At 68.9% G+C, this 56,946-nt stretch carries 47 protein-coding genes and 3 tRNA genes (2 of these 50 cut by a window edge); 16 read left to right on the top strand and 34 right to left on the bottom strand.

Going from position 1 to position 56,946, the window contains the following annotated elements; translation table 11 throughout:
* The 3 genes in view from MUU77_RS06530 to MUU77_RS06520 are tightly spaced (each overlapping or abutting the next) and all read left to right on the top strand, a layout consistent with a single transcriptional unit that may run on beyond the window.
* Positions 1–1,803, top strand: the 3' portion of a protein-coding gene (locus tag MUU77_RS06530; protein WP_245092986.1) for an NAD-dependent epimerase/dehydratase family protein. Its footprint begins 258 nt before the window's first position; 1,803 of the gene's 2,061 nt are visible here — the last part of the coding sequence; its start codon lies beyond the left edge, outside the window; it ends in the stop codon at positions 1,801–1,803.
* A complete protein-coding gene (locus MUU77_RS06525) occupies positions 1,787–2,929 on the top strand; it encodes a GNAT family N-acetyltransferase (protein ID WP_245092984.1) in 1,143 nt (380 codons plus the stop codon). Before MUU77_RS06530 ends, MUU77_RS06525 begins: the two co-directional genes overlap by 17 nt.
* Positions 2,926–4,023, top strand: a complete 1,098-nt coding sequence (locus MUU77_RS06520; RefSeq protein ID WP_245092982.1) for a GNAT family N-acetyltransferase — start codon at positions 2,926–2,928, stop codon at positions 4,021–4,023. Before MUU77_RS06525 ends, MUU77_RS06520 begins: the two co-directional genes overlap by 4 nt.
* A 10-nt stretch (positions 4,024–4,033) precedes the next feature.
* Here the strand turns inward: MUU77_RS06520 and MUU77_RS06515 are convergent, their stop codons facing one another.
* The 4 genes from MUU77_RS06515 to MUU77_RS06500 all read right to left on the bottom strand — a co-directional run bounded on the left by MUU77_RS06515 (position 4,034) and on the right by MUU77_RS06500 (position 8,109).
* Positions 4,034–4,663 (bottom strand): hypothetical protein, encoded by a 630-nt coding sequence (locus MUU77_RS06515; RefSeq protein ID WP_245092980.1) that lies wholly within the window; start codon positions 4,661–4,663, stop codon positions 4,034–4,036.
* Positions 4,660–6,165, bottom strand: a complete 1,506-nt coding sequence (locus MUU77_RS06510) for an oligosaccharide flippase family protein (RefSeq protein ID WP_245092978.1) — start codon at positions 6,163–6,165, stop codon at positions 4,660–4,662. Before MUU77_RS06510 ends, MUU77_RS06515 begins: the two co-directional genes overlap by 4 nt.
* The gene (locus MUU77_RS06505; RefSeq protein ID WP_245092976.1) at positions 6,162–6,980 is read right to left on the bottom strand and encodes a class I SAM-dependent methyltransferase; all 819 of its coding nucleotides are present in this window, start codon (positions 6,978–6,980) and stop codon (positions 6,162–6,164) included. The genes MUU77_RS06510 and MUU77_RS06505 overlap by 4 nt, the downstream gene beginning before the upstream one ends.
* A 94-nt stretch (positions 6,981–7,074) precedes the next feature.
* Positions 7,075–8,109 (bottom strand): acyltransferase, encoded by a 1,035-nt coding sequence (locus tag MUU77_RS06500; protein WP_245092974.1) that lies wholly within the window; start codon positions 8,107–8,109, stop codon positions 7,075–7,077.
* Between the two features lie 95 nt (positions 8,110–8,204).
* Between MUU77_RS06500 and MUU77_RS06495 the strand changes: the two genes are divergently transcribed.
* From MUU77_RS06495 to MUU77_RS06485, 3 genes are read left to right on the top strand one after another with little or no spacing between them, the layout of a single operon-like run.
* On the top strand, positions 8,205–9,395 hold the full coding sequence (locus MUU77_RS06495) for a glycosyltransferase (RefSeq protein ID WP_245092972.1): 1,191 nt from the start codon (positions 8,205–8,207) through the stop codon (positions 9,393–9,395).
* A 31-nt stretch (positions 9,396–9,426) separates the two neighbouring features.
* Entirely contained in the window at positions 9,427–11,403 is a 1,977-nt protein-coding gene (asnB, locus tag MUU77_RS06490; RefSeq protein ID WP_245092970.1) for an asparagine synthase (glutamine-hydrolyzing), read from the top strand.
* Between the two features lie 34 nt (positions 11,404–11,437).
* Positions 11,438–12,382: a class I SAM-dependent methyltransferase gene (locus tag MUU77_RS06485; protein ID WP_245092968.1), complete on the top strand. Its 945-nt coding sequence runs from the start codon at positions 11,438–11,440 to the stop codon at positions 12,380–12,382.
* Positions 12,383–12,392: 10 nt separating this feature from the next.
* Here the strand turns inward: MUU77_RS06485 and MUU77_RS06480 are convergent, their stop codons facing one another.
* On the bottom strand, positions 12,393–13,622 hold the full coding sequence (locus MUU77_RS06480; protein WP_245092965.1) for a PQQ-dependent sugar dehydrogenase: 1,230 nt from the start codon (positions 13,620–13,622) through the stop codon (positions 12,393–12,395).
* A 144-nt stretch (positions 13,623–13,766) separates the two neighbouring features.
* On the opposite strand from MUU77_RS06480, the gene MUU77_RS06475 reads away from it, so the two are divergent.
* From MUU77_RS06475 to MUU77_RS06460, 4 genes are read left to right on the top strand one after another with little or no spacing between them, the layout of a single operon-like run.
* The gene (locus tag MUU77_RS06475; RefSeq protein ID WP_162110280.1) at positions 13,767–14,015 is read left to right on the top strand and encodes an acyl carrier protein; all 249 of its coding nucleotides are present in this window, start codon (positions 13,767–13,769) and stop codon (positions 14,013–14,015) included.
* A 21-nt stretch (positions 14,016–14,036) separates the two neighbouring features.
* A complete protein-coding gene (locus tag MUU77_RS06470) occupies positions 14,037–15,548 on the top strand; it encodes a class I adenylate-forming enzyme family protein (RefSeq protein ID WP_245092963.1) in 1,512 nt (503 codons plus the stop codon).
* On the top strand, positions 15,545–16,525 hold the full coding sequence (nadE, locus tag MUU77_RS06465) for an NAD(+) synthase (RefSeq protein ID WP_245092961.1): 981 nt from the start codon (positions 15,545–15,547) through the stop codon (positions 16,523–16,525). Before MUU77_RS06470 ends, nadE begins: the two co-directional genes overlap by 4 nt.
* 3 nt (positions 16,526–16,528) lie before the next feature.
* The gene (locus tag MUU77_RS06460; protein ID WP_245092959.1) at positions 16,529–17,584 is read left to right on the top strand and encodes a hypothetical protein; all 1,056 of its coding nucleotides are present in this window, start codon (positions 16,529–16,531) and stop codon (positions 17,582–17,584) included.
* A gap of 36 nt (positions 17,585–17,620) precedes the next feature.
* Here the strand turns inward: MUU77_RS06460 and MUU77_RS06455 are convergent, their stop codons facing one another.
* Entirely contained in the window at positions 17,621–18,652 is a 1,032-nt protein-coding gene (locus MUU77_RS06455; RefSeq protein WP_245092957.1) for a polysaccharide deacetylase family protein, read from the bottom strand.
* Positions 18,653–18,662: 10 nt separating this feature from the next.
* On the opposite strand from MUU77_RS06455, the gene MUU77_RS06450 reads away from it, so the two are divergent.
* Complete coding sequence (locus MUU77_RS06450) at positions 18,663–19,553, top strand: glycosyltransferase (protein ID WP_280640362.1); 891 nt, start codon at positions 18,663–18,665, stop codon at positions 19,551–19,553.
* A gap of 27 nt (positions 19,554–19,580) precedes the next feature.
* Here MUU77_RS06450 and MUU77_RS06445 read toward each other — a convergent pair whose 3' ends face one another.
* Together MUU77_RS06445 and MUU77_RS06440 are read right to left on the bottom strand one after the other, a co-directional pair.
* The gene (locus MUU77_RS06445; protein ID WP_245092955.1) at positions 19,581–20,978 is read right to left on the bottom strand and encodes a TIGR03013 family XrtA/PEP-CTERM system glycosyltransferase; all 1,398 of its coding nucleotides are present in this window, start codon (positions 20,976–20,978) and stop codon (positions 19,581–19,583) included.
* Positions 20,979–21,205: 227 nt separating this feature from the next.
* Positions 21,206–22,774 carry a right-handed parallel beta-helix repeat-containing protein gene (locus MUU77_RS06440; RefSeq protein ID WP_245092953.1) on the bottom strand — a complete coding sequence of 523 codons (1,569 nt, stop codon included), beginning with the start codon at positions 22,772–22,774 and terminating at the stop codon, positions 21,206–21,208.
* A gap of 259 nt (positions 22,775–23,033) precedes the next feature.
* Here MUU77_RS06440 and MUU77_RS06435 point away from each other — a divergent pair.
* Positions 23,034–23,110 (top strand) — tRNA-Arg (locus tag MUU77_RS06435).
* A 124-nt stretch (positions 23,111–23,234) separates the two neighbouring features.
* Here the strand turns inward: MUU77_RS06435 and MUU77_RS06430 are convergent.
* From MUU77_RS06430 to MUU77_RS06390, 9 genes are all read right to left on the bottom strand, one after another.
* Positions 23,235–23,327, bottom strand: a tRNA-Ser gene (locus tag MUU77_RS06430).
* Positions 23,328–23,402: 75 nt separating this feature from the next.
* The gene (gene csrA, locus MUU77_RS06425) at positions 23,403–23,612 is read right to left on the bottom strand and encodes a carbon storage regulator CsrA (RefSeq protein ID WP_245092951.1); all 210 of its coding nucleotides are present in this window, start codon (positions 23,610–23,612) and stop codon (positions 23,403–23,405) included.
* A 152-nt stretch (positions 23,613–23,764) separates the two neighbouring features.
* The gene (gene alaS / locus MUU77_RS06420) at positions 23,765–26,416 is read right to left on the bottom strand and encodes an alanine--tRNA ligase (RefSeq protein WP_245092943.1); all 2,652 of its coding nucleotides are present in this window, start codon (positions 26,414–26,416) and stop codon (positions 23,765–23,767) included.
* A 92-nt stretch (positions 26,417–26,508) separates the two neighbouring features.
* The gene (recX, locus tag MUU77_RS06415) at positions 26,509–27,021 is read right to left on the bottom strand and encodes a recombination regulator RecX (protein WP_245092941.1); all 513 of its coding nucleotides are present in this window, start codon (positions 27,019–27,021) and stop codon (positions 26,509–26,511) included.
* A gap of 26 nt (positions 27,022–27,047) precedes the next feature.
* Positions 27,048–28,082 carry a recombinase RecA gene (recA, locus tag MUU77_RS06410; RefSeq protein ID WP_245092939.1) on the bottom strand — a complete coding sequence of 345 codons (1,035 nt, stop codon included), beginning with the start codon at positions 28,080–28,082 and terminating at the stop codon, positions 27,048–27,050.
* Between the two features lie 181 nt (positions 28,083–28,263).
* Positions 28,264–28,905 (bottom strand): transcriptional repressor LexA, encoded by a 642-nt coding sequence (lexA, locus tag MUU77_RS06405; protein ID WP_245092937.1) that lies wholly within the window; start codon positions 28,903–28,905, stop codon positions 28,264–28,266.
* Between the two features lie 46 nt (positions 28,906–28,951).
* Positions 28,952–30,637 (bottom strand): AarF/UbiB family protein, encoded by a 1,686-nt coding sequence (locus tag MUU77_RS06400; protein ID WP_245092935.1) that lies wholly within the window; start codon positions 30,635–30,637, stop codon positions 28,952–28,954.
* A gap of 31 nt (positions 30,638–30,668) precedes the next feature.
* Positions 30,669–31,160, bottom strand: coding sequence for a nicotinamide-nucleotide amidohydrolase family protein (locus MUU77_RS06395; RefSeq protein ID WP_245092933.1), 492 nt, complete (start codon positions 31,158–31,160; stop codon positions 30,669–30,671).
* A 126-nt stretch (positions 31,161–31,286) separates the two neighbouring features.
* Positions 31,287–33,857 (bottom strand): TonB-dependent receptor, encoded by a 2,571-nt coding sequence (locus MUU77_RS06390; protein ID WP_245092931.1) that lies wholly within the window; start codon positions 33,855–33,857, stop codon positions 31,287–31,289.
* A 397-nt stretch (positions 33,858–34,254) separates the two neighbouring features.
* On the opposite strand from MUU77_RS06390, the gene mutS reads away from it, so the two are divergent.
* The 3 genes from mutS (at position 34,255) to MUU77_RS06375 (ending at position 40,205) form a co-directional block, all read left to right on the top strand.
* Entirely contained in the window at positions 34,255–36,795 is a 2,541-nt protein-coding gene (gene mutS, locus MUU77_RS06385; protein ID WP_245094277.1) for a DNA mismatch repair protein MutS, read from the top strand.
* A 388-nt stretch (positions 36,796–37,183) separates the two neighbouring features.
* Positions 37,184–39,430 carry a catalase/peroxidase HPI gene (katG, locus tag MUU77_RS06380; protein WP_245092929.1) on the top strand — a complete coding sequence of 749 codons (2,247 nt, stop codon included), beginning with the start codon at positions 37,184–37,186 and terminating at the stop codon, positions 39,428–39,430.
* 160 nt (positions 39,431–39,590) lie between these two features.
* Entirely contained in the window at positions 39,591–40,205 is a 615-nt protein-coding gene (locus tag MUU77_RS06375) for a DUF937 domain-containing protein (RefSeq protein ID WP_245092924.1), read from the top strand.
* Between the two features lie 47 nt (positions 40,206–40,252).
* On the opposite strand, the gene MUU77_RS06370 is transcribed toward MUU77_RS06375, so the two are convergent.
* From MUU77_RS06370 to ffh, 8 genes are all read right to left on the bottom strand, one after another.
* Complete coding sequence (locus tag MUU77_RS06370; protein ID WP_245092922.1) at positions 40,253–40,666, bottom strand: S4 domain-containing protein; 414 nt, start codon at positions 40,664–40,666, stop codon at positions 40,253–40,255.
* A gap of 31 nt (positions 40,667–40,697) precedes the next feature.
* The gene (locus tag MUU77_RS06365) at positions 40,698–41,717 is read right to left on the bottom strand and encodes a PHB depolymerase family esterase (RefSeq protein WP_245092920.1); all 1,020 of its coding nucleotides are present in this window, start codon (positions 41,715–41,717) and stop codon (positions 40,698–40,700) included.
* A 119-nt stretch (positions 41,718–41,836) separates the two neighbouring features.
* Positions 41,837–42,235 carry a 50S ribosomal protein L19 gene (rplS, locus tag MUU77_RS06360; protein ID WP_185896631.1) on the bottom strand — a complete coding sequence of 133 codons (399 nt, stop codon included), beginning with the start codon at positions 42,233–42,235 and terminating at the stop codon, positions 41,837–41,839.
* Between the two features lie 149 nt (positions 42,236–42,384).
* Positions 42,385–43,143, bottom strand: coding sequence for a tRNA (guanosine(37)-N1)-methyltransferase TrmD (gene trmD, locus MUU77_RS06355; protein ID WP_245092918.1), 759 nt, complete (start codon positions 43,141–43,143; stop codon positions 42,385–42,387).
* A gap of 143 nt (positions 43,144–43,286) precedes the next feature.
* Positions 43,287–43,814, bottom strand: coding sequence for a ribosome maturation factor RimM (gene rimM / locus MUU77_RS06350; RefSeq protein ID WP_245092916.1), 528 nt, complete (start codon positions 43,812–43,814; stop codon positions 43,287–43,289).
* Between the two features lie 35 nt (positions 43,815–43,849).
* A complete protein-coding gene (gene rpsP / locus MUU77_RS06345; protein WP_056878379.1) occupies positions 43,850–44,107 on the bottom strand; it encodes a 30S ribosomal protein S16 in 258 nt (85 codons plus the stop codon).
* 105 nt (positions 44,108–44,212) lie between these two features.
* Positions 44,213–45,013, bottom strand: a complete 801-nt coding sequence (locus MUU77_RS06340; RefSeq protein WP_245092914.1) for an aminotransferase class IV family protein — start codon at positions 45,011–45,013, stop codon at positions 44,213–44,215.
* A gap of 43 nt (positions 45,014–45,056) precedes the next feature.
* On the bottom strand, positions 45,057–46,427 hold the full coding sequence (gene ffh / locus MUU77_RS06335) for a signal recognition particle protein (RefSeq protein WP_245092912.1): 1,371 nt from the start codon (positions 46,425–46,427) through the stop codon (positions 45,057–45,059).
* Between the two features lie 125 nt (positions 46,428–46,552).
* Here ffh and ccsA point away from each other — a divergent pair, with 125 nt between their 5' ends.
* On the top strand, positions 46,553–47,344 hold the full coding sequence (ccsA, locus tag MUU77_RS06330) for a cytochrome c biogenesis protein CcsA (protein ID WP_245092905.1): 792 nt from the start codon (positions 46,553–46,555) through the stop codon (positions 47,342–47,344).
* Positions 47,345–47,449: 105 nt separating this feature from the next.
* Here the strand turns inward: ccsA and radA are convergent, their stop codons facing one another.
* The 9 genes from radA to murJ all read right to left on the bottom strand — a co-directional run.
* Positions 47,450–48,838 carry a DNA repair protein RadA gene (gene radA, locus MUU77_RS06325; protein ID WP_245092902.1) on the bottom strand — a complete coding sequence of 463 codons (1,389 nt, stop codon included), beginning with the start codon at positions 48,836–48,838 and terminating at the stop codon, positions 47,450–47,452.
* 103 nt (positions 48,839–48,941) lie between these two features.
* A tRNA-Thr gene (locus MUU77_RS06320) sits at positions 48,942–49,017 on the bottom strand.
* Between the two features lie 234 nt (positions 49,018–49,251).
* Positions 49,252–49,581 carry a hypothetical protein gene (locus MUU77_RS06315; RefSeq protein ID WP_245092900.1) on the bottom strand — a complete coding sequence of 110 codons (330 nt, stop codon included), beginning with the start codon at positions 49,579–49,581 and terminating at the stop codon, positions 49,252–49,254.
* Positions 49,582–50,488: 907 nt separating this feature from the next.
* Positions 50,489–50,803: a hypothetical protein gene (locus MUU77_RS06310; protein ID WP_245092898.1), complete on the bottom strand. Its 315-nt coding sequence runs from the start codon at positions 50,801–50,803 to the stop codon at positions 50,489–50,491.
* 117 nt (positions 50,804–50,920) lie between these two features.
* On the bottom strand, positions 50,921–51,871 hold the full coding sequence (gene ispH, locus MUU77_RS06305) for a 4-hydroxy-3-methylbut-2-enyl diphosphate reductase (RefSeq protein WP_245092896.1): 951 nt from the start codon (positions 51,869–51,871) through the stop codon (positions 50,921–50,923).
* Positions 51,872–52,054: 183 nt separating this feature from the next.
* A complete protein-coding gene (lspA, locus tag MUU77_RS06300) occupies positions 52,055–52,552 on the bottom strand; it encodes a signal peptidase II (protein WP_245092894.1) in 498 nt (165 codons plus the stop codon).
* Complete coding sequence (gene ileS / locus MUU77_RS06295) at positions 52,552–55,383, bottom strand: isoleucine--tRNA ligase (protein ID WP_245092892.1); 2,832 nt, start codon at positions 55,381–55,383, stop codon at positions 52,552–52,554. The genes lspA and ileS overlap by 1 nt, the downstream gene beginning before the upstream one ends.
* A gap of 8 nt (positions 55,384–55,391) precedes the next feature.
* On the bottom strand, positions 55,392–56,372 hold the full coding sequence (locus tag MUU77_RS06290) for a bifunctional riboflavin kinase/FAD synthetase (protein WP_245092890.1): 981 nt from the start codon (positions 56,370–56,372) through the stop codon (positions 55,392–55,394).
* An 84-nt stretch (positions 56,373–56,456) separates the two neighbouring features.
* Positions 56,457–56,946, bottom strand: partial view of a murein biosynthesis integral membrane protein MurJ gene (gene murJ, locus MUU77_RS06285; protein ID WP_245092888.1) — the 3' portion only. Its footprint extends 1,121 nt past the window's final position; only the last 490 of its 1,611 coding nucleotides appear in the window; its start codon lies beyond the right edge, outside the window — the gene reads right to left on this strand; the stop codon is at positions 56,457–56,459.

Raw genomic sequence — 56,946 nt, 5'->3', positions numbered from 1 at the left:
CTGCAGGCCATGGAAATGGGCTGCCACGTGCTGGTGGAAAAGCCCATGGCCGACACCGTGGCCGACTGCGAGGCTATGATCGCCGCCGCGCGCACGCGCCAGCTGCAGCTGGGCGTGAACCATTCCGACCTGTTCGATCCGGTCCTGATGCAGGCAGTGCAGGCCGTGCGCGACGGACGCATCGGCGACGTGGTCTCGGTGGAGATCGTGCGCAACTCGGAATACCCGCCCTACGCGGGCGGCCCGTTGCCGGGTTCGGTCACGCAGGGTTCCTATCCCTTCCGCGACCTGGGCGTGCATGGCCTCTACACCCTGGAGGCCTTCCTCGGCCCGGTGCGGGACCTGCGCGTGGACTACCAAGCGCGCGGCACCGACCCGAACCTGCACTTCGACGAGTGGCAGGCGCATGCGCATGCACGCGACGGCGTGGGCCGCCTGCTGCTGTCGTGGAATGCGCGCCCCATGGAGAACCGCGTGTTCGTGCGCGGCACGCGCGGCACCATCGAAGTGGACCGCTTCCTGCAGACCTGCCGCATCCATCGCGTGCTGCCGGGCCCGAAGTTCATCGGCATCGTCGCCAATGCGTTCTTCAGCGCGGTGAAGGACGTGTTCCGCGTACCGTGGAACGTGGTGCGCTTCGCCACCGGCATGCTCAAGCCTTCGCCCGGCATCCGCCGCGGCGCGGTCGAGTTCGCCAAGGCGGTCCGCGACAACGCATCGCCTCCGTTCACCGGCGAGGATGCGCTGCGCATCGCGCGCCTGCTGGAGCCGGCCTGCGCCGCGCCGGACGCCGAGCGCATCGCGCTGCTGGAATCGCGCTACGTCGACCTGCCGCCGGCCGATGCGCTGGTCACCGGTGCCGCCGGCTTCCTCGGCAGGCGCGTGGTGGCGCGCCTGCGCGGACAGGGCAAGACCGTGCGCGTGCTGGTGCGCCGCCCGGTGGCCGCCTACGCGGGCGATGCGGGCATCCAGACCGTGGTGGGCGACCTGGGCGATCCGCGCATCGTCCGCCATGCGGTGAAGGGCGTGCCGCTGATCTACCACGTGGGCGCCGCGATGCGCGGCGGCCCGCGCGATTTCGAAGCCGGCACCGTCTGGGGCACGCGCAACATGATCGACGCCTGCGTGGCCGAATCGACCGCGCGCCTGGTGTACGTGAGCTCGATGAGCGTGTTCGACCACGCCGGCCGCGATCCGGCCGCGGTGATGACCGAATCCTCGCCGCTGGAGCCGCACCCCGAATGGCGCGGCGCCTACACCCAGACCAAGCTCACGGCCGAGCGCATGGTGCTGGAGGCGGTGGCCACGCACGGCCTGGCCGCCATCATCGTGCGGCCGGGCCAGATCTTCGGCCCGGGCGCGGAAAAGGTCACGCCCAACGGCGTGATCGGGCTGGCCGGCCGCTGGGTCGCGGTGGGCGATGGCGCGCAGGCGCTGCCGCTGGTGTACGTGGACGACGTGGTGGATGCGCTGCTGTGCGCCGCCGAGGCGCCACTGCCCGCGCAGCGCGTGTTCAACGTGGTGGATACCTCGCGCATCACCCAGCAGGACTACCTGGCGCGATGCCGCCGCAAGCTCGGCGACGAGGTCAAGGTGGTGCGCGTGCCGCGCTGGATGTTCATGCTGCTGGGTTTGGGCGTGGAACAGCTGGGCAAGGTCCTGCGCCGCGATGTACCGCTGACGCGCTACCGCGTGCGCTCGCTGCGGCCGCTGGCCAACTTCGACACCACCGCCGCGCGCGCGGAACTGGGCTGGACGCCGCGGACCGGCGTGGAGAAAGGACTGGATGCGACGTTCGGCTGAGAGCGGCGCGCCCGCCACGCGGCATGACGTGCGGGTCGAGCGCCTGCCCGCCATGGACGTGCTGGAAGCCCGCTGGCGCGCGCTGGAAACGCGCAGCCGCGCCAGCTTCTTCCTCAGCTGGTGCTGGATCGGCACCTGGCTGGCCACGTTGTGCCCGCGCGCGCGCGCGCGCCTGCTGACGGTCAGCGAGGATGGCCAGCCGATCGCGCTGGGCATCGTCGTCGAACAGCGCCGCGGCTTCGCGCTGGGCCTCAAGCATGTGCGCCTGCACGAGATGGGCGACCGCACGCTGGACAGCATCACCATCGAATTCAACGGCCTGCTGTCGGTCGCCGGCCGCGAGCACGATGCCCTGGCCGCCTGCATCGCCCATTTCGAAGCGCATGAGCGCCATTGGCTGACGTTCTACCTGCCCGGCATCGACATGGACGACATTCCGCTGGAGCAGATCCGCTCGCCCCGCCTGCGCCTGCAGATGAGCCGCAGGCCGACACCGTACGTGGACCTGGCGGGTCTGCGCCACGATGGCAGCGACTATGTGGTTGCGGTCCCCGGCAGCCGCACGCGTGCGCACCTGCGCCGCACCGCGCGCAGGCTGGTGGATGCGTTCGGACCGCTGGCCTGCGCCGTGGCGATGGGCACCCGCGAGCGCCTGGCCTTCTTCGATGCGCTGGTAAGCCTGCACCAGGCGCACTGGGACGAGGATGCGGGTGAGAAGGGCGCGTTCGGCGACCCGCGCATCGTGGCCTTCCACCGCGCGCTGATCCAGGCCTCATCCCCGGACGCCGGCGTGCACCTGATGCGCCTGGAGGCCGGGGATGCGGTCGTGGGTTACCTCTACCATCTGGTGTGGCGCGGTACCGCGTACTTCTACCAGGCCGGCATCGACTACCGGCGCGTGGGACGCACCGGCAGCCCGGGCCTGCTGCTGGTCGCCACCGCCATCAATGAATTCCTGGGCAATGGCTTCGATCGCTACGAACTGATGGCCGGCCAGGCCGAGTACAAGCGCTCGCTGGCGATGGCCGAAGGCAGCATGGCGTGGCTGAGCATCGACCGGGTGGGCTGGCGCGCGCGCATCGTCGATCTTTACCGGCGCCGGCGGGGCCAGGACGCCCTGCCGTGAACGGGCTGCGGACACGCCTGCGTCCGCTGGATGCACTGGCGCCCGCCGACATGGCTGCATGGGAGTCGCTGGCGCGCGATGCGCCTGCCGGCATTCCCGCGCTGCTGCCCGGCATGGTGCAGGCCGCGGCGCGCTGGCTGACACCCGATGCTCCGCCGGTGGTGCTGACCGTGGAGCGCGGCGGCGAGCTGCTTGCGCTGACCTGCCTGCAACGTCGCGCGCCGGACCTGTTCGTGCCACTGCCCCACTGGTGCGCCTACCGGCACCGGCATGCCTTCCAGTCCGGCCTCCTGCACCGCCGCGGCGAGGCCGGCGTGGTGGCCGAGGCGATCGCCGGGCTGATGCGCCGCGGTAGCTGGCGCGAACGCGCGATCCGCTGGCATTGCGTCGCCGCCGACAGCGACATGTGGAAGGCGCTGCGCAGTGCCGTGGGCCTGCACTGGATGCAGACCGCCGCTTCCCTGCGCCCGGTGCTGCGCCGGCACCCGGACGACGTACCCGCGGCCGCGCGGGTGGGCGCGGGCGTGGCGAAGGACCTGCGACGCCGCCTGCGCCGGCTGCAGGAGCGTGGCGATGTCGGCCTGCGGATCCTGCAGGGGGCGCAGGCCGATGCCGCTGCCGCGGCACGCCATCTGGCGCTGGAACACGCCGGCTGGAAGGGAACCCGGGGCAGTTCGATGCAGGCGTCCGCCGCCGAACGCGGCTTCTTCCTGGAAATGACGGCACGCCTTGCCGGCGGCGGCCATCTGGTCTTCGTGGAAACGCTGTGCGGCGACCGGGTGGTGGCCAGCAGCAGCAACCTGCTGTGCGGGGGCGTGCTGGGGGGGTTCAAGACCGGCTGGGATCCCGCGTTCGCCGCCTGCAGTCCCGGCAAGCTCAACGAATGGCACCTGCTGCAGGCGCTCGACAGCCACTGGCCGGCGCTGCTCGTGTTCGACAGCCAGGCGCAGGCGTCGTCCTACCTGGCGGAACTGCTGCCGGACCGGCAGCCGATGGTGTCGGGCATCCTGCACGCGGGCGCGCTCCATCGTACGGCGATCCTCGCCGCCCGCCCGCTGCGCCCCCTCGCCTACCGGCTGGGCCACGACGACTGACGCCGCACGCTCACGCCATCTGCGCGCGATGCCAGGCCAGTTCCTCCGGCGACAACACCAGCCGCGATGCCTCCACCCTGAGCCCGGTCGGCGTGGGCAACCCCGCCGGCGGCGCGCTCCGCCACCACCAGCGTGCGCCCAGGCGCAGGCATCTGACCGTGGCGAAGCGCTCGAACCCCAGCGAGCGGTGCGCACGCAACGAGGGCAGGTTGGAGACGCTGACATCGGAGAAGTACTCCGCTGGGGTGGCTTCCACGTCGATGCCCGCCCCCATCATGGCGATCAGCAGGCGGCGGCCGCGCCGCCGGGGCACGACGAAGGCATCGCGCAGCCAGACCTGCGTGGTCGACAGGGGAATCTGCCAGGCCAGCTCGTCGAAGTACCGCGGCACGCCGTGCAGCGCCCAGAACCATGCGATCAGTTCGCCGCGCTCGTCGATGCCGAAACAGCGCATGCCATGGTCGAACCGGCGCTGCAGGCGTTCCGGACGGCCCGACATCCCGTTGGCCCGGTACGCCGCCACCAGGCGGTCCAGCTCGCTGCTGCGCAGTTCGATGAACTGCTGGCCCTCGTCCAGCACCCGCGTGCGCTCGGTCGCGGCAGGCCTGCGCAGCAGCGCAATGGCATCGAATCCGATCATCTCGTTCCCCCTTCCCCGATCGCGCTTTCCGGCAGGAAGCGCGACAGCCCCAGGGCGTCGAACGCATCGACGACCAGATCGCGCGCGCCCACCCACAGGACGCCACCATACACAACCGCGCCCACGGCGACCTCCGCGGGCAGTTGCAGCGCCACCGCAAGCCGGTCGCCCATCGCGTGGCGCCACGCCAGCACGGCGAGCACCATCACGGCGCACCCGGACGCCACGCGCAGCAACGGCCGCACCAGCCCCCGCAGGCGCAGGCCGTCCTGGCGACAGGCCCGCACGGTCAAGCCCCATTGCAGCAACGCCGCCACGGCCACCGCCAGCGACGCGACCACCACGCCGGCCCGGGACAGCGCCCACAACATGGCGGCCAGCGAGGCCACCGTCGCCGCTTCGATCCACATCAGCCGGTGGTTGCGCGCATGCGCTGCCAGGAAAGAGGACAGGATGAAACTGCCCGCCGCCGGCAGCGAGGCGATGGCCAGCACGCTCAACAACGGAGCCACCTGATGCCAGGTGGCCGGCAACAGGGTGGCCACCAGGGTGGGCGCGCACGCGGCCAGCCCGGCGGCCATCGGGAACAGGAACAGCGCGGCGAACGCCAGCGCCCGCACCATCAAGGCAGGCCGCTCGCCCGGCAGCGCACGGACCACGGCGGGCATCATCACCGCGCCCACATGCCCCCCCACGTACACCGCGGGCAACTGGGCCAGATTGAAGGCCATGCCGTAGCTGCCCGCATCGTGCGCGCCGAGCAGCTTCAGCACCCAGGGCTTGTCCCAGTAGCGGGCACCCTCGCTCAGCACGATCTCGCCGGTCACCGGCGCGCCGAAACGCAGCAGGTCGCGCAGCCGTGCCGTGGTCACGCGCACCGGCCACAACCAGTCGCGCCAGGGCACCGCCGTGATGGTCGAGGCCGCGATCACGCAGGACTGCGCGACGAAGGCGATGATCATCGCCTGCCCTCCCAGCGGGGTGGTGCTGACCAGCGACACCGCCACCACGGCGTAGACCACATCCCCCAGTGCGCTGCCCAGCGCGATCCGGCCGAAGCGCATGTCGCGGGCGAGCAGCTTGTCGGGGATCGCCCCCAGGCGCCGGATTCCGATGCCGAGCAGGGCGCCGGGCAGGTAGTCGGCCACCCGCGGCGCCTGCATCCACAGCGCGAGCCAGGGACGGGCCCACCACAGCAGCGCGATCATCGCCACGCCCGCAAGCAGATAGACCAGGGTGGCGGCGAAGACCGCGTCCCGCCCTTCCCCGCCGCGGACCACCACGTACTGCCCGCATCCCCATGCCGCGATCCAGTTGCCCGTCAGCGCCACCACCGTGGCCACGGTGACTTCCGCCACGATGTCCGGGGTCAGGTGGCGCGCGATCAGCAGCGTGCCGACCAGCCCCACGGCGCGTCCCAACAATCCACCCACGATCCCGTACGCCGCCGAAGAAGCGACCTTGCCCAGTCCGCCCGCGCCCCCCTGTCCTGTTACCGTCATCCCGTGCCTGCTCCGCGCTCGCTCCCCGGCGCTTCGCGCCTTATCACCAGCCACTGCTGCCAGGGGAACGCCCACTGCAGCAGCCCTGCCAATGGACCCGCGAAACGCAGGGCGCGCCTTCGCCTGACCCGATAGACCGCCAGCGGAACCCGTTCCTGTCCGCGCAGCCAGCGCGCGATCACCCAGGGCGGCGTGGCCCAGGGATGCCCCGGCGTGCGCCGCCAGTCGCCGAACAAGCGATGCGAGTGATAGTCGCGCAGGCGGAACGGGCTGGGCGTCGCCAGGAACAGATAGCCCCCCGGGCGCAGCACGCGCAGCAGTTCGCGGATGAATCGCTCGCGCGCGGCCGGCAAGGTGATGAATTCGAGCACCGAGACGCAGGTGACCAGGTCGAACGACGCGGACGCGAACGGGAGGGGCTCGCCTGCCGGCACATGCTGGAACGAGACCCTCTGCGGCTGCAGGTCGTGCCCCAGCGCGCGCACTTCGGCGGCCTCCAGGGTGGAGGCGTCGGCATCCACCCCGATCACCCGCTTCGGCGCCAGCGCGGACAAGGCCAGTGCCACGGTCGTCCCGCCGGTGCCGCAGCCCACGTCCAGCACCATGGCCGCCGTGGCGATGTGGTCGGCCAGCAGCACGCACAGGCCGGCGGCATGCATCCGCACGCGGTCCACCTCGCGCATGAGGAATGCCGCGGAGGCGCGCGCGCCGTCGCGCCCGGGCGCCGTGGGCGTGTCGCCCGCATCATGGATGTCGCGACTGGCCGAGCCGCTGAGGATCAACTGCTTGAAGCGGGTGAGATAGGGTTCCTTCATGGCCGGATCCTCTCCTGCGCGGGCTCGCCGTCGTGGCATTCCCGGGTGTGCGTCGGCCGGGACGCCGGCCAGCGAGGGCGGTAGGGCGCGGATGTCATCGCGGCGACAGCGCCTGCATCCGCGACGCCCTCCATGCATCCCGGATGCGCTGCATGGCGGGGCGCTCGATCGTGGCGTGGAGCAGCGTGGCCAGCGCCAGCGTCGCCAGCGCTGCGGCCATGCATGCCAGCCAGGCCGGCACGCCGTGCCGCTCCAGATGGTGGATCACCACGAAGCCGATCGCCTGGTGCACCAGGTACAAGGCGTAGGAGATCGACCCCAGGAACACGAACAAGCGCGAGTCCAGGAACCTCAGGTGCCCGCGCACGAACAACGCGAAGATCGCGCAGCACGCCAGCGCCACCGGCAGGAAGATGGGGCGCTCGCCCACGGCGATGGCCAGCAGCGCGCACAGCAGCATCGTCAGGTCGAGCCGCCACTCCGCCGGGTAACGGTGCAGGCGGTAGAACAGGATGCCGATCGCGAAGAACGGGATGAAGCGCAGGATCATCAGCTCCCGCACCCAGTACGAAAAATGCCAGTGGTACTTCTCGCACAGGCCCTCCACCGTCGCCAGCAGCAGCCAGCCGCCGATGATCCAGTGGATGCGCCGCAGCTGTCCCACCACGAACCAGAACAGCATCTGCACGTAGAAGAACAACTCGATCTGCAGGGTCCAGTAGGAACCGTCCAGGTGCTCGGCGCCCAGGATCTCCTGCACCATGGTGAAGTTGAGCAGCGCCTGCCCCGCGGGCAACCGTTGCAGCGGCAGGCCCGCCGTGTACACCACCGCCGCCGTCAGCAGCACGGCCGCCCAGTACGCCGGGAACAGCCGGGAAAACCGCGACACCACGAAGTCCGCCGCCGTGCGCGTGCGTTCCAGCGTCATGAAGATCACGAACCCGCTGATCAGGAAGAACAGATAGACGCCGTACTTGCCTGCCAGCAGGTTCACCGGCATGCCGCCCACATGGCCGATCTGTTCCTGATACCGCGTTGTGAAGTGGTAGCCCAGCACGGCGACGGCGGCGATGCCGCGCAGGGCATCCAGTTCCACCATCCGTGAGGGCGTAGACGTTTCGTGACCCATCCTGTCCCCCTGCCTCGGCATGCTTCGGCTCCTACAACGGCAACCGCGCCACGCGGCGGACAGCCCCGCATCCCGTCCATTTCCCTCCTCCCCGCATGCGCATCCTGATCGTCACCTCCCAGTTCCCGATCGCCGGGGAGCCCCATCGCGGACGCCCGGTCTACCAGACCGTGCGCGAGCTGTCGCGACTGGCGGAAGTGAAGGTGCTCAGCCCCATCGCCACCTATCCGGGCTGGGCACGGCCGCGCAGCTATCTGTACCGCCCCGCGGAACACCAGGCCGTGGCACCGGGTTGCGACGTGGACTACGTCACCTACCCCGCGTTGCCGGCGGTCAGCCGTCCCTTCAACGGCCACCTGTGCGCGCGCGCCCTGTCCAGGCCCGTGCGGGCCTTCGCGCCCGACGTGGTGCTGGCGTACTGGCTGTATCCCGATGGCTATGGCGCGCTACGCGCCGCGCGCGAGGCGGGCGTACCGTTCCTCGCCGGCGCGCGCGGTTCCGACCTGCGCGTGCGCGATGCCGTCAGCCGTCGCCTGACCCGTCCGGTGGTGCGCGCCGCGCGCCGGTTGCTGGTGGTCAGCGAAGACCTGGGGCGCGTGGCCGCCGAGCAGTACGGCGCCGACCCCGAACGCATCCGCGCCATTCCCAACGGCTGCGATGCCGCCCTGTTCCGGCCCGGTGACCGCCAGGCCGCACGCGCGGCGCTGGGCCTGGCGCAGGACGCCGAGGTGGTGCTGTATGTCGGCCGCCTGGTACCCGAGAAGGGCCTGCGCGAGCTGGTGCACGCCACGCGTCGCCTGCTCGCCACCCGGCCGCGGGCGCGCGTGGTGCTGGTCGGCGACGGCCCGCTGTATGCCGAACTCGCCGCGACCCTGGCCGCCGAACCCGCGCTGCCGTTGCAGCTGGCGGGCAGCCAGGCACCGGCCGAGGTCGCGCGCTGGATGGTGGCCTCCGACCTGGTCACGCTGCCCAGCTATTCCGAAGGCCATCCCAACGTCCTGGTCGAAGCACTGGCCTGCGGCCGGCCCGTGGTGGCCACGCCGGTCGGCGGCATCCCCGAGGTGGTCGATGCGGCCAGCGGCCTGCTGGTCCCGGCCCGCGACGCGGACGCACTGGCGGACGCACTGGCGGAAGCCCTGGCGCAGGATTGGGACGAGGCGGCGCTTGCGCGCCGCTTCTCGCGCGACTGGGAACAGGTGGCACGCGACACGCTGCTGGCCTGCGAAGAAGCGCTCGCCGAACGCACGGGCCCGGCGCGCGCCGCGTATGCGGCCGGCTCGGCCTGACGATTCTTACTAGGGACAGGGGAAGCGATACATGTGCGGAATCGCGGGTTTCATGGGTCCGGACGTGGTCTCCACCGAGGCACGGCCCTGGCTGGAACGGATGATCCATCCGCTGGCGCACCGCGGGCCGGACGGCTTCGGCTTCCATGCCGCGCCCAGCATCGGCCTGGCGCACGCGCGACTGTCGATCATCGACCTGTCCACCGGCGACCAGCCCATCCACAACCCGCGCCGCACGGTGTGGACGGTCTTCAACGGCGAGATCTTCAACTTCATCGAACTGCGGCAGATGCTGCAGGCCAAGGGCCACCACTTCTACACCCAGTCCGACACCGAAGTGATCGTGCACCTGTACGACCGCTACGGCGAGGATTTCGTCCAGCACCTCAACGGGCAGTTCGCCATCGCCCTGTGGGACAGCGAGCGCCAGCGCCTGGTGCTGGCGCGCGACCGCGCCGGCATCCGACCGCTGTATTACACGCGCCAGCGCGGCCGCCTGTGGTTCGCCTCGGAGGTGAAGTCGCTGCTGGCCGTGCTGCCCGAGTGCGCCCACCTGGAACCGCAGGCGCTGATGCAGACGCTGACGTACTGGGCCCCGGTGGACCCGGACACGCTGTACCAGGGCGTGCAGAGCCTGCCGCCCGGGCATGTGCTGTCGGTGGAACGCGACGGCCGCCAGCACCTGCGCCGCTACTGGGACTGGACGTTCCCGGATGCGCGCGACACCTCGCCCGCGCGCTACCCGCAGACGCTGGAACAGGCCACGGACACGCTGCGCGAGCTGCTGGTCGATGCCGTGCGCCTGCAACTGCGCGCGGACGTGCCGGTGGGCGCGTACCTCAGCGGCGGGCTGGATTCCTCGGGCATCGTCGCCCTGATCCGCGGCTTCACCGACACGCCGGTGCGCACGTTCTCGGTGGCCTTCGAAGACGGCGAGTTCGACGAGAGCGTGCACCAGCAGGCGATGGTGCGGCACCTCGGTACCGAGCACACCACGCTGACCTGCACCCGCCGCGACATCGGCGAAGCGCTGCCCCGCCTGATCCGCCATACCGAGACGCCGGTCCTGCGCACCGGCCCCATCCCGCTGATGCTGCTGGCCGGCAGCGTGCGCCGGCACGGCTACAAGGTGGTGCTGACCGGCGAAGGCGCCGACGAAGTGTTCGGCGGCTACGACCTGTTCAAGGAAGCGAAGATCCGCCGCTTCTGGGCGCGCCAGCCGGAGTCGCGGATGCGGCCGCGCCTGCTGCAGAAGCTGTACGGCTACCTGCAGAACTCACCGGTGAGCAATCCGGCGTTCGCGCAATCGTTCTTCGGCCAGGGCATGGAACACCTTCACCGGCCGATCTTCGCGCACGTGCCGCGCTGGACCACCTCGCAGCGCGCGCTGGCCTTCCTGTCGCCGGAGCTGCGCGCCGGCGCCATGCGCTGGGATGCGCTGGAGGCCTACGAACAGACGCTGCCGGCGGAGCTGGCGCGCTGGAGCGACCTGGCCCGCGACCAGTACGTGGAGGCGAAGTCGCTGCTGGCCGGATACCTGCTGTCGTCGCAGGGCGACCGGGTGGCGATGGCCAACTCGATCGAGGGTCGCTTCCCGTACCTGGACCACCGCGTCATCGAATTCGCCAACCGCCTGCCGCCCAGCTTCAAGATCCGCGGCATGACCGAGAAGTACCTGCTGCGGCGCGCGCTGGCCGGCCTGCTGCCCACGGACATCGTGCAGCGGACCAAGCAACCCTATCGCGCGCCGGACAGCCAGAGCTTCTTCTTCGACGGCAAGCCGCTGGACTACGTCGCCGAGCTGCTGTCGCCGGAAGCGATCCGCGAGGCCGGCTATTTCGACCCCGCTGCGGTGGCACGCCTGGTGGAAAAATGCCGGCAGGGACGCGCGACCGGCTTCGGCGACAACCAGGCCTTCATGGGCGTGCTGTCGACGATGCTGGTGCACCGGCAGACGGTGGAAGCACGCCTGGCACCGGCGGCGCAACCGGCCGGCGCCGTCGCCTAGCCGCGGCCGCGTCGCACTTCGAGGGGATCAAGGCATGGATTGGCGGGTCAAGGGCATCATCCAGAAGGTTCTCGGCGCGTTGCCCGGCGGGCACACGCTGCATTTCCACCTGCAGCGCCGCTTCGGCGGCCTGCGCGATTTCGACGGCGAACTGGCCAGCAAGGTGGACGACTGGGAGATCATGATCGGCCACCTGCGCGGGGCCGGCGTGACGCTGCCGGGGCTGCGCTGCTTCGAGATCGGCACGGGCTGGTACCCCACCTTTCCCTTCGCCTGCTACCTGGCCGGTGCCGGCCGCGTGACGACCTACGACCTCAACCCCCACCTGCGGATGGATCTGACCCTGCAGTGCGCGGACATCCTGGGCCGTTTCCTGCCGCGCATCGCCACCGCCGCCGGCGTGCCGTTGACGGAGGTCGGACAGCGCCACCGCGCCCTGCTCGAACGCCTGCGCGCCGGCGCCGACCTGGGCATGGCCACCGGCGGCGTGATCGACTACCGCGCCCCGGCCGACGCCACCCGCACGGCACTGGCCGACGGCGAGGTGGACGTGGTGTTCTCCAACAGCGTGCTGGAACACGTGCCGCCGGAGGTCATCGATGCGATGTATGCCGAATCGATGCGCGTGCTGTCGCCGCGCGGGGTGATGTTCCATTCGGTGAACTGCGGCGACCACTACGCGTACGTGGACCGCAACGTCCACCAGCTGAACTACCTGCGCTACTCCGACGAAGAATGGCAGCGCTGGAACAACGCCTTCCTCTACCAGAACCGCCTGCGCGCGCACTGGTTCGTCGATGGCGCGCGACGGCACGGCTTCGACATCGATCTCGACACCCGCACCACCCGGGAAGAGCGGATGAAGCAACTGGCCACCATGCCGGTGCATCCCCAGTTCGCGGACGTACCTGCCGAACAGCTCTGCATCACCAGCGTGGACTTCATCGCGCGCAAGCCGGCCTCGACGACCGCCGGCTGAAGACCGTGCGCTACGGAGCGCCGGCCGCCGGTGCAGTCGGCGCCGGCTCCGCTTCGGGCACCGGTGCGGGCGCGATGCGCAGCAGCTTGCCGTCGGGCGCGGGCGCATCGACCAGCACATAGAGTGCGCCGTCGGGCCCCTGGCGCACATCGCGGATACGCTGGTTGCGGTCCGTCAGCAGGCGCTCTTCATGCACCACGCGGTCGCCGTCCAGTTCCAGCCGTATCAGCGCCTTCGCCGCCAGTGCGCCCAGGAACAGGTTGCCCTTCCAGCCCGGCAGCGCGTCGCCGGTGTAGAAGGCCATGCCGCTGAGTCCCGGCGATTTGGCCCACACGTGGTGCGGCTGCTCCATGCCGGGCGCCGCCGTGCCCTGCGATCCCGGCACCGGTCGCCCGCTGTAGTCGATGCCATGGGTGATGACCGGCCAGCCGTAGTTGAGGCCTGCCTTGGGAATGTTCAGTTCATCGCCGCCCATGGGTCCGTGCTCGCTCGCCCACAGCTGGCGCGTCACCGGATGCAGGGCCGCCCCCTGCACGTTGCGATGGCCGTACGACCAGATTTCGCCGCGCGCGCCCGCCGGGGACACGAACGGATTGTCCGCCGGCACCGTGCCGTCGGCGTGGATGCGCACGATCTTGCCCGACAGCTTGTCCAGCTCCTGTGCCGTGGCCGCGCCCACGCGGTTGTCGCCCTGGGTGACGAACAGATGGCCCTGATCGTCGAACACCAGGCGTGCCCCGACATGGGTGCCGTGCGACAGCTTGGGTTCCTGCGTGTACACCACGCTCGATTCGACCAGCGCATCGCCACGCAACCTGCCGCGCACCACCGCCGTGCCCGCCTTGTTGCCGCGGAAGTTCGGCTCGGCGAACGCCAGGTAGACCCAGCCGTCCTGTGCGTAAGCGGGCGACAGCGCCACGTCCAGCAGGCCGGCCTGCCCGTCCACGAAGATGTCCGGCAGGCCCGTGATGGGCGCTGACACGGCGCCATCGGGCGCGATGCGGCGCAATCGCCCCGCGCGCTCGGTGACCAGCAGGCCGCCATCGGGCAGGAAGGCGACCGACCAGGGATGGTCCAGCCCGACCACCTGCTCGGCCACCACGAACGCCTGCTTTTCCGATGCGTAGGCCACCGGCGCGGGATCCTGCACCGAACGGGGCGGTACGGCGGGTGCGGCAACGGGTGCTGACGGGCGGCACGCGGCCAGTGCGATGACCAGCAGGCACAGCGAATAGCGCATGGCGGACTCCTGTCGGTGTGCGGATAGCCGGCGGCGATGGTAGCACCGGGCAGGTCGTCGTCCGCGGCATGGGAGGTGGCCGGTGAAAGGCCGGACCCGCGTTCATGTAGTCAGCAACACACGGCGAATATCAGGGGACCCACCATGCCGCAGAAGCAACAGATCAAGACGTTCATCCTGCAGAACTTCCTGTTCTCGGACGACCCGGCCGCCGTGGGCGACCAGGACTCGCTGATCCAGGGTGGCATCATCGACTCCACGGGCATCCACGAACTGGTCTTCTTCCTGGAGGATGCGTTCAAGCTGCAGATCGCGGCCGAGGAAATGACGCCCGCCAACTTCGACACCATCGAGACCGTCGACGCCTTCGTCTCGCGCAAGCTGGCCGGCTGAGCCGCCGCATCCGCGCACGCCATGCAGCGCCTGCCCACCCAGCTCGCCCGGATCGCCCGCGATGCGCCCCGCCGCATCGCGATGGTCGATGGCGAGCGCAGCATCGACTACGGCAGCTTCCGGCGGATGGCTTCCGGCTTCGCCCATCACCTGCGCCAGGCCGGCCTGCGTGCCGGCGACCGCGTGGCGCTGATCCTGCCCAACCGCATCGAAGCCGCCGTGGCGGTGTATGGCATCTGGCTGGCGGGCGGCGTGGCGGTGCCCCTGAATGCGCAGGCGCGCGCGCGCGATTTCCTGCCCTGGCTGCGCCACTGCGAGGCGCGCTTCGTGCTGCACGAACACGCGCACCGCGATGTCGAACAGGTGTTCGCGCAGTGGGACGGAGCGGGCATGCCGATGCCCTGCGCCATCGCGTTGGCCGCCGCCGAAGCGCTCCCGGTGGCGGACGGCGAGGACGACTGGCCCGAACCCGACGCCGACGACACCCTGGCGCAACTGCTGTACACCTCCGGCACCACCGGCGACCCCAAAGGCGTGATGCTCAGCCATGCGAACCTGGCCGCCAACACCCGCGCCGTCGTGGCCTACCTGGGCCTGACGCAGGACGACCTGATCGTCAGCGTGCTGCCGTTCTACTACGCATACGGCGCCTCGGTCCTGCACACGCACCTGGCGACCGGCGCCTGTGTCGTGCTCGGCCCGGGCCTGGTGTTTCCGGTCCAGGTGCTGGACACGCTGCAGCGCCACCGCGCCACCGGTTTCTCCGGCGTGCCCTCGACCTACATCCTGCTGCTGGACCTGCTGGAGCGCGGCGGCCACGACCTGTCCTCGCTGCGCTACCTGACCCAGGCCGGCGGCGCCATGCCGCCCGCCGTGGCCGACCGCGTCCGCCAGGCGCTGCCGGCCGCGCGCCTGTTCCTGATGTACGGGCAGACCGAGGCGACCTCGCGCATCAGTTGGCTGCCGCCCGAACGCCTGGACGAAAAGCGCGGTTCGGTCGGCATCCCGGTGCAGGACACGCAATGGCGCATCTTCCGCGACGACGGCCGTGCTGCCGGCCCGGGCGAGAGCGGTGAAGTCTGCGTGCGCGGGCCCGGCATCATGCTGGGCTACTGGCGCAATGCCGAGGCCACGGCCAGGGCGCTGCGCGATGGCTGGCTGCGCACCGGCGACGTGGGCCGGCTCGATGCGGAGGGCTTCCTGTTCCTGCAGGGCCGTCGCAGCGACATGATCAAGACCGGTGCGCACCGCGTGCACCCCACCGATGTCGAGGAAGTCATCGCCGAACTGCCCGGCATCCGCGAAGTCGCGGTGGTCGGCATCGACGACCCCACCCTCGGACAGGTCATCAAGGCGTTCGTGGTGGCCGACCAACCGCTCCCGCGTGCGGAAGACCGCATCAAGGCGCACTGCCGCGCACGCCTGGCCGCCTACAAGATCCCCCGGCACATCACCTTCGTCGACACCCTGCCGCGCACCGCATCCGGCAAGGTCCGACGCATCCAACTGACGGAGCAGACCGCAAGCCCATGAGCCAGCTCGATCACCACGTCCTCGACATCGACTACCAGAGCGAAGCCGACCGCATCTGCGCGCGCCTGCGCGAGATCACCGCGCGCCAGTTGCACCGCCGCGGCCTGGTGGTCGCGATTTCCGGTGGCATCGACAGTTCGGTCAGCTGCGCGCTGGCCGTCCGCGCACTGGGGCCCGATCGCGTCTTCACGCTGATCCTGCCCGAGCGCGACTCCTCCGACGACAGCGCCGCGCGCGCGCGCATCCTGGCCGGGCACCTGGGCGTGCGCACCGAGACCGTGGACATCGCGCCCGCGCTGGCGGCGATCGGCTGCTACCGCGCGCGCGACGAGGCGGTACGCAACACGCTGCCCGAGTACGGCGAAGGCTGGAAGTTCAAGATCGTCATCGATGGCGGCACCGAAGGCCGCATCAACCGGTTCCGCCTGGTGGCGCAGTCGCCCGACGGCACGCTGCACGAGCGCGACCTGGCCCTGGCCGATTACCTGACCATCGTGGCCGCGACCAACTTCAAGCAGCGCATCCGCAAGACGCTGGAGTACTTCCACGCCGACCGCCTGAACTACGGCGTGGTCGGCACGCCCAACCGGGTCGAATACGACCAGGGCTTCTTCGTCAAGAACGGCGACGGTTCGGCCGACGTCAAGCCCATCGCGCACCTCTACAAGTCGCAGGTGTACGGCATGGCACGCCACCTGGGCCTGCCCGAGCGCGTGTGCGCGGCGGTACCGACCACGGACACCTACAGCCTGAGCCAGGGCCAGGACGAGTTCTACTTCGCCCTGCCCTACCAGCAGATGGACCTGGCGCTGTGGGCGCTCAACCATGGCCGCCCGGCCAGCGAACTGGCTATCGCCCTGGGCATCACGCCGGAGCATGCGCAGGCCGTCTACGACGACATCCGCAACAAGCGCAGGACGACGAAGTACCTGCACATGGCGCCGGTGCTGGCCGGCGATGTTCCCGAACTGGACTGAGCGATGAACGCCATGCCCACCGCGCCGCAGTACCTCGTGGAGGCCGGCCTGCCGGCGCGCGACCGCGACACGGTGCTGGCGCTGTGGCGCGGCAACCTGGGCCAGGATGCCCGGATGACCGCCAAGTACGAGTGGTTCTACCTGCGCTGCCCGCACGGAGAACCCCTCATGCAGCTGCTGCTCGAGGTCTCCGGCCAGGCCCATGTCGGCACCGCATCGGCGGGCCGCAGGCGGCTGGTCTGGCGCGGGCGCGAGCTGCGTGCCGGCGTGCTGGTGGACCTGGCCGTGCTTCCGCAGCACCGCTCGCTGGGCCCGGCGCTGATGCTGCAGCAGGGCCTGATAGCGGCAGCGGGGGAAGCGCTGGACGTGCTGTACGGGTTTCCCAATCCGAAGGCGGCGCCGGTGTTCAAGCGCATCGGCTACGCCCAGCCCGCACAGCTGGTGCGCTACGCGCGCGTCCTGCGCCATGCGGCCTATCTGCGCGAGCGCATGCCGCGCTGGCTTGCGCCGCCGGCCGGCTGGCTGGCCGACCGGGTGGTCGCATGTCGCGATGCATGGACGCGCCTGCGCGCTCCCGGCCTGCGTTCGGCCTGGGCCGACCAGGCCGATGCGCGCATCGACGCGGTCTGGTCAGGTTCGCCCAAGGGCGATGACGTGATGGCGATCCGCGACGTCGGCCACCTGCGCTGGCGCTTCGACGAGTCGCCGCTGGCGAGCACCCGCTACCTGCTGGTGAAGCGGGCGCGCGACCGCGCCCTGCAGGCGTGGTTTGCCGTGCAGCGGATCGACGGCACGCTGCACGTGCGCGACTTCTGGTCGCTCGACGGCGCCGACGGCATGGCGGCCATGCACGTAGGCGAACTGCTGCATGCGGCGCGGAAAGCAGGCTGCAGCGCGGTGTCGGTGGAGATGTGCGCTTCGCAGGCGCAGCGGCGCGGATGGCATGCGCTGCACTTCGTCGAGCGCAGCCGCCGCCCGGTGTTCCTGCGCTGGAGTTCGCCGCAGGATGCGGCCGCGTCGGCGCCGCTGTTCCTCACCTCCGCCGACGAAGACGAGTGACGCCGGCAACGCGGCACCGGGCGGGCCCGGCCGCCATCACGCCAGGCGGCGCGACGGCCGGCGGAACAGGTACAGCGCCAGCCAGTCCTCGCGGAAGGTGCCGTTGCCGTCGACGACGGTGTCGGTCTCGAAACCCGTGCGCCCCAGCAGCCAGCCCACGCCGCGCCCGGTGGGGTTGAGCACCGGCACGCTGGTGAACACCAGCTCGTAGCCCGCCTCGCGCGCGCGCTGCGCGATCGCCGCGTCGAACGAGCCATGCGGAAACGACATCGACTCGGCGCGTGCGCGCGGGTGGCCCAGCTGTCTGGCCAGCGCATCGCGGGCGCCCCCCAGTTCGGCGTCCAGGTCCTCGGCCAGCCGCATCGGCGTGTGGGTCTTGCCGTGCAGTCCGAGCGCGACGCCGCCGTCCTGCAGCCGCTGCAGTTCCTCCACGGTGACCATGTGGCGGTGCCCGTCGTCGAGCCGGGCCATGAGCGGCTGCAGCACGCGCGCACGCGTGTCCGCTTCCAGCGCTTCCAGGCGCGCGATCACCGCGCGCAGCGATGCGATCGATTCTTCGCTGCCGGCAGCCGGCGCCTGGCCTTCCGGCAGCACCGCCGCCAGTTCGCCCACGCGCAGCGCCCCACGCCGCCACGCGGCGATGATGCGTTCCTGGAAGAAGGGCTGGCGCGTGCCCACGGCATCGGCCACGACGAACAGCAGCGCGGGCAGGCCGGCACGCCGCAGCGCGGGCAGCGCGTAGTCCGCGTTGTCCGCCCAGCCATCGTCGAAGGTGATCAGCAAAGCGCGCGACGGCAGCGCCGCGCCGGTACGCCTGGAAGCCAGCACCTGATCCAGCGACACCACATTGTAGTGGCGGCGGAAGAAGGCCAGCGACTGTTCCAGCCGGTCGGTGGACAAGGTGTAGTCCGGATCGCAGGACGCCCAGCGCGGATCGTCCGGACTCAGGGTACGATGGAACATCACCACCGTCAGGCTGTCGGCATTGCGCAGCCGATGATAGAGGCCGAGCAATCCGCTCGTGTACAGCAGCTTCCTGGAGACGTCCTTCAACATGGCGTGCGACATCGAAGTTTCAGTGATTATACCGACGTACAACCGCCGGGCCCTGGTGCCGCGCGCCATCGACTCCGTCCTGGCGCAGACGCGTGCCGTGGAGGAGATCATCGTGGTCGACGATGGTTCCACCGACGGCACCGGCGACATGCTGCGCGAACGCTACGGCGACCGCGTGCGTCACGTGTGGCAGTCCAACGCGGGCGTGTCCGCGGCGCGCAACCACGGCATGCGGCTCGCGCGCGGACGTTACCTGGCCCTGCTCGACAGCGACGACGAGTGGATGCCGGAGAAGACCGCGCTGCAGGCCGCCTTCCTGGATGCCCGGCCGGAGTTCGGCATGGTGGTCTGCGACGTCGAGCGCATCGACGGCGACTACCGGCACATCGACGTGTTCCGTCGCCGCGATGTCATCCGCGAGGACGGATGGGCGCTGCGCTGGCTGCTGCACAACCCGGCCCTGATTCCCGCATCGGTGATGCTGCGCCGGCAGGTGGTGGAGCAGCTGGGCGGATTCGACGAGACCCTGCGTACCGCCGAGGACCTCGAGTTCCACCTTCGCGTCGCGCGCCACTGGCCGATCGGCGTGGTCGAACAGGCGCTGGTGCGCGCGATGCGCGGACACGAGGGCCTGTCGGCGGCCAGCAGCACGTACGACGACTATGTCCGGGTGGTCGAACAGGCGGTCGCCGACGCGCGCGGCACGCTGGACGACGATGAGCTGGACGCCGCCCTGGCCGGTACCTACCTGCGCAATGCGCGCGGCATGCTGATACGCCGCCGCTGGGCCGCGGGCACCGCGCTGGCGCGCCGCGCCTGGCGCCTGTCGCGCGACCCCGCCCAGCGCCGCGAGATCGCGGGCCTGCTTCCGTTCGGCATGAAGCGCTTCCTGCGCGGCCTGGTGCCCGGCTAGCCCGGCGATCGTCACGTGCGGCGCCGCTCAGCGCGCGCCGCGGCCGAACAGCACGACTTCGACGGTCTGCAGCAGGATCATCAGATCGAACACCAGGCCGTGGTTCTTCACGTAGAACAGGTCGAACTTGAGCTTCTCCTCCGCATCGCGCACCGACGCCCCGTACGGATAGCGGAGCTGCGCCCAGCCGGTGAGACCCGGCTTCACGCTGTGCCGCACGCCGTAGTAGCGCACCTCGTCGTTGAGCATGTCGACGAACTGCGGGCGCTCCGGGCGCGGACCGACGAAACTCATGTCGCCACGCAGCACCGCGATCAGCTGGGGCAGTTCGTCCAGCCGCGTCTTGCGGATGAAGCGTCCCACCCGCGTGCTGCGGTCGTCGTCCTTGCTGGCCCATACCGCCACGCCGCCTTTCTCCGCATCCACCCGCATGCTGCGGAACTTGGTCAGGGTGAAGTGGCGCCCGCGCTCGCCCACGCGCGTCTGGCTGTAGAAGACCGGGCCACCGGACTCCATCCATACCGCGACCCCCACCACGATCATCAACGGCCAGCTCACCAGCAGGAGCGCGCCGGCGGCGAGCAGGTCGAAGAACCGCTTGCTCAGGCGGCGCGGGGTGGAATAGTCGAAGCCCCCGGAGAACACCAGCCACGACGGATCCACCGCGTTGAGCTGCACCATGCCGGCTTCGCGCTCGAAGAAGCTGGACAGGTCGATCACCGAGATGCCCTGCTGCACGCACTGCAGCATCTGCTCCATCGGCAGGCCGCCCCGGCGCTCGTCGGGCGCGATCACCAGTTCGTCGATCTGCAGGCGCTCGGTGAGTTCATGCAGGCCCTCCTCGCCCACCTGCACCAGCAGGTCCTCGCGCACCTGCACCGGCTGGCCGGATACCGGCACGAACCCCACCACGGTGAACGTGCGGCGGTCGGAACGGCGGCGCATGCATGAATTGATCAGGTCGGCGTTGCGTCCGGCCCCCAGGATCAACACGCGCTGCTTCAGCACATCGGAGTGGAACAGCCGCACCCAGGCCACCCGCACCAGGAGGATGCCCAGTGCGCCGATGGCCAGCGAGATCGCCAGCACGCCACGCCCCAGGTAGGACGGGGGCACCAGGTAGTAGAACACCACCAGGGCGATGCCGCCGAGTGCGAACGACAACACCAGCCGCAGGATGAAATCCGTCCGCGTATGGCGGACATGCGTCTGGTACAGGCCGAAGGCGGTCATCGCACCCGTGATCGCCAGCGCCACGAGCAGGGCGCGCCATGGCGTCTGCTCCATGAACTGGACCTGGTATTCCGGCTCGGTGTGGAAGCGCAACCAGGCGGCGGCCATCACCGCCGCGAACAGGACCACCACTTCCCCCAGCCACAGGAACCGGATGACCCGGTCCTTGCGGCTCTTGCGCGCTGCCTTCATCGAAGTCCCCCCCTGCTGCTGTTGTGGCGATCCGGATTCCGGCCCGGGACTCGCCCCTTCATCGCCGCGCCACGCCCCCCCATACCCGGGGTGGCGATCGCCGCATCCCGGCACGCCTGGCGTATCCGACACATATCTCCCAACGCGACTTGCTACCCGCGCCGGACACCTGGCCGAAAAAAGCCGCCCCGGAGGGCGGCTCGATGCGTCTGCGTGCAAGCCCGGCGTCAGGGCCGGATCACGCCCCGGCGGTAGCGCGCGGCGGGACTGGTACGCCAGCGCGGGCGTTCACGCACGGGCCGCGCCGCGCCAGGCACGGTCAACGCAGGCTGGGAGGCCGTCGTGGGCTGCGCCGCCGCCCCGGCCGGTCTCGGCGGGATCAGGGGCTGCGATCCGTTGACACGGATCGGATCGGACACCTGGTCGATGTCGAACTGCTCGAACGCGCCGATGTCGATGCGGCCTTCCAGCATCAGGCGTGCGTGGGCGTCGCCCACCGCCAGCTTGGTCCGTCGCGGCGGATCGAAGGCCGGCAGCACCTGGGGCGTCGGGAACGGGAACGCCGACGGCGTGGCCGGGGTGTTGTTGCCTGCGTTCAACAGGGGGCTGCCGGCCCGCGGGCGGAAGTTCAGCTGGGCCAGGTCGGCGAACATCGGGTCGCTGCCGCGCAGGGTCCCGGTCCATTCGGCCGGCACCAGCGCGGCACTGCTCTGCACCCAGTTGTTGGAACCGGCCACCTTGCGGCCATCGGACCAGGGCTCGCGGCTCTGCGGCCCGCAATAAGGCGTGTCGACGTTGCTCGCGGGATTCTCCCGGACGATGTTCGGCGCGCTTCCGGACGCCGGCTGGTAGATGACGTTGTTGTGCATCTCCAGGGATCCCTGGCCCAGTTGGACCAGCACCGCGTTCGCCGTACCGGAACGGTCCATGAGGATGGTGTTGTTCACCAGCCGCGTGCGTCCCTGGTTGCGGCCGTTCAGGTCGCCACCGATGCGCAGCGCATTCCCCGAACGGCTGGTCGAACGGTGGATGATGACGTTGCCCACCAGTTCCGCGTCCTCGCGGCGCAGGTCCGCCGTCCAGCCCGCTTTCTGGGTTTCGCAATCGGGTCCGATCAGTTCGACCTCGTGCAGGTCCGAGCCCTCGATCCAGTTGTAGTGGATCTCGGCGCGCTGGTGGCGCACGCGCACCAGCACGCCGCCGGTGGCGCTATGCACGTAGTTGTAGCGCATCCGGAAAACCGTGTCGGGATACGCCACTTCGTCCGACTGCATGTAGATGGCGTGGCGGCGGTCGCCCTGGCCGGAGCGCGCGATCTCGCTGTATTCCAGCGTGAAGGATCCGGAGTTCTGGTCCGCGCCGAGGATGCCGTGCGATGGACAGTCGTGCACGTAGACATCGCGCACGGTGGCGTTGTGCGCCTCGCTGAAGATGCACGAACTGGAACCGCCGGTGACTTCGAAGCCCTCGAACACGATGTGGTTCGACTGCTGGAACTTGATGGTGTGCGTACCGCCGGACAGCACCGGCCGGGTCGCGCCGGCCACGCGGCGCCAGCGGATCGTCACCGGACTGGCCTGGGTACCGCTATCGTCGTCGCCCACCACGATGTTGCCGGAATAGGTGGCGTTGCCGTCGACCTCGACGATGTCGCCCGGCGCCAGGTTGACGCTGTTGAACAACGTGGTGAGCTGGGTGTACTGCCTGCCGGGACCTACGTTGTAGGTGGCGGCGGCCGCGCTCAGGGGCACGGCGGCCAGCAGCCCCAGCCCCAGCAAGGGTTTGGAAAAATGCATCAATCGACTCCCGCGAGTGCTCGCGTTCCGGTGTATCCCCTGTCCTGCCATTCTCATGGCCCCGGCGTGAATGGCCTGCTAATCCGCGTACCGGATGGGCGCTGCGGATGAGACGGCCGCCCCACTTCGGATATCCGCCTCGATGGTGACACGCAGGGCATGGCGCACAGCGGCCGCGAACACCGCCGCCACGAAAATCTTTCGCTCAAGTTATTGACGGGTGAAAAGGGTTCGTGCAGAATTCCGCGTCTAACGAAACGCGCCCGTAGCTCAGCTGGATAGAGTACCTGGCTACGAACCAGGCGGTCGGGAGTTCGAATCTCTCCGGGCGCGCCATTATCGAAACAGGCAGACTGATGGTCTGCCTGTTTTTTTTCGCCTCGACGAAAGCCGGCGGTCGCGCCTGACGCAGGTGCGACGGGACAAAAAAAGCCCCGCAGAGCGGGGCTTTTTCGTCAACTGGCGGAGTGAGAGGGATTCGAACCCTCGATAAGGCTTTTGACCCTATACTCCCTTAGCAGGGGAGCCCCTTCGGCCACTCGGGCATCACTCCGGATCTGTCGCATGCCGCAGGCGAGCCGCGGCGGCCGCCTAGGATAGCGGCTCGCCGCTCAGGCGGCAAACAAAATCACTCCGACGCGATGTTTTCCGATGCGGCAGGCGAGGCGATTTCTTCGCCGCGCTGGATGCGCTGATAGATTTCTTCGCGATGCACGGCCACATCCTTGGGCGCGGTGATACCGATACGCACCTGGTTGCCTTTGACGCCAAGCACGGTCACCGTGACCGAATCGCCGATCATCAGGGTTTCGCCGACACGGCGGGTCAAGATCAACATGTTTCTTCTCCGTATTCCGGCAAAGGATAGTGCCGGGGGCGCGCCGGGCCCGTGAAAAGCGTCGGCGGCTTCCTGGTACATTCATGAACTTAAAGCATGGTAGCGGCCGAACGGGCGTGGCCGCAAGCACCGTTTAGTCCAATGGGGGGGGGCTAGCGCAGGCGTTCGCGGACCCAGCCTTCGACCCCTTGCAGCGCCGTGGCAAGGGCGGGCCCGTCCTCACCACCACCCTGGGCGAGATCCGGGCGGCCACCGCCCTTGCCCCCGATCTGACCGGCCACGTGCGACAGGAGTTCCCCCGCCTTGACCCGCCCGGTTGCGGCGCCGTTCACCCCCGCCACCAGGGCCGCCTTTCCGTCGGCGGTGCCGGCCAGGACGATCACCGCGTCGCCCAACTGCTGCTTCAGGCGGTCCATCGCGTCGCGCAGCGCTTTGGCATCGAACCCCTCCAGCCGCGACGCCAGCACCCGCACCCCGCCCACATCGACCGCAGCGCCGCCGAGATCGGAGGTCGCGCTGGAGGCGGCCCGGGCCTTCAGGGCCTCCAGCTCACGCTCGAGCTTCTTCTGCCGATCGGTCAGGGCGCGGATCTTGTCGACCACCTCGCCGACGCTGCCCCCCAGCAGGCCGGCCGCTTCGGCCAGGCGATGTTCCTCCCCGGCCACGTAGTCCAGCGCCCCCTGCCCCGTGACCGCCTCGATGCGGCGCACGCCCGCGGACACACCGCTTTCGCCGACCAGCTTGAACAGGCCGATGTCGCCCGTGCGGCCCACATGGGTGCCGCCACAGAGCTCGGTGGAGTAGTCGCCCATTTTCAGGACGCGCACCTGTTCGCCGTACTTTTCGCCGAACAGCGCCATCGCACCGAAGTCCAGTGCCTCCTGCATGCCCATGTGGTGGACCTCGGCGGCGCTGTTGGCGCGGATCTGGGCGTTGACCCGGCGTTCGACCTCGGCCAGTTCGGCCCGGGTCATCGGCTGGAAGTGCGAGAAATCGAACCGCAGACGATCCGGCGCCACCAGCGAACCCTTCTGCTGGACATGCGTGCCCAGCACCTCGCGCAAGGCCGCATGCAGCAGATGGGTGGCCGAGTGGTTGAGGATGGTGCTGGCGCGGCGCGCGGCATCGACGGACGCCACCACGTGGTCGCCGACTTTCAGCCCCCCCTTGGCGACCCGGCCCACATGGCCATGGAACTGGCCGGCGAACTTCAACGTATCGGCCACGTCGAACTCGACGCCCTGCTCGGCCAGCACGCCGGTGTCGCCCACCTGTCCGCCCGACTCCGCATAGAACGGGGTACTGTCCAGAATGACCACGGCGTCGTCGCCGGCCCGCACCGCCGGTACCGGGCGGCCATCCTTCAGCAGGGCGACCACCTGCAGGCCGCCGGCGTCGAGCTTGTCGTAGCCCAGGAACACCGTGGGCGACAGCTGCGCCACCAGGTCGGCGGGCAGGCCGGTGCTGGAGGTGAACTTGCCGGCGGCGCGCGCGGTCTCGCGCTGCTGCTCCATCGCCCTCTCGAAGCCGGCCATGTCCACCGTCAGGCCGCGCTCACGCGCGATGTCGGCAGTCAGGTCCACGGGGAAGCCATAGGTGTCGTACAGGCGGAACGCGTCGGCGCCGGGAATCACGCCATCAGCCACGCGCGAGGCGACGTCGTCGAAAATGCGCATGCCCGAGTCCAGCGTTTCGGCGAACCGCTCCTCTTCGGCCTTCAGGGCCTTTTCGACTAGTTCGCGCGCCGCCGGCAGTTCCGGATAGGCATCGCCCATCAACTCGGACAGCGTGCCGACCATCTGGTGGAAGAACGGCTGGCGCACGCCCAGCATCCAGCCGTGGCGCAGGGCGCGGCGGATGATACGGCGCAGCACATAGCCGCGGCCCTCGTTGGACGGCAGCACGCCGTCGACGATCAGGAAACTGCAGGCGCGGATGTGATCGGCGATGACGCGCAGCGACTTGTTCTCGAGATCGGCCGTACCGGTGAGCTCGGCGGCCTTGCGGATCAGGCCCTGGAACAGATCGATCTCGTAATTCGTGTGGACGTGCTGGAGCACCGCGGCCAGGCGTTCCAGGCCCATGCCGGTATCCACGCACGGCGCCGGCAACGGCACCAGCGTGCCGTCCGGCTGGCGGTCGAACTGCATGAAGACGTTGTTCCAGATCTCGATGTAGCGGTCCCCGTCTTCGTCCGGGGAGCCCGGGGGGCCGCCGGCGATGTGCTCGCCATGGTCGTAGAAGATCTCCGTGCACGGACCGCAGGGGCCGGTGTCGGCCATCTGCCAGAAATTGTCCGACGCATACGGGGCGCCCTTGTTGTCGCCGATGCGCACGATGCGCTCCGGCGGCAGGCCGATCATGTCATGCCAGAGGTCGTAGGCCTCGTCGTCGGTGTGGTAGACGGTGACCAGCAGGCGCTCCTTGGGCAGCCTCCAGACCTCGGTCAGCAGTTCCCAGGCCCAGGCGATGGCCTCCTTCTTGAAGTAGTCGCCGAAGGACCAGTTGCCCAGCATCTCGAAGAACGTGTGGTGGCGGGCGGTATAGCCCACCGAATCCAGATCGTTGTGCTTGCCGCCGGCGCGCAGGCAGCGCTGGACATCGGCCGCTCGCACGTAGCTGCGCTTCTCCGCCCCCAGGAAGACGTCCTTGAACTGCACCATGCCGGAGTTGGTGAACAGCAGGGTGGGATCGTTGCCGGGCACCAGGGAGGCGGACGGGACGATGGTATGGCCCTTGCCGGCGAAGAAATCGAGGAAATCCTGGCGGATCTGGCGGGTGCTGAAGGTCTTGGAAGTGGTCATCTGGCGGGCATTGGCTGGAAGGCGCTTCGTTGCGCGGCGCTATCCGCTGGATGCGGGCACGGCCGGGAGAAGCAACCCAATGCCCTAGATTATCAGGCCGTCCCGCCCCAGTCCTCCAGATCGAGCCGGCTGGCCGCGCGGACGGCTTCGGCATCGAAACCGCGCCGTATCAGGAAATCCGCGATCTTCCGACGTTGCGCCGGTTCGATCTGGCGGGCTGGACCGAAACGCCGGCGGACGAGGTCGCACGCCGTTTCGGTCCAGTCGCCATCGAAGGTGGCCATGACCGCTGCGATCGCCTCACGGTCCAGCCCGTGGGTGGACAGCTCGGCCTTGATCCTCAGTGGACCATAACCACCCGAGGCCCGGCTGCGGACGAGCGCCTCGGCAAAGCGCGTGTCGCTCTGCCAGCCCTCCGCCTGCAGCCGGTCCACGGCCGATCGCACATCGGCCGCTTCCACACCACGGGACATCAACTTCCGGGACAACTCGCGGCGGGAATGCTCCCGCCGGGTCAAGAGGCCGAGAGCCCGCTGCAGGGGCGTCTGTTCGACCGGCTTGCGGCGGCGTGGGGCGCGTGCCGCCCGTGCATCCTCATCCGCCATCGTGCGCCCTCTCCCCGCCCCCGCCCTTACTCGGCGTCGTCGTCCGCGTTCTCTTCCCGCTGCGCCTCGGCCGGCTGGAACTTCTCGCGCAGCTCGGCCTCCAGCTTCGCGGCAATGGCCGGGTTCTCGCGCAGGAACGTACGCGAGTTGTCCTTGCCCTGGCCGATACGCTCGCTGCCGTAGCTGTACCAGGCACCGGCCTTCTCCACCAGCTTGGCATCCACGCCCATGTCGATCAGCTCACCTTCACGGCTGATGCCCTCGCCGTACAGGATCTCCGTGACCACCTGCTTGAACGGAGGCGCCAGCTTGTTCTTGACCACCTTGATCTTGGTCTGGTTGCCGATGATCTCGTCGCCCTTCTTGATGGCACCGATACGACGGATGTCCAGGCGGACCGAGGCGTAGAACTTCAGTGCGTTGCCGCCGGTGGTGGTTTCCGGACTCTGGCCGGGCATCATCACGCCGATCTTCATGCGCAGCTGGTTGATGAAGATCACCAAGGTGTTGGAACGCTTGATGTTGCCGGTCAGCTTGCGCAGCGCCTGGCTCATCAGGCGGGCCTGCAGGCCGGGCAGCTGATCGCCCATCTCGCCTTCGATTTCGGCCTTGGGCGTCAGCGCGGCGACCGAGTCGATGACCACGATGTCGATGGACCCGGAGCGCACCAGCATGTCGGCGATCTCGAGCGCCTGCTCACCGGTGTCGGGCTGGGACAGCAGCAGATCGTCCACGTTCACGCCCAGTTTCGCGGCATAGATCGGATCCAGCGCGTGCTCGGCGTCGATGAAGGCCGCGGTGCCCCCCAGCTTCTGGCATTGGGCAATGGCCTGCAGCGTCAGCGTGGTCTTGCCGGAGGACTCCGGCCCATAGATCTCGACCACGCGCCCCTTGGGCAGTCCGCCGATACCCAGCGCCAGGTCCAGCATCAGCGAACCGGTGGGGATGGCCTCGACGGGCTCGATGACCCTATCGCCCATGCGCATCACCGAGCCCTTGCCGAACTGGCGCTCGATCTGGGTCAGTGCGGCGGAAAGGGCGCGCTTCTTGTTCTCGTCCATCGTCGTGGTCCTGGTCAAAGTGGTCGGTTGCGATCAGTGTGGGGGGCGCCCATCGCACAGGCTGCGACGGTGCGGGCATGGGGAAAAATAAAATCCGGCGGGGTGCAGGGGGATCGGTCCGGTGCGCGCGGCCGCGTCGGAAAATCCCGTGCCGCGGCGTCGGAGGCGGCGCCGCACGCACTCACCGGTTGGGCCTCACCAGGCCGCAGTACAGCCCTTCGATGGCGAAGTCCTGGTCCGGCGCGACTTCGATGGGGGCGTAGTCGGGATTGCGCGGCAGCAACCGGATGCGGTCCTTGCCGATCTTCAGCAGCTTCACCGTGATGGCGTCATCGATGCGCGCCACCACGATCTGCCCGGAGCGCGCATCGCGGGTCCGGTGTACACCGATCAGGTCGCCGTCGAAGATGCCTTCGTCGCGCATCGAATCGCCCTTCACCTTCAGCAGATAGTCCGGGGCGGGCGCGAAGAAGGCGCGGTCCAGCAGCACGTAGTCGTGGTGGCCGGCGTCGGCCCCGATGGGAGTGCCGGCGGCCACCTGCCCCAGCACGGGCACCCGCAGGCCGTCCTCGTTGGCGGCCGGGAATGCCAGGTCCGGCTGGGGCGAGGCAGGCACCTTGAGCAGGCGGATGCCGCGGGCGCGGCCGGGTACGCGTTCGATGGCGCCCGCCTGTTCCAGCGCCTCCAGGTGGTACTGGGCCGCGCGCACGCCCTTGAAACCGAAGGCCTTGGCGATTTCGGCCTGCGAAGGCGGCATGCCCTCGGCCTCCAGCCGTTCGGCGATCAGGGCGAGGATGGCGAGTTGGGTATCGGTCAGGTCCATGGTTAGTAGTAATACTACTAACGCCCCGTCCTCGCAAGCGGTTTCGCTAGCGGCGCCCGCTGCGCCAGATCGAGAACAGGATCCAGACCCCGCACAGCGCGGCCCCGACGAAGCCCAGCACCCCCAGGGCCATCAGCCAGCGGTTGGAGACGCCCCCGCCCACGCTGTTCATCACGATGGAGGAACCGATCACCAGCGACGCCGTGATGATGCCCATCGTCAGCCGGTTGGCAGCGCGGTCCACCTGCTCCCCGAATGCCCGCAGCGTGTCCACCTCGATATGCATCTGCAGCTTGCCGCGCCGGGCCGACTGCAGCAGGCGGTGGACATCGCGCGGCATGTCGCGCAGCAGATCGACCAGGCCCGAGAGCGTGCGGCGCCCCCGCCGGACCAGCACGTCCGGCGCGAAGCGCTCCAGCATGGCGCGCTCCAGATAGGGGCGCGCCTCGCTGGCCATGTCGAAATCCGGGTCCAGCTGCCGCCCCATGCCCTCCAGGGTGAGGAACGCCTTGATCATCAGCGCCAGGTCGGCCGGCAGGCTGAGGCCGTGCTCACGCAGCATCGCCGTGACGTCGCCGAGCATCGCGCCCATGCGCAGGTCCTTGAGCGGGACCCCGCGGTACTGATCGACGAAGACGTCGGCCGATTCCTGCAGCCGCACTTCGTCGATGTCGTTGTTTTCCTCGGTCCAGTCCGCCAGCACCTCGGCCACGGCGGCCGAGTCGTGGACCACCAGGCCGTGGAGCAGGCGCACGATCTGGAAGCGGCGCTGCTCGGTGACCCGTCCCACCATGCCGAAATCGATCACGCCGATCGCGCCGTCCGGCATGTAGAAGATGTTGCCGGGATGCGGGTCGGCATGGAAGAACCCATCCTCCAGCACCATCTTCAACACCAGCCCGGCACCCGTGCGCGCCAGCTGCACGCGATCCAGGCCCAGCGCATCGACGGCCGCCAGGTCGCGCCCGGGCACGCCCTCCAGGCATTCCTGCACGTTGAGCCGCTCGCAGGTCCATTGCCAGTACACCCGCGGGATGACGATGTCGTCGCGGCCGGCGAAGTTGTGCGCGATCCGTTCGGCGTTGCGGCACTCGGCGGCGAAGTCCAGTTCGCGACGCAGCGAGGCGCTGAACTGCTGGACGATGCGTTGGGGATGGTACCGGCGCAGTTCCGGCAGGTTCTTCTCGACGATCACCGCCAGATGCTTCAGCAGCCGCAGGTCGGCCTCGACCGTGTCGCGGATGCGCGGGCGGCGGATCTTCAGGACGACGGCACTGCCATCGGCCAGCCAGGCGCGGTGCGCCTGCGCCAGCGAGGCGGCCGCCAGCGGCTCATGCTCGACGCGTGCGAATACCGCTTCGGGCTCAGCGCCCAGGTCCTCGCGCAACTGCGGAAGCACCTCGTCCCAGGGCAGCGCGGGCACGGCGTTCTGCAGCTTGCCCAGCTCGTCGATCCAGGCCGGCGGAAGCAGGTCCACGCGGGTGGCCAGCACCTGGCCGAGCTTGACGAACGTCGGCCCCAGGTCCTGCAGGGTGCAGCGCAGCCGGGCCGGCACGTCCATGCGCAGGCGCCCCTCCTCCACCGCCTGCCAGTGAAGCAGCCGGCCGGCCTTTTCCAGCACCCCGGCCATGCCGATGCGCTTGACCACGTCGCCGAAGCCCCAGCGGATCAGGACGGATGCGATGTCCTGCAGCCGGCCCAGATCGCGTACGGTGCCCAGCGTCTCCCACATCACGCGCCCACTCCCTGTCGTGGCGCGCCGCTCACAGCGACTCCAGCCCTTGCAGTGCGGCTTCCACCGTCTGCCGGCGCACCGCTTCGCGGTCACCGGCGAACTGGAAGATCTCCGCGCGCGCATAGCCGCCGCGCCGCTTCCAGCCTATCCACACCGTGCCCACCGGTTTGTCGGGACTGCCGCCGCCGGGACCGGCGATGCCGGTCACCGCCACGGCGACGCTGGCACCGGAATTGACCAGGGCGCCGGAGACCATCTCGATGACGGTCTCGCGGCTGACGGCACCGTGCACCTCCAGCGTCTGCGGCCGCACGCCCAGCAAGGCCTGTTTGGCCTCGTAGCTGTAGGCCGCCATCCCGCAGTCGAACCAGTCGGAGGACCCGGCGATGTCGGTCACGCACTTGGCGATCCAGCCACCGGTGCAGCTTTCCGCCGTGACCAGATGGTCGCGGCCCTGCCGCAGGCGCTCGCCGACATGGTGGGCCAGCACGCGCAGGGCTTCATCGGTGGGTACGGACATCGCTCGGTTCCGGCAGGGGGGCGTGCGTGTTGTAGCCGATTTGCCGGGCGCTGTCGCCCCGCCGGGCCACAAAAGAAAACGGCCCGCCGGGGGAGGCGGGCCGCTCGCCACATCGTGCGAAGGGGATCAGTAGCGGACGCGCAGCGTCACGCCGTACATCCGGGGCGCGCCCAGGAAGGCGTTGAACGTGTTGAACGGGTTGTTGGGCGCCGGCGAGACGTTCTGCAGCGGGCCGTCGAAGCCGACCTGCACGTATTCCTCGTCGGTGATGTTGGTGCCCCAGAACTCCAGCATCCACCGCTGGTCCTGCGCACCGATGCCGAAGCGCGCGTTCGCCACGGTGTAGGCGTCCTGCATCTTCTCCGGGTCGAGGTCGGAGCCGGTGTTGTACTTGGACACGTACTTGGCGCCGATGTTGAAACGCGCCATCAGGCTGCCGATGTCCCATTCGTAGGTGACCGACGCCGACCCGGACCACTTCGGCGCGAAGCTCATCTGCGCACCCGGCAGCTTGTACAGCGCGCCGGTGGGGGCCACGAAGTCGCCGCCCGGGATATCGTCGCCGTACTTGGTGTCGGCGTACATCAGGCCGCTCTGGAACATCAGCCCGCGTATGGAGCGCGGCTGCCACATGAGCTCCGCGTCCAGGCCCTGCGAGGTGACTTCCGGAATCGAGCGCACCACGAAGCTGGTGCCCAGGAAGCTGTTGAGCTGGAAGTCCTCGTACTTCTGGTGGAACAGCGTGGCATTGAGCAGCAGGTTGCCATCGAGCCAGGTGGTCTTGGCGCCCAGCTCGTAACTGTCGACGAACTCACCGGGGAAGGACGTGTCCAGCACCGGCTGGATGCCGTTCGCGCTGCCGCTGCTCAGCCCGTTCGACGACTGCACGCGGTCCAGGTTGAAGCCGCCGCCCTTGTAGCCGCGGGCGAACGAGCCATAGGTCATCACGTTGTCGTTCCAGCGGTAGGCCGCCTTCAGCGTGCCCGACCACTCCTTCTCTTCGCGCTCCTGCACGGTGTCGCGCGTGGGCGCGTTGTGCAGCGGGTTGGCCCAGGGCAGGCAGCCGTAGCCGACCACCGTGGGAGCCGCCGCCGACGCCTGCGCCACGGTCAGGCCACGGGCCACCAGGGCCGCGACGACCTGCGCGGGATTGGCGAGCATCGCACCGCAGCCGGCGCCGCCGTTGGGATTGCTGTAGTTGGAGACCAGGTGCTTCTTTTCCCGGGTGTAGCGCAGGCCCACGGTGATATCCAGGGCGTCCGTCGCATGCCAGGTATTGTTGGTGAACAGCGCGGTGCTCTTGGCGTTCTGCTGGTAGGTGTCCAGCGCGCCGAGGCCGGCGAACACCGTGCCGAACGGGCGCCCGCTGGCCTGCGACAGGAACAGCGGCGCGGTCGGCGACTGGCCCAGGGCGGGATTGATGATGGACAGCAGCGCCACCGACAGGTACGGCTCGTAGTGCGCGCCGATACGGTAGGTCTCGGTGCGGTCCAGGTCCTCGTCGGAGTAGAACGCACCCACCATCCAGTCCACGCGTTCGGTGGCGCCGGTCAGGCGGAACTCCTGGCTGAAGGTGTCGAAGCCGGTGAAGGACTCGTCCTCGTCCGCATTCCGGTACAGGATGTCCGCCGTGCTGAAATCGTAGTCCAGGCCATTGATGGCCTCCCACTTGCGCTGGGCGGTGATGGACGTCAGCGTGGCATTGCCGAACCACGGCGAATCCCAGTTGACCTCCACGGACACGCCGCTGTCCTTGATGTCCTGCGTGGTCGGCCGGTTGCTGTAGGCGACGCGGTCGAACGGATCGTCGCCCGGCGCGGCGACGGCCTGGCCGCCGACCAGCGCATTGAGGATGGCGGCCGTGGCGCCCACCGTGGTCTGCACCGCGGTACAGCAGTTCTCTTCCCGGCTGGTGAAGTCGCCGGCCACCAGGATGTCGAGGTTGTCGCTGGGCTCCAGCAGCAGCTTGCCGCGCACCGTGTGGAAGTTCTGGTCGTAGTCGTCGGTTTCCTGGCGCGGACCGTTGCCGGTGCGCACGTCCATCCAGCCGTCGCGCTTGCGCTTGGCCGCGTAGATGTTGAAGGCGCCCACTTCGCCGAGCGCGTCGTTGTAGCTGCCGGACACGCCCATCGCACCGTGGTTGCCCACGGTGACTTCGCCTTCTGCGCTCTGCGTGTAGCTGGGGCGGCGGGTCACCACGTTGATGACGCCGGCGGAGGTGTTCTTGCCGAACACCGTGCCCTGCGGGCCCTTCAGCACTTCGATGCGTTCGAGTTGGCCAAGATCGCCGAAGCCGACGCTGTTGCGGGGCCGGTACACGCCATCGATCACCACGCCCACCGACGACTCCAGGCCCACGTTGTCGCCGACGGTGCCGATGCCGCGGATGCGCGCGGTGGTGATGGCCTCGCTCTGCGTGCTGGTCACGGTCATGCCGGGCACCAGCACCTGCAGGTCCTTGATGTCGCGCACGCCGGTGTCCTGCAGCAGCTGTTCGGAGATCGCGGTGACCGCGATGGGCACATCCTGCATGGCCTCCTCACGCTTCTGCGCGGTCACCGTCATGGTGGCCAGCGTGGTGGGTTCCTCCTCCTCGGCCGGCGCAGCCGCCTGCTGCGCGTATGCGTGCGAGGTTGCGCAGAGCGCGGTGAAGACGGCGAGCGAAAGCGCTTTGCGCCGATGCGATGCAGTGACCATGTTGTCCCCTCCCAAGGGCCATGTTCTGGCGACGATGACGTGCAGGAAATCCGTGGTGGCACGGGCGGCGGTACCGCCGAAAGCGAACGCAACTCCCCTTGCGTCAACGCGAAATTAACACCGGCTTCACGACGCGGCATTCTGCACTGCGTCGATACGCCGGCTATCACTTTGGCACGGATAAGCCACTGATTTTACGAACGATCGTGCGGAACTCCGGTTACGCCACCGCCCGCCTCGCACCGCAGCGAGGCCAAGCCTGCCTGGCCCAGGCAGGCAGGCCCGGACGCGCGCCGGCATCGGGGCGCGGCGCGGCCAGCGGCTACAATCAACGCCCTTTTGCCCCCTCATCCCCCCTGGCCTCGTGAGCAAAGACAAGTCGGAACACACGCCCCTGATGAAGCAGTTCTTCGCCGCCAAGGCGGAGTACCCGGACCTGCTGGTGTTCTTCCGGATGGGGGACTTCTACGAACTGTTCTACGACGACGCACGCAAGGCCGCGCGGCTGCTGGACATCACCCTGACCCAACGCGGCAGTTCCGGGGGCGCCCCCATCCCCATGGCCGGGGTGCCGGTGCATGCCTGCGAGGGCTATCTGGCGCGGCTGGTGGCACTGGGCGAATCGGTGGCGATCTGCGAACAGATCGGCGACCCCGCACTGGCCAAGGGCCTGGTGGAGCGCAAGGTGGTGCGCGTGGTGACGCCGGGCACCGTGACCGACGAGGCCCTGCTCAACGAACGCCGCGACACCCTGCTGATGGCGGTCGCGCGCGGGCGCACGGGCTACGGCCTGGCCTGGGCTGACCTGGCCGGCGGCCGCTTCCTGGTCAACGAGGTCGAGAACGACGACGCGCTGGAGGCCGAACTCGCACGGCTCGAGCCGGCCGAACTGCTGCTGCCGGACGAGGAAGGCTGGCCGGCGTTCCTCCAGCAGCGCACGGGAGCGCGCCGGCGCGCGCCATGGCTGTTCGACCCCGACAGCGGGCGCCGCCAGCTGCTGGGCTTCTTCGGCGTGCACGACCTCACGGGTTTCGGCATCGACGACAAAGCGTTGGCCACCGCCGCCGCGGGCGCCCTGCTGGGCTATGTGGAAGAGACCCAGAAGCAGCGTTTGCCGCATCTGACCGCGATCGCGGTGGAATCGGCCGGCGACGCGATCGCGATGAACGCCGCCACGCGCCGCCACCTGGAACTGGACACCCGCGTCGATGGCGATACCCGGCACACGTTGCTGGGCGTGCTGGACACCACCGTCACCCCGATGGGCGGGCGCCTGTTGCGGCGCTGGCTGCACCGGCCACTGCGCGACCGCCGCCTGCTGGGCCAGCGCCACCATGCCGTCGCCACGCTGATGGAAGGCGCCGCGCGCGACCTGCGCACCGGCTTCCGCGGGCTGGGCGACCTGGAGCGCATCCTCACCCGCGTGGCGCTGCGCTCGGCTCGCCCGCGCGACCTGTCCACGCTGCGCGATGGCCTGGCGCTGCTGCCGGAGGTGCAGGGGCATCTGGCGCCGCTGGATTCGCCGCGCCTGCTTGCGCTGGCGGCGGAGCTGGGCGAGCACGCCGACACCGCGGCGCTGCTGATCGCCGCCATCGCCGCGCAACCGCCGTTGAAGCTCAGCGACGGCGGCGTGCTGGCCGACGGCTACGATGCCGAACTCGACGAGTTGCGCCGGCTGAGCACGAACGCCGACCAGTTCCTGGTCGACCTGGAGGCCCGCGAACGCGCGAGCAGCGGCATCGCCACCCTCAAGGTGGGCTACAACCGCGTGCATGGGTATTACATCGAGATCAGCAAGGGCCAGGCCGACCGTGCCCCGGTGCATTACACGCGGCGCCAGACCCTGACCGGCGCCGAGCGCTACATCACCGAAGAGCTCAAGCAGTTCGAGGACAAGGTGCTGTCCGCCCGCGAGCGCGCGCTCTCGCGCGAGAAACTGCTGTACGACGCACTGCTGGATACGCTCAATGCGCGTCTGGAACCGCTCAAGCGCTGCGCGGCCGCACTGAGCGAGCTGGACGTGCTGGCCGCCTTCGCCGAACGTGCGCAGGAACTGGACTGGGCGCAACCGGAACTGGACGAAGCGCCCGGGCTGCGCATCGAGCGTGGCCGGCACCCCGTGGTCGAGGCGGTGCGCAAGGAACCGTTCGAACCCAACGACCTGGTCCTGGACGAGGACAGGCGCATGCTGGTGATCACCGGCCCGAACATGGGCGGCAAGAGCACCTACATGCGGCAGAACGCACTGATCGTGCTGCTGGCCCACATCGGCAGCTTCGTCCCGGCCGCGCGCGCGGTTATCGGGCCCATCGACCGCATCCTCACCCGCATCGGCGCCGGCGACGACCTGGCGCGCGGCCAGTCCACCTTCATGGTGGAAATGGCGGAGACCAGTTACATCCTGCACCACGCCACGGCGCAGTCGCTGGTGCTGATGGACGAGATCGGCCGCGGCACCTCGACCTACGACGGCCTGGCGCTGGCCGACGCCGTGGCCCGCCACCTGGCCGGCAGCAACCGCTGCTACACGCTGTTCGCCACCCATTACTTCGAGCTGACGGCGCTGGCCGCAGAGTCCGGCAGCGGCATCGCCAACGTGCATCTCGACGCCGTGGAGCATGGCGATACGCTGGTCTTCATGCATGCGGTGAAAGAGGGCGCGGCGGACCGGAGCTTCGGCCTGCAGGTGGCGGCCCTGGCCGGCCTGCCCCGCAGCACGCTGCAGCAGGCGCGCCGGCGACTGGCGGAACTGGAACAGCGCGGCCGGGAAACCCATGCCTCCGAGATGGCGCCGCAGGCGCTGGATGCGCCGCAACAGTTCGGCCTGTTCGCCGCGGCTCCGTCGGCCGCGCAGGAGGCCCTGGCGGCGATCGATCCCGACGAGTTGTCGCCCAAGCAGGCGCTCGAAGCGCTGTACCGGCTCAAGGCGCTGCTCTGATCCTGCAGGCGCAGGACACGTACCCTTCCCGCCGGATCCCCCTGCCGCGGACAGCGGCGGGGCACGATGGCGCACGCCCCTACAACACCTGCGTAACACCTGCGGAGTATCGTGGCCGCATCAAGCGGGGATGGCGGCTGATGGCGCAATGCACCATTGAATGCCGCTATCAGACCCTTCGCAAAAAACGATTTTCATTGATCGTCCGCACTGCCTAGTCTGGTCGCCATCCGCCCACGCCTTCGAGGACGTCAGCCGTGTGCATGCCCGCCCTGCCGTCTTCCTTGCACCCTCCGCCCGGTATCGCCGAAGCGCACGTTCCAACGCGCGTCGCCCGCTGCGACCCCTTGCCCTCCCAAACCGCCCGACAGCCACAGGAAGCCCAGCCATGACCACTGAATCCAAGTGCCCATTCCATCCGACTGCGGGCGGCGGCACCGGCAACCGCGACTGGTGGCCCAACCAGTTGCGCCTGGACCTGCTGAACCAGCACTCGTCGCGCTCCAATCCGCTGGATCCCGGCTTCGACTATGCCGAGGCCTTCAAGAAGATCGACTACCACGCGCTGAAGAAGGACCTGCGTGACCTGATGACCGATTCGCAGGACTGGTGGCCGGCAGACTTCGGCCATTACGGCGGCCTGTTCATCCGCATGGCCTGGCACAGCGCCGGCACCTACCGCATCGGCGACGGCCGCGGCGGCGGCGGGCGCGGGCAGCAGCGTTTCGCGCCGCTCAACAGCTGGCCGGACAACGTCAGCCTGGACAAGGCGCGCCGCCTGCTGTGGCCGATCAAGCAGAAATACGGACAGGCGATCTCGTGGGCCGACCTGATGATCCTGGCCGGCAACGTCGCCCTGGAAACGATGGGCTTCCGCACCTTCGGCTTCGGCGGCGGGCGTGAGGACACCTGGGAACCGGACCAGGACGTGTACTGGGGCCGCGAGACCACGTGGCTGGGGGGCGACATCCGCTATGCGCATGGCTCCGAGGGCGTCGAGAAGCCCGGCGACGCGGGCGTGCTGGTCTCGGACGACACCGCCGATGGCGACGTGCATTCGCGCCGGCTGGAGAATCCGCTGGCGGCCGTGCAGATGGGACTGATCTACGTGAACCCGGAAGGCCCGGACGGCAACCCCGACCCGCTGCTCGCGGCGAAGGACATCCGCGACACCTTCGGCCGCATGGCGATGGACGATGAGGAAACCGTCGCCCTGATCGCCGGCGGCCATACCTTCGGCAAGACGCACGGTGCCGGCCCCGCCGACAACGTGGGGGCCGAACCCGAAGCGGGCGACCTGGAACAGCAGGGCCTGGGCTGGCACAACAGGTTCGGCAGCGGCAAGGGCGGCGACACCATCACCTCGGGCATCGAGGTCACCTGGACGCAGACGCCCACGCTGTGGAGCAACAAGTTCTTCGAGAACCTGTTCGGATTCGAATGGGAACTGGAGAAGTCGCCCGCCGGCGCCCACCAGTGGGTCGCCAAGGGCGCGCCGGAAGACGTGCCGCTTGCGCACGACGCCACCCGCAAGCAGCGCCCCAAGATGCTGACCACCGACCTGTCGCTGCGCTTCGATCCGATCTACGGGCCGATCTCCAAGCGCTTCCTCGAAAACCCGCAAGCGTTCGCCGACGCGTTCGCGCGTGCGTGGTTCAAGCTGACCCATCGCGACATGGGCCCGCGCGCGCGCTACCTGGGCCCGGAAGTGCCCCGGGAAGAACTGATCTGGCAGGACCCGCTGCCCCATGCCGACTACGCACCCATCGATGCGGCCGACATCGCCACATTGAAGGGCAGGATTGCTTCGTCCGGTCTGTCGGTGTCCGAGCTGGTCTCCACCGCGTGGGCGTCGGCGTCGACGTTCCGGGGCGGCGACAAGCGGGGCGGCGCAAACGGCGCGCGTATCCGCCTGGCGCCGCAGAAGGACTGGGCGGTAAACCGACCGGACCAACTGGCGAAGGTGTTGAAGACACTGGAGCGCATCCAGATGGAGTTCAACCTGGAGGCCGGCGGCGGCAAGAAGGTCTCGCTGGCCGACCTCATCGTGCTGGCCGGCGGCGTGGGCGTGGAGCAGGCGGCGAAGGCCGGCGGCGTCGACGTCACGGTGCCGTTCCGTCCGGGCCGCACCGATGCGCGCCAGGACCAGACCGATGTCGCGTCTTTCGCCGTGCTGGAGCCGGTCGCCGATGGATTCCGCAACTACCTGAAAGGACGCTCCATCGTCCCCGCCGAACACCTGCTGGTCGACAAGGCGCAACTGCTGACGCTCACGGCACCGGAGATGACGGTGCTGGTGGGGGGCCTGCGCGTGCTGGGCGCCAACGCGGACGGCGGCGATACCGGCGTGCTCACCGACAGGCCCGGTACGCTGAGCAACGATTTCTTCGTCAACCTGCTCGACATGGGAACGGAGTGGAAGGCCACCGGCGAGAACCGCTACGCGGGACACGACCGCAAGACGGGCGCGCAGAAGTGGACCGGGAGCCGGGTGGATCTGGTGTTCGGCTCGAACTCGGTGCTGCGCGCGCTCGCCGAGGTCTACGCCAGCGCCGATGGCAGGGAGAAGTTCGTGAAGGACTTCGTGGCGGCCTGGACGAAGGTGATGGAACTGGACCGCTTCGACCTGCGCTGATCCTCCCGCGCATGCCGTCGCAACGCCGCATGGCCGGGCCAGGCATGCGGCGTTGTCGTTTCCGCCGGTCGGTCCACGGCGATCATGAACCGGTGCCCGGCCAGATTGGCGCTAGCATCGTCGGCGACTTTCCATCCCCGTCCAGGAGGACGAACGCACGATGAGCCAGGCATCCCTCGCGGAAGATCTCTTCGCCCAGTTGCAGGGCGCCCCCCTGCAGCAGGTCTCCCGGCAGCTCGGCATCGGGCAGATGCAGGCCTCCAGCGCGGTCAGCGCCGCACTTCCGCTGCTGCTGGGCGCGCTGGGCCGCAACACGGCGCAGCCGCAGGGTGCGGAAGCCCTGTTCGGCGCCCTGCAACGCAACCACACCGGCCTGGACCTCGGCAGCGTGTTGGGCGCGGTGCTGGGGGGCGCATCGTCGCCGCAGGCCAACGGCGCCGGCATCCTCGGCCACATCTTCGGCGGCCAGCAGAACCGGGCCGAACTGGGCCTGGGCCAGGCCACCGGCCTGGGCGGTGAACGCGCCGGCCAGTTGCTGAAGATCCTGGCGCCCATCGTGCTGGCCTTCCTCGCCCAGCGCATGAGCCAGGGCGGCGCACCGAACGATCCGCCGGGACTGGCCGAGGTGCTGGGCCAGGAACAGCGCCAGGTGCAGCAGCAGGGCGGCCTGGGTGGCGGGCTGCTCGGCGCGGTGCTGGACCAGGATGGCGACGGTCAGCTGGGCCTGGGGGACATCCTGAAGATCGGCGGCGGCATGTTCGGCGGCGGCCGCTGAGCGTCGCGTGCCGCTGACACCGAAGGGCGCCCTGGCGCCCTTCTTCCTTACAGGGCGTCGATGTCGCCCAGCGCGCGGATCAGGCGCCGTGCGCGCTTGTCGGGTCTGGACTGTGGCGCCTGGTAGCCGGCGCGTTCGGCCCGCCGTTGCGCCAGGGCCGCTTCGCGGCGCGCACGCGAGGCTTCGGATTCGACATACAGGGCCTGCGCGACGGCGGCGGGCCCGCGCTGATCGCTCAGGCCGCGCACTTCGATCTCGTAGGTGTCGTCACCCCGCGTGATCGCCAGCACGTCGCCCACGCGCACGGCGCGCGAGGACTTGGCCCGTTGCCCGCCCACATCGACCTTGCCGGTCACGATGGCCTGCTTGGCCAGGCTGCGGGTCTTGTAGAAGCGCGCAGCCCACAGCCAGATATCCAGCCTCAGGGTGGCCATGCCCTGCTCGTCCGATCCCGACATCATCACGCCCTCACGCATCGACTTGAGGCCTACCCTACCGGGTATCCGCCAGCCCCGTGGCGATCCTGCGCGCCAGATCGACGCTTTCCGGTGCCGCCAGCCCGCCCCAACGCTGGTCGGCCTCGCCCAGTGCCCTGCCGGCCGCCACCAGATCGCCCCCGTCCAGCAGCCCTCGCACCGTCGCCAGGTCAGCGTGCACGCGCTCGCTCAGCCCTTTCCTGCAAGCCTCCAGGGCAGCAGGGTCGGGCGGCGACGGAGGCGCATCCAGCCACGCCAGCACCCTCTGAAAGGTCCGCCTGTCCGGCGTGGCGTGGCCGCGCGACCCCATCGAGTGGCGATGCACCTGTTGCACGCAGAATTCCTGCAGGGAACGCTGGCTGGCCGCGTCGGCACGACGATTGGGCAGGTCGTGCGCGCCGGTGACGTAGGCCAGGCGCGTTGTCGTCTGGAACAGGCGCAGCAGGTCGGCAGGCGGCGGGGTCAACCGCGTGCTGCCGATGACGTCGCTCCCCGCATTCAGAAGCGCGCCCCGGAAGACGTCCGGATAGGCCAGCGCGACCCTCAGCGCCGTCCGCGAACCTCCCGAGAAACCGCCCACGAACACGCGCTCGGGATCCACCGGATACCGGGCGGCGATGCCGTGCGCGGCGTGCAGCGCCAGCGGCATCCGGCGATCGAACACGATCTCATCGTTTCCCGCTTCGCGCGGCGACACATAGATCATTCCGTGCGCTTCGAGGGCCGGCATCCAGTCCATGGGCGCCCGGAACGCATCCTGCGGCGGAATCCAGACCAGCAGCGCGTAACCGCGCGGCGGCGGCGGTCTGCGCGGCACGAAGACATCGAACCGGGCTTCCGCCATGTCCACCGTCTGCTCGGCCAACTGGCGACCCGAGGCGGTCACATAGCGCTGCATGCGGTCGAAGGTGGTGGGCGTCTGGGTGCGGCGCGCGATCTCGTGGGCGCCGGCCAGCGGAGACGGTGCATCCAGGCGCACATCGTCCTGGCGCCCTTGCCCGGCGCACAGTCCGGGCCACGCCAGCGCGGCCATCATGCAGATCGCAAGCGCGCATTGTCTCATCCGCGTGCACCGGGTCCGATCATGGCCCACATTAACGCAGAAGCCCCGGCACAGGCCGGGGCTTCGTCGCCGATCCGGTAGCGGACGCGGGATTACTCGGCGGCAGCGGCGGCGGCCTGACGGGCGGCCTTGGCGGCGGCATTGGCGGCCAGGTCTTCCTTGATGCGGGCAGCCTTGCCTTCCAGGTCGCGCAGGTAGTACAGCTTGCCGGCGCGGACCTTGCCGCGGCGCTTAACTTCGACCGAGTCGATCGAGGCGCTGTGGGTCTGGAACACGCGCTCCACGCCGTAGCCGTGCGAGATCTTGCGCACGGTGAAGGCGGAGTTCAGGCCGGCGTTCTTCTTGGCGATGACGACGCCTTCGTACGCCTGCACGCGCTCGCGGTTGCCTTCCTTCACCTTCACGTTGACGACGACCGTGTCACCGGGGCCGAACGCGGGCAGCTCGCGCGTGATCTGGGAGGCTTCGAATTCCTGGAGGAGCTTGCTCATGTTGGCACCAATGCTTGTATGCGTGGTCGTGTCTTGCGACAGCGGAAACTGATGCAGTCGCCGGATTGCGCTGCACGATATTCTTATGGGATCCGGGGGCGTGAACCGCCCAAGGGTCGCGCATTCTACCGGATTTCCGGCCCGGGTGGCTACCCTGCCCCGTGCCGGTCCGCCAGCCCGGCCCGGAAGGCCTCCAGCAAGGCCCGGTCGGCCTTGGACAGGCGGGTTTCGTCCAGCAGGTCCGGCCGCCGGAGCCAGGTCCGGCCCAGCGCCTGCTGCCGCCGCCAGCGCGCGATGGCCGCATGGTCGCCCGAGCGCAGGACGGCCGGCACCTCGCCCAGCGGATGGCTGGAAGGTTGGGTGTAGTGCGGGCAGTCGAGCAGGCCATCGCCCTCGAAACTGTCCTGGACCGCGGAATCGGCATCGTTCAACGCACCTTCCTGCAGACGCCCGACCGCATCGATGACCACCGCCGCGGCCAGTTCACCGCCGGACAGCACGTAGTCGCCGATCGACAGCTCCTCGTCGACCTCCGCCTGCAGGAAGCGTTCGTCCACGCCCTCGTAGCGCCCGCACAGCAGGATCATCCGCGGCAGGGCCGCCAGTTCGCGGGCCTTCTTCTGGGTGAACGGCACGCCCTGCGGACTCATGTAGATCACCGGTGCCGGGGCCGGGTCGGCGGCGCGGACCGCTTCGAGGCAGGCCTGCAGGGGTTCGATCAGCATCACCATGCCGGGGCCGCCCCCGAACGGGCGGTCGTCCACCCGGCGGTAGCCGCCGCTGGCGTAGTCGCGCGGATTCCAGCCCTGCAGCGAGAGCAGGCCGCGTTCCTGTGCGCGCCCGACCACGCCCACGGCCGCGGCCTGGGCGATGAACTCGGGGAACAGGGTCATGACGTCGATGCGCATGGGCGAGAAGCGAGGAGTGAGTGGGGAGGAGTGAGGAACGAGTGGGAGCAACCGCAACCGCGACAGCGACAGTGCCTGGGGCCCATGATGAGGGCGATCAGGCTACCGGATGCCACTCACTTCTCACGCCTTTCCACTCACTCCTAGAAGTCCGGGTCCCAGTCCACCGTCACCACGCCGGCCTCGAAATCCACCGAGCGGATGAAGTCGGGTTCGACGAAGGGAATCAGGCGCTCGCGATCGCCACGCGCCACCAGCACGTCGTTGGCACCGGTGGAAAACAGGTGGGAGACGGTACCGAAGTCGGTGCCGTCGACATGCACGACACGCAGGCCTTCCAGGTCCACCCAGTAGAACTCGCCGGGCTGCGGCGGCGGCAGTGACGACCGCGGCACGTGGATCTCGGTGCCGTGCAGCGCCTCGGCGCCATCGCGGTCCTCCAGACCGGGCAGCGTGGCCACCAGGTGCTTGCCGGACGCTTTGCCGCGCACGCCGATGAGCTCGCGCTCACCGCCACGGGCATCGCGCAACGTCCACGGCTGGTAGCGGAAGATCGCCTCGCGCGGCTCGGTCCAGGATTCGATCTTCACCTGGCCGCGCACACCAAAAGCGCCCAGGAACCTGCCCAGCAGAATCATCTTCCGCGGATCGGTCGGGCGCTCTTGGCTCATGCGGAAAGGCCGCGCGCGAGGCGCGGTCGGGCCACTCAGGCCGCCGGAGCGGACTTGGTGGCTTCCTTGTACAGGTTGCGGACCTTTTCGGTCAGTTGGGCGCCGTTGCCCACCCAGTGGTCGACGCGCGCGATGTCGAGTTCGACACGCTTTTCGTTGCCGGCGGCGACCGGGTTGTAGTAACCCACGCGCTCGATGTTGCGACCGTCGCGCGCGCTGCGCGAGTCGGTGACGATGATGTGGTAGAAGGGACGCTTCTTCGCGCCGCCGCGGGTGAGACGGATCTTGACCATGGTGTTTTCCAGTGTTGCCCAGTCGCCAGAATGGCGAGGTAAGCCGGCTATTCTAAGCCATTGAATCGGTCAGGAAAACCCACCCGGAGTCTTCGCTCGCCGCGGTCAGGCCAGCGGCTCCCACGGCAACGCCTCCAGCGCCCCCGCCAGTCGCGCCATCAGGCCGGTATCAGCACCCCATGCGACGCCATCCACGGCCACCACCGGCTGTAACCCACTGGCATTGCAGGCAAAAGCGGCACGGAAGCGTGCCAGGTCATCCCGCAGGACCGGCGTCGACCGCTGCGGCACCCCGGCCCCGGTCAGGGCAGCCTGCAGCAACCGCTCGGCCGTCCCCCGCAGGGCGGGCCCCTCCGGCCAGGTGACGGCGTGGCCGTCCCACAGGCCCAGGTTCCAGATAGAACCCTCCACCACCTGCCCCGCCGGATCGACGAACAAGGCGTCGTCGAATCCGTCCGCCAGCGCCTGCCTGCGATAGTGGAACAGCGGGAACGTGCCCACGTGCTTGAACTGCGGCAGCGGGCGCACGAACGGATACGTCTTCACTCGCAACGCCGGCTTTTCCGCTGCGGAAGGCAGCGACAGCGACACCAGCACGTCGGGCACGACGGCGCGCCCGGGGGCGCGATAGTCGAAGTGCGTGGAAAACACGGTGATGCGCACGGACGCATCGCGCAGGCCGGCCGACGCCAGCGCCCGCGCCGCCTGCTGCAGGGCCGACGCGCCATCGAGCGCGGTGCCGAACAGCGCCTGCGTCGCATCTTCAAGTCGTTTGACGTGCAACTCGCGTCCCTGCACCGCGCCGTTGCGCACCTGCATCGAGGTGAAGTGGCCGTAGTTGGCCAGCGCCAGGGCGCACAATGCGTCGCTGGTGGCGGGCTGGCCGTTGAGGAAGGCCGCGGTCATGCAGTCCGGAGCTCCGCTTCAGTCGAATGTGGGAGCGACAGCCTCAACGGAACGGCAAGCCGCCGCGGCCGCCCATCATGCCCTTCATGTTGCGCATCAAGCCCTTCATGCCGCCGCCGGCCAGCTTGCCCATCATCTTTTCCATCTGCTGGTACTGCTTCATCAGCTTGTTGACGTCGGCCGGCGTCATGCCCGCGCCCCGGGCGATGCGGGCGCGGCGCGAACCGTTCAGCAGCGCCGGATTGCGGCGCTCCTTCTTCGTCATCGAGTTGATGATGGCGATCATGCGCGGCACTTCCTTGCCCTGCTGCACCTGCTGCTTCACGTGCTCGGGGATCTGGCCCATGCCCGGCAGCTTGTCCATCAGGCCGCCGATGCCACCCATGTTCTGCATCTGCTCCAGCTGGTCGCGCATGTCGTTCAGGTCGAACTTCTTGCCCTTGATGACCTTGGCGGCCAACTTTTCGGCCTTCTCGCGGTCGACGTTCTGCTCGACCTGCTCCACCAGCGACAGCACGTCGCCCATGTCGAGGATGCGGTTGGCCACGCGTTCGGGGTGGAACACGTCCAGCCCGTCGGGCTTCTCGCCCACGCCGATGAACTTGATCGGCTTGCCGGTGATGTAGCGCACCGACAGCGCCGCACCGCCGCGCGCATCACCGTCGGTCTTGGTCAGCACCACGCCGGTCAGCGGCAGCGCTTCGCTGAAGGCCTTGGCGGTGTTGGCGGCGTCCTGGCCGGTCATCGCGTCGACGACGAACAGCGTTTCCACCGGCTTGACCGCCGCGTGCAGGGCCTTGATCTCGGCCATCATGGCCTCGTCTATCGCCAGGCGGCCGGCGGTATCGACGATCAGCACGTCCACGAAGGACTTGCGCGCATCGTCGATGGCGGCACGGACGATGGCCTCCGGCTTCTGCCCCGCGTCGGACGGGAAGAACAGCACGTCCACCTGCTGCGCCAGCGTCTTCAGCTGTTCGATGGCGGCCGGGCGGTAGACGTCCGCGCTGACCACCATGACCTTCTTCTTGCGCTTCTCGCGCAGGTGCTTGGCCAGCTTGCCGACGGTCGTGGTCTTGCCCGCGCCCTGCAGGCCGGCCATCAGGATGACTGCCGGTGCCGGCACGTTGAGGTTCAGGTCGCTGGCCTGCGAGCCCATCACCGCGGTCAGTTCGTCGCGGACCACCTTGATCAGCGCCTGGCCCGGCGTCAGCGACTTCAGCACCTCCTGGCCGACGGCACGCACCTTGATGCGCTCGATCAGCGCCTGCACCACCGGCAGGGCCACGTCGGCCTCCAGCAGGGCGATGCGGACCTCGCGGGTGGCCTCGCGGATGTTCTCCTCGCTCAGGCGGCCACGGCCGCGCAGGCGCTCGATGGTGCCGGAGAGTCGCTGGGTGAGGGATTCGAACATGGGCGGGCGGGACCAGGGAAAACGGACGGCGATTATAGCGGCCTCCCACCACCGCCCCCCGCCCCGTGCAGGCACAGGCCGCGCATGCCCTGCGCCGGTGCCGCCCGCTGTGCGACACTTCCCCGATGACAGTCATTCTCATCGCCGTTGCGCTCTACCTGCTTGCCGCCGGCCTGCTGGTCCGCTCCGTCGCCCGCGATGCGGGCGAGGCCTCAAGGCCGTGGCTGTGGCCGGCGCTGGGCGCGGTGGTCCTGCATGGCGCCTATCACCTGCTGGTGGCATGGCGCACGCCGGGCGGGCCGGACATGCACTTCTTCGCGGCCCTTTCGCTGGTATCGCTGGGCATGGCGGCCATGACACTGCTGGTGGCCATCCAGGGCCGGATGGCCGCACTGGGAGTGGTGGCCTTCCCGCTCGCGGCCGCGCTGCTGGCCGCCTACCACCTGTACGGCCATCAGGCCTCCAGTGGGCTGGACTGGCGCCTGCAGCTGCATGCCTGGCTGGCGCTGCTGGCCTACGCCGCGCTGGCCATCGCCGCGCTGCTGGCGGTCATGCTGTGGGCCCAGGAGCGCGCCCTGCGCCGGCGCGAGTTCCACCTCTGGCTACGCGCCCTGCCCCCGCTGACGGAACTGGAAGACCTGCTGTTCCGCACGATCACGGTGGGCTTCATCCTGCTGACCGCCACCCTGCTGACCGGGGTGCTGTTCGTGGAGAACTTCCTGGTCCAGAAGCTCACCCACAAGACCGTGCTCAGCGTGCTGTCGTGGCTGGTCTTCGGCGGCCTGCTGCTGGGCCGCTGGCGCTACGGCTGGCGTGGCGCCAAGGCGGTGCACTGGACCCTCACCGCGATGGCGCTGCTGCTGCTGGCGTTCTTCGGCAGCAAGTTCGTGTACGAGATGGTATTGAGGCGGGGTTAGACGCCTCGCCTTCCGTGGGAGCGCCCTTGGGCGCGATGCTTTTTCTGCGACCCATCAGCAAGCCAGGAGCATCGCGCCCGAGGGCGCTCCTACAGGAAGCGCCCCCTACTCGGCCGCCGCTTCCAGCGCCTGCGACAGCCGTTCCACCGCCACCACGTCCAGACCCTTGAAGCTGCCCGACTTCGGCGCGTTGCCCTTGGGCACGATGGCGCGCTTGAAGCCGTGGGTGGCCGCTTCGCGCAGGCGTTCCTCACCGTTGGGCACCGGGCGGATCTCGCCCGACAGGCCCACCTCGCCGAAGGCCACGGTCTTTTCGGCCAGCGGGCGGTCGCGCAGCGAGGACAGCACGGCCAGCAGCACCGGCAGGTCGGCCGCGGTTTCCTGCACGCGGATGCCGCCGACGACGTTCACGAACACGTCCTGGTCGCCCACCACCACGCCGCCGTGCCGGTGCAGCACGGCCAGCAGCATGGCCAGGCGGTTCTGCTCCATACCCACCGCCACGCGGCGCGGGTTGGACAGCGGCGAGCTGTCCACCAGCGCCTGCACTTCCACCAGCAGCGGGCGCGTGCCCTCGCGGGTGACCATCACGCAGCTGCCGGGCTGCTGCGCACTGCCGGACAGGAAGATCGCCGACGGGTTGGGCACTTCCTTCAGGCCTTTCTCGCCCATGGCGAACACGCCCAGTTCGTTGACCGCGCCGAAGCGGTTCTTGAAGGCGCGCAGCACGCGGAAACGGCTGCCGCTCTCGCCTTCGAAATACAGCACCGCGTCGACCATGTGTTCCAGCACGCGGGGGCCGGCGATGCCGCCTTCCTTGGTGACGTGGCCCACCAGGAACACGGCCGTGCCGGTCTCCTTGGCGTAGCGCACCAGCCGCGCCGCGCTCTCGCGCACCTGGCTGACGGAGCCGGGCGCGGCGGTCAGCGATTCGGTCCACAGGGTCTGCACGGAGTCGGCGACGATCAGCTTCGGCCGTGCGACGGAGGCATGCTGCAGGATGGTCTCGATGCCGGTCTCGGCCAGCGCCTGCAGGTTGTCCAGCGGCAGGTCCAGGCGCACGGCGCGGCCGGCAACCTGGGCCAGGGATTCCTCGCCGGTCACGTACAGGGCCGGGAGGTGCGCCGACATGCGGGCCAGGGCCTGCAGCAGCAGGGTGGACTTGCCGATGCCGGGGTCGCCGCCCACCAGCACCACGGCCCCTTCCACCAGGCCGCCGCCCAGCACGCGGTCGAACTCGCCGATGCCGGTGGTCACGCGCGCCTCTTCGCTGTGGCGCACGTCCTTCAGGGCGGTGATCCTGGGCGCCTCGGCCTTGCCGGCCCAGCCGGAACGGCGGGCGGCGGCAGGGGCGCCGGCGGCGGTCTCCAGGACGATCTCGCTGAGGGAGTTCCACGCGCCGCAGTCGGCGCACTGGCCCTGCCATTTGCTGTGCTCGGCCCCGCATTCGGTGCAGACGTAGGCGGTACGGGACTTGGCGGAGGTCTTGGCCACGGGAAACCTGTCGGGACGGCGAGCGGCTACTGTATCGGTCCGCCGTCTCCGGGGGCGAGACCCGGAAAAACAAAGCCCCGCCGGAGCGGGGCCTTGTCGCGACTGGTGCCGGAAATAGGAATCGAACCTACGACCTACGCATTACGAATGCGCCGCTCTACCAACTGAGCTATTCCGGCGGAGCCGCGAATTTTAGGGGCTGGGGCAGGGGCGGGTCAATGTGGGGGTGTTGGGGACGGGGTGGTAAGCCTTTGGGAAGCCGGGGCGTGGGCACCATTTCAGCATCCAGTGTCTTCCCAGCGCTCACCGTTCCAGCATGTTCGTACGCAAGCTCACCCCAGCCTATGGCCTGAGCCGTCGACATTCGTCGCCTGCTCTATGCGGGGGGAGGCCCGATGAAGAGCGCGTGGAATTCAGGATGAAGTCGATGGACGAGCCACAAAGGCTTTCAAGAGCAGCAATCCCCCAAACATGATCGTCTCAACAGCACTCTGAGCGAAGGTATCAAACCCTCCACCAAGCACTTGGAACAACAACATCGTCAAGAATAGAGGTAACGATACGGTTATGTATCCAATGACACGTGCGGGCATGATTGCCAGAAGAAGCCAAAGTGCGGCCGGCACTAGTGCCGGCCACTTCTCTGCACCAAAGAAACCGAACCCGAGCACACGGATAAGAATGTAGAACAAGCTGACCACCCACAAACCTACATAGGTGAAAACTTGACGTTGGGTGGCCATATTAGCTCCAGGCGGCCGCAGCGTTGAACCTGGAAGGACGAGGATCTGCGCGGCACGCCCGATTCTTGATGCGTGGAATGCTGGTGATCTTACGGTCCAGTCTGGGACTCGTCACCAGAGTAGAGGAAGCTCTACCTACGCCATTGTCAAACGCGAAAACGCCAGCGGTCAGATTCACATATTTACCTGGCCGCACCCGTGGCTCTCGAGCGTTAGTCGGGTCGTGGGCCCACGTTGATTCGACCTTTCGCCGACTCCTTGGTGCCCACCCTATACCCGGGAGGGGTGGACCATGGCTCCAAACGTTGAAGTGCCCTTGGGCGTAACAGGCTATTTGAGTAAGGCAGAACAAGTCGGCTTCTGCATGGATGGGGTAACGCACCTAATCGGGGCGAAAACGATACAGAAGCCATCGCTCTCTGTTCGGACAGAAGCGTTGTAGCTGCTGAAGAAAGCCATGTGCTTCGCTGCACCGCCAACCTCGGGTTGTTCGCGCTCCTTGAGCTCAACAACAAATCTGTCAGCCGCGGACTTGTAAGCACGCGCTACTGCCTCATTACTGAGCTGCACTGGTGACTTTACAGTTCCATTGTTGACTGCATGACCAAGCAACGGAAATGCCGCCACTAGAGCAACGGCAACAATATTCCTTAGCTCATTTTTTGCCACAATCACACCTCCCGTTGGGACCTGGATCCTGTAGAACGGTTACCTCTCCTCCTGCAACCCCGTCATAGGAAAGTCCGGCAATCCCGACGATCACGTCATCACTGTGCATGGCTTCATGGACGACGTGAATCGGCCCGGATTCGGTAGCCATCTCAATCCTTACATTGCGACAATCGCGAAGAGCGGAACGAGTTGCGTTGGGTTTTGGATGAGTCACCGCGTTCACAGACCTCCAAGGCTACCCATGCACAGCATGCCTCCGCTCGCACGCCACACACTTCCGGTAGGGACCTAGGCGCCCTTCCCTTTTGCCGCCGAGCAGTCCACCGCAATCGCAGATCAGCGCATCGCGGGTTTCCCGGCGCATCAACCGCAGGCTGGCGACAGCAGCCAACAACATGGCGAGCGCCAGCAGAACGTAAGGCATCCAGTGAAGCACCTCGCCCAACGGAGCAGAAGGGACGGCATGCCCCCAGGTCGACACGAAGGCCAGCAGCAGGCACGCCAGTGCCGGCCAGTACAGTCTGAAAGCCATCCAGTGCATGCGCGTCATCGGGCCACCCCTTGCTCGTGACGGGCAGGATGAGGGGCTGCGGTCGCGCAGGATGAGACGGCAGAAGAAGCAAGGCCCCGCAGTGCGGGGCCTTGGTCGCGGCGGGAACCGGAAACCTCAGCCCACCAGCTGCAGCCGCAGTTCCTTCGGCAGCGCGAACACCATGTTTTCCGGTTCGCCGTCCAGTTCGCTGACGCCCCCCGCGCCGAGCTCGCGCAGACGCTGGATGACACCGTCGATCAGCACGTCCGGCGCCGACGCACCGGCGGTCACGCCGATGCGCTGCTTGCCTTCGATCCAGCGCGGATCGATCTCGTGCGCGCCGTCGATCAGGTACGACTCCACACCGTCGCGCTCGGCCAGCTCGCGCAGGCGATTGGAGTTGGAACTGTTCGGCGAACCGACCACCAGTACCAGGTCGCACTGCCTGGCCAGGTCGCGCACGGCGTCCTGGCGGTTCTGCGTGGCGTAGCAGATATCGTCGTTCTTCGGCCCCTGGATGGCGGGGAAACGCGCCTGCAGCGCCTGGATGATGCCCACGGTGTCGTCGACCGACAGCGTGGTCTGGGTGGTGTAGAACAGGTTGTCGGGCTGGCTGACATCCAGCGTGGCGACGCCTTCGATGTCTTCCACCAGATAGATGTGGCCCTCCCCGCCCTCGCGGCTCCACTGCCCCATCGTGCCCTCCACCTCGGGATGGCCGGCGTGGCCGATCAGCACCACGTCGCGACCGGCGCGGCAGTGGCGGGCCACTTCGAAATGGACCTTGGTGACCAGCGGGCAGGTGGCGTCGAACACCTTCAGCCCACGCCGGTCGGCCTCGTTGCGGACCGCCTTGGACACGCCATGCGCACTGAAGATGACGGTGGCGCCATCGGGCACCTCGTCGAGTTCTTCCACGAAGACTGCGCCGCGCTGCTTCAGGTCATCGACGACGAAGCGGTTGTGCACCACCTCGTGGCGTACGTAGATGGGCGCACCCAGCGTCTCGATGGCGCGCTTGACGATCTCGATGGCACGGTCGACGCCGGCGCAGAAACCACGGGGATTGGCGAGCAGGACGTCCATAAGACCGATATTACCGAAGGCAGGGAAACAAAAAGGTAAATCTGTTGCCGGCGCCGGTCCCGCATGGCACCAACGCCCCTCGCCCGCCTGCGGGAGAGGGGAACGGGGTGAGGGCCGAACCGTCGCGATGCCGCTTTACCCCACTACCCGAAGACACCCAGCCAAGGTGGCCGAAAGCGCGCCCTACGCGGACTTCTTCTTGCCCTCGAACAGTCCGAACAGCGCGATGCCGATGGCCCCGCCCACCACCGCGCAATCGGCGATGTTGAACGCCGGCCAGTAGTGCTCGCGCCAGTGCCACTGGATGAAGTCGATCACGTGTCCGTGGATCTGGCGGTCGATCACGTTGCCCAGCGCGCCGCCGATGACCAGCGCGTACGGCAGCGCCTGGCGCCAGTCGCCGCGCGCGGTGCGCGACAACCAGAAGCCCAGCAGGCCGCTGATACCCACCGCCAGCAGCGTGAAGAACCACAACTGCCACCCGCCGGCATCGGCCAGGAAGCTGAACGCCGCGCCGGTGTTGTAGGTGCGGTACCAGTTCCACAAGCCGTCGATCACCGGGATGGCGGTGTACTCCGGCAGCGAGGCCAGCACCCAGGCTTTGGACCATTGGTCGAGCACGATGACGATGACCGACAGCAGCAGCCAGATCAGTGCGTTGGGTTTGGGGGCGGCCGCCATCAGAACCACTCCCGGGTTTCGCCGGCGCCGTCGATATTGCTGACGCAGCGGCCGCACAGTTCCGGATGCCCGGCATGCTGACCGACATCGGCGCGGTAGTGCCAGCAGCGCACGCACTTGCTCTTCGTGGTCGGCGTGGCCAGCACGAAGACCTCGTCGGCGCTGACTTCGGAGACGGTGACGTCGCCACTGATGAACAGGAAGCGCAGCTCCTCGGCCAGCGGCTGCCACTTGGCGGCCGTGGCGGCATTCACCGAGACCGCGATCTCCGCTTCCAGCGCGGCACCGATCAGGCCATTGGCGCGCATCGGCTCCAGCACCTTGGCGACCTGCTCGCGCAGGGCCAGCAGCTGGTCGAAGTCGGCGGCGTTCAGCGCGGCGTCGGCCGGCAGCGGCGCCAGACCGTCGTACCAGGTGGCGAACAGCACATTGCCCGCGCGCTCGCCCGGCAGATAGGTCCACATCTCGTCCGCGGTGAAACTCAGCACCGGCGCGATCCAGCGCACGAAGGCTTCGGCGATGCGGTACATCGCGCTCTGCGCGCTGCGGCGGCCGCGCGAATCCTCGCGCATGGTGTACAGGCGGTCCTTGGTGACGTCCAGGTACAACGAGCCCAGATCGACGCTGCAGAAGTTCAGCAACGCCTGCACGATCTCGGCGAAGTCGTAGCGGTCGTAGGCGACCTTGATCTTCTCCTGCACCTCGAAGGCGCGGTGCACGATCCAGCGGTCCAGCGCGACCATGTCGGCCGGCGCCACCAGGTCGCGTGCGGGATCGAAGCCGTTGAGGTTGCTGAGCAGGAAGCGCGCGGTGTTGCGCAGGCGCCGGTAGGCGTCGGCGTTGCGCTTCAGGATTTCCTGCGACAGCGACATCTCGTTGCTGTAATCGGCGCTGGCGATCCACAGGCGCAGGATGTCCGCGCCCAGGGTCTTCATGATGTCCTGCGGCTCGATGCCGTTGCCCAGCGACTTGGACATCTTGCGGCCGTGCTCGTCCACGGTGAACCCGTGGGTGAGGCACTGCCTGTACGGCGCTTGCTTGTCGATCGCCACGCCGGTCAGCAGCGAGGACTGGAACCAGCCGCGGTGCTGGTCCGAGCCTTCCAGGTAGAGGTCGGCCGGCTTGCCCAGGCCACGCTCCAGCAGCACGCCTTCGTGGGTCACGCCGGAGTCGAACCAGACATCCAGGATGTCGGTGATCTTGTCGTAGTCCTGCGCTTCCTCGCCCAGCAGCTCGGCCGCATCCAGCGTGTACCAGACATCGACGCCGCCCTGCTCCACCCTGTCGGCGACCGCGCGCATCAGCTCGACGCTGCGCGGGTGCGGCTCGCCGGTCTCGCGGTGCACGAACAGCGCGATCGGCACGCCCCAGGTGCGCTGGCGCGAGATGGTCCAGTCCGGACGGCCATCGACCATGCCGGCGATGCGGGCCTGGCCCCACTGCGGGAACCAGCCGACCTGCTTGATCGCTTCCAGCGCATCGGCGCGCAGGTTCGCCTGCTCCATCGAGATGAACCACTGCGGCGTGGCCCGGAACGCGATGGGCGTCTTGTGGCGCCAGCAGTGCGGGTAGCTGTGTTCCAGCTTGCTGAAGGCGAGCAGCGCACCGCTCTGCTTCAGCACGTCGATGATGACGTCGTTGGCCTTCCAGATATGCAGGCCGGCCAGCTCCACGCCATGCGCGGCCGGCGTGGACGGCAGGTAGACGCCGCGGCCATCGACCGGGTTGAGCTGGGCGGCGGTGTACTTGTCCAGCAGGCCGTACTGCTTGCTGACCGCGTAGTCCTCCTGGCCGTGGCCGGGTGCGGTATGCACGGCGCCCGTGCCGTCCTCGGCCGACACGTGTTCGCCCAGCAGCACGGGGATGTCGCGCTGGTCGTAGAACGGGTGCGCGAACAGCAGGCTTTCCAGCGCACTGCCCTTCACCCGCGCATGTACGACCAAGTCGGTGACGCCATAGCGCTGCAGCGCGCGCGCCGCCAGCGCATCGGCCAGCACCAGCCAGCGGCGCCTGCCGTCGTGGGCGGGGCCTTCGACCAGGGCGTATTCCAGTTCGCCGCCGATGGAGATCGCCAGCGAGGCCGGCAGCGTCCACGGCGTGGTGGTCCAGATGGGCAGTGCGACCTCGACATCGGCCGGCACCGTGGCGCCGAACGCCTTCGCCACCGCCTGCGCGTCGCGCGCGGCGTAGGCCACGTCCACCGCCGGCGAGACCTTGTCGGCGTATTCGATCTCGGCTTCGGCCAGCGCCGAGCCGCAGTCGAAGCACCAGTGCACCGGCTTCACGCCGCGGGTCAGGTGGCCGTTGGCGACGATCTTGGCCAGCGCGCGGATCTCGTTGGCCTCGAAGCGGAAATCGAGCGTCTTGTAGGGGTTGTCCCAGTCGCCGATCACGCCCAGGCGCTTGAAGTCCTTGCGCTGCAGCTCGATCTGCGACTCGGCGTATTCGCGGCACTTCTGCCGGAATTCGACCGCATCCAGCTTCACGCCGACCTTGCCGTACTTCTTCTCGATGGCGATCTCGATCGGCAGGCCATGGCAGTCCCAGCCGGGGATGTAGGGCGCATCGAAGCCGGCCAGATAGCGCGACTTGACGATGATGTCCTTCAGGATCTTGTTGACCGCGTGGCCCAGGTGGATCGCGCCGTTGGCGTACGGCGGACCGTCGTGCAGGACGAACAGCGGGCGGCCCCTGGCGTGCTCGCGCAGCTGCGCGTACAGGCCCTGGCTTTCCCAGCGGGCCAGCGTGTCCGGCTCGCGCTTGGGCAGGTCGCCGCGCATCGGGAAGTCCGTGGCGGGCAGATGGAGGGTGGCTTTGTAATCTTGGGTCACGGGCGTGATCAACAGGCGGCTTTTGTCGGAGAGTCCGCACAGGGATGTGCGGGCTTTTGCTCAGGGACGAGCAGTACGGCGCGCGCGTCATCCGCATCGCGATGCATCTGCTGGGTGAGGCTGGGCAGATCGGGGAATTTCAGCTCGTCGCGCAGCTTGGCGACGAATTCGACTTCGATATGGCGCCCGTAGAGGTCGCCCGCGAAGTCGAACAGGTGGGCTTCCAGCAGCGGTTCCACGCCCTCGACCGTCGGCCGGGTGCCGAAACTGGACACCGAGGGCCACGGCGCATCGCCCACGCCATGCACCCAGGTGGCATAGATGCCGGACAGGGCGGGCGTCTTCGGGAAACGCAGGTTGGCGGTGGGGAAGCCGAGCGTGCGGCCCAGCTGCTTGCCGCGCACGACCCGGCCGCCGATGGCGTAGGGCCGTCCCAGCAGGCGGTGGGCGGTGGTGAAGTCGCCGCCTTTCAGCGCTTCGCGGATGCGGGTGCTGGAGACGCGGTCGCCCTGCGCGTGGACGGGCTCGATCTCGCCCGCGCTGAAGCCCAGCCCGCCTCCCATCGCCTGCAACATGGCCAGGTCGCCGCCGCGGCGGTGACCGAAGCGGAACTCCGGGCCGATCCACACTTCGCGAGCCCGCAGCCGGCCGACCAGCAGGGTGCGGACGAAGTCCTCGGCGGACATCGCCGACAACGTGGCATCGAAGCGCAGCAGGCCCACGCGGTCGGCGCCCAGGTCCAGCAGGCCTTCCACCTTGGCCCGCGCCAGCGTCAGCCGGGGCGGCGGGTTGTCCCGGGCAAAGAACTCCCGCGGCAGCGGTTCGAAAGTGACCACGACGGCCGGCACGCCCAAGGTCCGGGCACGCGCAACGGCATGGCGCACCAGCGCACGGTGGCCCGAATGCAGGCCATCGAAGGCGCCGATGCAGACCACGCTACCGTGCGGGCACAGAGGCCCGCCATCGACGTCACGGAACAGCCTGCTCATGGAATCCTGTCAGGGCGGATCGTCCGGTGCGGGCGATCCGTTTGGTATGCAACAACCTTGAAGTATAGCCGGGCGTGCCGGGCCTCAATGACCACGCAGGTCACGCGGCCGGATGCCCTGCGCCCACAGCAGCCCGGCATACAGCGCGCCACCCGCTCCCACCATCACGGCCAGGCGCCAGCCCCGGTCCCACCAGGCCCACGGTGTCCAGTCCGGCCACAGCACGCGGAAGGCCAGCACCACCAGCGTCATCGCCGCCGTGGCCACGCCGATCTGGCGCAGGAACCGGCCCCAGCCGGGCTGCCGCCGGTAGACACCCGCCTTGCGCAGCAGCCAGGCCAGCTGCAGCGCATTCACCCAGCCGGCCACCGCAATGGCCAGGGCCAGCAAGGCATGCGCCCCGTGCACCTGGCCCAGGGCCAGCTTCAGGTCCCCGCCGGCCGCCTGCAGCGCCTGCCGGCCGGGCTCGGTGCCGTAGAGCAGGGCGGCGAAGAACAGCAGGGTGCAGAAGGCATTCGTCAGCACCGCCACCACCGCCGCCTTGACCGGCGTGCGGGTGTCCTGGCGCGAATAG

The organism is Pseudoxanthomonas sp. F37, from assembly GCF_022965755.1.
Lineage (GTDB): Bacteria > Pseudomonadota > Gammaproteobacteria > Xanthomonadales > Xanthomonadaceae > Pseudoxanthomonas_A.
The sequence above is the reverse complement of the archived record's forward strand: the minus strand, read 5'-3'. Positions and strand labels throughout refer to the sequence as shown.

What these genes read in the sequence shown, in the direction of transcription:
- MUU77_RS06525 (WP_245092984.1), top strand. Translation starts at nt 1,787, where the DNA reads ATGCGACGTTCGGCTGAGAGCGGCGCGCCCGCCACGCGGCATGACGTG.
- MUU77_RS06515 (WP_245092980.1), bottom strand. Translation starts at nt 4,663, where the DNA reads ATGATCGGATTCGATGCCATTGCGCTGCTGCGCAGGCCTGCCGCGACC.
- MUU77_RS06510 (WP_245092978.1), bottom strand. Translation starts at nt 6,165, where the DNA reads ATGACGGTAACAGGACAGGGGGGCGCGGGCGGACTGGGCAAGGTCGCT.
- MUU77_RS06505 (WP_245092976.1), bottom strand. Translation starts at nt 6,980, where the DNA reads ATGAAGGAACCCTATCTCACCCGCTTCAAGCAGTTGATCCTCAGCGGC.
- MUU77_RS06500 (WP_245092974.1), bottom strand. Translation starts at nt 8,109, where the DNA reads ATGGGTCACGAAACGTCTACGCCCTCACGGATGGTGGAACTGGATGCC.
- MUU77_RS06495 (WP_245092972.1), top strand. Translation starts at nt 8,205, where the DNA reads ATGCGCATCCTGATCGTCACCTCCCAGTTCCCGATCGCCGGGGAGCCC.
- asnB (WP_245092970.1), top strand. Translation starts at nt 9,427, where the DNA reads ATGTGCGGAATCGCGGGTTTCATGGGTCCGGACGTGGTCTCCACCGAG.
- MUU77_RS06485 (WP_245092968.1), top strand. Translation starts at nt 11,438, where the DNA reads ATGGATTGGCGGGTCAAGGGCATCATCCAGAAGGTTCTCGGCGCGTTG.
- MUU77_RS06480 (WP_245092965.1), bottom strand. Translation starts at nt 13,622, where the DNA reads ATGCGCTATTCGCTGTGCCTGCTGGTCATCGCACTGGCCGCGTGCCGC.
- MUU77_RS06475 (WP_162110280.1), top strand. Translation starts at nt 13,767, where the DNA reads ATGCCGCAGAAGCAACAGATCAAGACGTTCATCCTGCAGAACTTCCTG.
- MUU77_RS06470 (WP_245092963.1), top strand. Translation starts at nt 14,037, where the DNA reads ATGCAGCGCCTGCCCACCCAGCTCGCCCGGATCGCCCGCGATGCGCCC.
- nadE (WP_245092961.1), top strand. Translation starts at nt 15,545, where the DNA reads ATGAGCCAGCTCGATCACCACGTCCTCGACATCGACTACCAGAGCGAA.
- MUU77_RS06460 (WP_245092959.1), top strand. Translation starts at nt 16,529, where the DNA reads ATGAACGCCATGCCCACCGCGCCGCAGTACCTCGTGGAGGCCGGCCTG.
- MUU77_RS06455 (WP_245092957.1), bottom strand. Translation starts at nt 18,652, where the DNA reads ATGTCGCACGCCATGTTGAAGGACGTCTCCAGGAAGCTGCTGTACACG.
- MUU77_RS06445 (WP_245092955.1), bottom strand. Translation starts at nt 20,978, where the DNA reads ATGAAGGCAGCGCGCAAGAGCCGCAAGGACCGGGTCATCCGGTTCCTG.
- MUU77_RS06440 (WP_245092953.1), bottom strand. Translation starts at nt 22,774, where the DNA reads ATGCATTTTTCCAAACCCTTGCTGGGGCTGGGGCTGCTGGCCGCCGTG.
- csrA (WP_245092951.1), bottom strand. Translation starts at nt 23,612, where the DNA reads ATGTTGATCTTGACCCGCCGTGTCGGCGAAACCCTGATGATCGGCGAT.
- alaS (WP_245092943.1), bottom strand. Translation starts at nt 26,416, where the DNA reads ATGACCACTTCCAAGACCTTCAGCACCCGCCAGATCCGCCAGGATTTC.
- recX (WP_245092941.1), bottom strand. Translation starts at nt 27,021, where the DNA reads ATGGCGGATGAGGATGCACGGGCGGCACGCGCCCCACGCCGCCGCAAG.
- recA (WP_245092939.1), bottom strand. Translation starts at nt 28,082, where the DNA reads ATGGACGAGAACAAGAAGCGCGCCCTTTCCGCCGCACTGACCCAGATC.
- lexA (WP_245092937.1), bottom strand. Translation starts at nt 28,905, where the DNA reads ATGGACCTGACCGATACCCAACTCGCCATCCTCGCCCTGATCGCCGAA.
- MUU77_RS06400 (WP_245092935.1), bottom strand. Translation starts at nt 30,637, where the DNA reads ATGTGGGAGACGCTGGGCACCGTACGCGATCTGGGCCGGCTGCAGGAC.
- MUU77_RS06395 (WP_245092933.1), bottom strand. Translation starts at nt 31,160, where the DNA reads ATGTCCGTACCCACCGATGAAGCCCTGCGCGTGCTGGCCCACCATGTC.
- MUU77_RS06390 (WP_245092931.1), bottom strand. Translation starts at nt 33,857, where the DNA reads ATGGTCACTGCATCGCATCGGCGCAAAGCGCTTTCGCTCGCCGTCTTC.
- mutS (WP_245094277.1), top strand. Translation starts at nt 34,255, where the DNA reads ATGAAGCAGTTCTTCGCCGCCAAGGCGGAGTACCCGGACCTGCTGGTG.
- katG (WP_245092929.1), top strand. Translation starts at nt 37,184, where the DNA reads ATGACCACTGAATCCAAGTGCCCATTCCATCCGACTGCGGGCGGCGGC.
- MUU77_RS06375 (WP_245092924.1), top strand. Translation starts at nt 39,591, where the DNA reads ATGAGCCAGGCATCCCTCGCGGAAGATCTCTTCGCCCAGTTGCAGGGC.
- MUU77_RS06370 (WP_245092922.1), bottom strand. Translation starts at nt 40,666, where the DNA reads ATGATGTCGGGATCGGACGAGCAGGGCATGGCCACCCTGAGGCTGGAT.
- MUU77_RS06365 (WP_245092920.1), bottom strand. Translation starts at nt 41,717, where the DNA reads ATGATGGCCGCGCTGGCGTGGCCCGGACTGTGCGCCGGGCAAGGGCGC.
- rplS (WP_185896631.1), bottom strand. Translation starts at nt 42,235, where the DNA reads ATGAGCAAGCTCCTCCAGGAATTCGAAGCCTCCCAGATCACGCGCGAG.
- trmD (WP_245092918.1), bottom strand. Translation starts at nt 43,143, where the DNA reads ATGCGCATCGACGTCATGACCCTGTTCCCCGAGTTCATCGCCCAGGCC.
- rimM (WP_245092916.1), bottom strand. Translation starts at nt 43,814, where the DNA reads ATGAGCCAAGAGCGCCCGACCGATCCGCGGAAGATGATTCTGCTGGGC.
- rpsP (WP_056878379.1), bottom strand. Translation starts at nt 44,107, where the DNA reads ATGGTCAAGATCCGTCTCACCCGCGGCGGCGCGAAGAAGCGTCCCTTC.
- MUU77_RS06340 (WP_245092914.1), bottom strand. Translation starts at nt 45,013, where the DNA reads ATGACCGCGGCCTTCCTCAACGGCCAGCCCGCCACCAGCGACGCATTG.
- ffh (WP_245092912.1), bottom strand. Translation starts at nt 46,427, where the DNA reads ATGTTCGAATCCCTCACCCAGCGACTCTCCGGCACCATCGAGCGCCTG.
- ccsA (WP_245092905.1), top strand. Translation starts at nt 46,553, where the DNA reads ATGACAGTCATTCTCATCGCCGTTGCGCTCTACCTGCTTGCCGCCGGC.
- MUU77_RS06315 (WP_245092900.1), bottom strand. Translation starts at nt 49,581, where the DNA reads ATGGCCACCCAACGTCAAGTTTTCACCTATGTAGGTTTGTGGGTGGTC.
- MUU77_RS06310 (WP_245092898.1), bottom strand. Translation starts at nt 50,803, where the DNA reads ATGACGCGCATGCACTGGATGGCTTTCAGACTGTACTGGCCGGCACTG.
- ispH (WP_245092896.1), bottom strand. Translation starts at nt 51,871, where the DNA reads ATGGACGTCCTGCTCGCCAATCCCCGTGGTTTCTGCGCCGGCGTCGAC.
- lspA (WP_245092894.1), bottom strand. Translation starts at nt 52,552, where the DNA reads ATGGCGGCCGCCCCCAAACCCAACGCACTGATCTGGCTGCTGCTGTCG.
- MUU77_RS06290 (WP_245092890.1), bottom strand. Translation starts at nt 56,372, where the DNA reads ATGAGCAGGCTGTTCCGTGACGTCGATGGCGGGCCTCTGTGCCCGCAC.